The organism is Acinetobacter sp. 70_2 (assembly GCF_056736115.1).
In genome coordinates this window covers 980,415-1,037,039 of sequence record NZ_JBWZIP010000015.1, presented here as the reverse complement: position 1 = coordinate 1,037,039, position 56,625 = coordinate 980,415, and the positions used below count along the sequence as shown (strand labels likewise).

Below are 56,625 nucleotides of genomic sequence, written 5' to 3'. Positions count from 1 at the left end.
ACACTGTGTTCGGTCGCTGGTACAGATACCCCAATCACACCTGTGGCATTGTAATATTCTTCTGCGTAGTCAATTGAAGTAACCGAGTCTGTTCCAATAAAACTAGTTAAGTGCCCCACACCTGATTGTGCCGCATCATAAATTCCGCTCATACCACGGCTACTAAAATCGTGTCCTTGCACAGGCACAAAATCAAGTGGTGCACCAGTTTTTACGGCATATTGCGTTAATAAGCGTTTGTACTCATAGGCAATTGTGGCCGTAGTACAGCTTTTCCAAAGCTCAGCACTTAATACAGTTTCAATATAGTTAGTTAACCAAAAGAAACGTGGGTCAGTGTTAATCACGGTGAGCACAGGTACACGCATATTGACGCGGCTGCCTTCTGGCAAGGCTTTAATGCGTAATGGTAAATATCCCAAGTCGTGTAACGCTTCAATGTGATCAACTGGTACAGCACCTTCACCTAATGAACTATCCATACGGCGTTTATATGCAGCCACCACTTTATCTTTAGGCTGTTTGAAAAAGCCTTCATTCCATGTATCTATTAAAAAGTGTTTGATAAAACCCTGAAGACCAAAGAACACAACTTTATCGTCAAAGTCAGGTAGCATTTTTGCGAGTCGAGATGAACGCGGCGTAAAGTTGGCGTATACATACTCTGTGCCTGCTGGATATTGACGTCTGTGATCAGCTTTATAAAAATCGATAGCGTTTAATGGATTCAATTTAATAGTCATCTTTTTTCTCTTTATTTTGCTGCAAAAGCAATTACTGAAATTTTGTCTGTTGCTTGTTGTGGAAAGCTGTCTGAGGTAAATAGTTGGTCAAGCAATCCATCAAAAACCTCTATTCCTTTACTAAAAATACCGTGGGTCACGTATAGAACGACCTTATGGCAATTTAAGCGACGGAGTTCTTTGGCAATACCAATAAAAGTCGCACCGCCATCACAAATGTCATCGGTAATAACAGCTGTTAGACCTGATAAATCAGTCACATGTACATGCGTACCTAAAATTTTGCCAGTTACTGGGTCACGTTTTTTATCACAATGAACAATAGTGATGGGTTGTTTACGCTCACTATTAAAAGCATCTGCAACCATTTGTGTACGTGCTTTTGCGCCTTTGTCTGGGCAAACCAGAACTGTTTTTTCATCTTTTAATAATGTGCTTAGCACTTCACTCTTTGCGATGATGTCAACTGAACTGACATTCACAACTTCGCTAAAAGAAGTATTTGCAGCGAGTAATGCTGTGGTTACTTCACTATGGCAGTCCCACACAGTGATTTTGCCTTGTTTACCGGCTTTTTTGTCTGCGTTGATGTTAAGTAGCTTCGTCATCACATCGAGCGAGAACGCTTGGCCTACTGCACAAATACGGTCCTGACGTGCATATGGAAAATACGGGATTTCTAAATCAACTGTTAACCCCTGATTCAGCAATATATTTTCAAGTAACAAATAGTCCATCACATCGTGACTTGAGGTCATTTGCGCACGCACCAATACCTTGCCAGATAGTGAACCTAAGGTTGTCTCATCAATCTGAACATGACGCTCTCCACCAGAAAACTGCGTGAATTTCACTGGAATTTCATTTCTTGCCGCATCTAAAAGCTGGATAGCCATATCATCCTCTTTTTGTCTGATGACCTTCGATGAATATATAGTGGCATAAAGCCACCATATATTTCAAGTCTATTTTTCAAACTTTTTTCAAAGCCCCCTGGAGGTCAATCATGCCAACTCTTAAGATGACAGAAACTTATTTGAGTTCAAGCATTCTTATTATTCCTACAGAGAAATTTGAAAATATAGAAAATATCTTTTCAGAGTATTTGAACTTACCTGAATTTGAGGACCAGACATTAGCTATTGATCACCCTGACGAAAACGGCAAAAGGAAATATCTACATTTAAGTTTTGTTGGTATTGAGCAGATACACGATGTAACTCTTTACCCACATGATGAATCTAAAGATCCCCTTGATCTGGAGAATGCTTTAGCAAAGATTGTAGAGATAGGGACAGAATTTAAATTGCAATATGTCCAGTTAGTAGGATCAGGACTTCAATACACATCCTTTCATTTCGAGTCACAGGGATCATTAACGCAATTGAGTGATGATCCCCTCTATATTGAAAAAAGTATCTATCGCCTATTAGAAGTTTACAGACATCCTAAATTAAATATAATTTTATTTCTAAAAGAAACCAAATATCTTCTTTTTAGGCTTATTAAGTTTTTCTATTATAATAGTTAGAATAAGATCATTTTCGTATGCAATCCTCCCACCTTTAAAATACATATAGTAAGTATTCTTAGGGTCAACGGAATTAAAAACCATATTGGAGTCTGTAAAACGTAGGCATTCTTCTGCTAATACTTTAAGTAAAATGTCATTATTAGGTAAAAAACCAAGCTGCTCATGAATCTTATTAATTGCAAAAGTCACATCTGCTCCGTTTAACAATAATTGTTGTTCTTCGGCAGTTGTAGAAAACAGGTTATGACTTGCAAAGCAATTTCCGCACAGTTGATACATAAATTCCTTCAATTCAGTTATTTGCTCAACTGTTGGATTTTCTAAGCGTGGTGTTTCAAAGAATGCAGAATGAGCAGATATTCTTTGTGTATATTCAATTGACCGATCAAAAAAATATGCTTCTTTTAATCCAATTACAGAATAGTATTCACAACTTTTCGTTTCGTATTTTAATGTCATAATTACAGGCAACTTTATTAGTTATGATCATTTTAAATAATAGGACTTATAATTTAAAGTAAAAAATAATTTATTAAATAAATAATTAACTTTGTGATCAATTGTATTAAAATACCCTTTCAATCTTTAATACTAAATTTAAACCTGTAAACAAGGATAATAGATGCTATTTCAAACTATACAGATTGATGTCAAAAAATTGTAGATACCCCTAACAATCGAACCGCTCTTTATTCTTTTTCGCGAAATCAACAGGAACCTAGATATTCGTTTTTTAATAAAAATTATTCTTCAATCAATTGAAATAAAAAGTTAATTTACAAAAAGCATGACGAGTAGAACTATTATTAAAAGTAGCGGATACAAGTTTGCACGCCATAAATCAGGTAGTTTTGATATAAATTTTTCAATAAAAAAAGGAAACCATTTAGGTCTCCTTATACTCTACACAGATTGGTTAACCCGAATCAGAGTCTTGTTAATATGCTTCTGAATTAGATTGCCAAATGTCGATCAAGGTTCTGTAAAGCAAAGCTGATTACTGTCGCTAACTCTTCTTGCGAATATCCATCTCTTGCTTGAACAGATAGCCCATGGAGAACAAGCGCGTAATATTGCCCTAAAGTTTTGGGATCTGCATCTGCGACCAATTGACCATCTGATTTTGCTTGAACAAATCGTTCGACTAGACTTTGGCCCCGTGCAATACGCTGTGCTTTCATCCATTCCAAAACAGCTTGGTTTTCTTCACCTAGCACACTCGCTGCCGACACCACCATGCACCCATAGGAATGGTTGGTTTGCGTGTAAAGCGTTAGTGCATCTTCAAATAGTTGGTTTATTGCATCCTTAATATTTTTTTGCTTTAAGGCGTTTAAGGCGAAATTACCTTCGTTGTTTTCATAGTGATTTACAGCCTCTCTAAACAAGGCCTCTTTTGAGCCAAACGCTTTATAAATTCGAGCTGAGGCAATCCCCAAAACTTCAACTAAATCTGACATTGATGTGCCTTCATAGCCGTGAAGCCAGAAAAAATCTCTCGCTTTTACGAGGGCTTCTTCTCGATCAAACTCTCTTGGTCTGCCAGCCATAATGACCCTTTATCAAATTTAGTACCTCTTTTTATTATTATTCGAAAAAAATATTTTCACAAATAAATCAATAAGATTTATTCAAAATAGTCCTGTTTTGTTTTGATTTTCAAATAAAAAGTTGTTTTTCTCAAAAATTAAGCCTATTGTTTGTCGATCGACAACTAATTAGGTTTTATTATGAAAACCATCAAAGGCCCTAGTATTCATCTTGCTCAATTTAGTGATGATATTTTCCCTTTTAACCGTCTAGAAGATATTGCTGCTTGGGTAGCAAACCAAGGCTTTGAAGCGGTACAACTTCCTGCTTGGGATAAGCGTTTATTTGATGTCAATTTGGCAGCAGAAAGCCAAGATTATTGTGATGAAATATTAGGTACTTTAAGCAATCATGGCTTAAAAATTAGTGAGTTAACGACTCATATTTTTGGACAGTTAATGGCTGTACACCCTGCTTATGACTCAATGTGCGATAACTTTGCCCCATCTCATTTGCATGGCAATTCAGCAGTTAGAACCGAGTGGGCAAAACAACAAATGCTTGCTTCAATTCAAGCATCTGCCCGTTTAGGTCTTAAAGACATGGGAACATTTTCAGGCTCTTTGGCGTGGCCTTATGTATTTCCATTTCCTCAAAGACCATCAGGACTCATCGAAACGGCATTTGATGAATTAGCACGTCGCTGGCTTCCTATTTTGAATGCTTGTGATGAACAAGACGTCAACCTTTGCTATGAAATTCACCCCGGTGAAGATTTGCATGACGGCATTACATTTGAAATGTTTTTAGAGCGGACTCGCAACCACCCTCGTTGCCATATTCTTTTTGACCCAAGCCATTTTGTTTTGCAGCAACTGAACTATGTGGAATATATCGATATCTATAAAGATTTCATTCGCATGTTTCATGTTAAAGATGCCGAATTTAATCCAACAGGTCGCCAAGGAATGTATAGCGGCTATCAAAACTGGGGAAATCGAGCGGGTCGATTCCGTTCTACAGATGATGGTCAAGTTGACTTTAAAGCAATTTTTTCAAAGTTAGCGCATTACGACTACGAAGGCTGGGCAACATTAGAGTGGGAATGTTGCCTGAAAAATAAGGATGATGGCGCACGCGAAGGTGCCGAGTTTATTAAGCAAAATATTATTCATGTTACCGATAAAGTGTTTGATGACTTTGCTGCCGCCCCTGTGAATCAGACTCAAATTAATCAGTTATTAGGGATTTAAGGAATTATCAGAGAACTCAACATGAAAACTCAATTATTCAATGAAAAACCATATAATCAATTCGATCATCATTACATTCACATCGAGAGTAAAAAATTACACTACGTGACCTTAGGGGAAGGTCCAGCTGTATTGCTTATTCCGGGCTGGCCACAAACATGGTACGCGTGGCACAAAGTCATGGTTGAACTGGCGAAGCAGGGTTATCAAGCCATCGCAGTTGATTTACCCGGAACTGGAAATTCAGCTCCACTGGATGGAAGTTACGATACGGGGCGTATTGCTAAAATTTTATCGATGCTCATGACTCAACTTGAATATCCAACTTATTCGGTTGTGGGGCATGATATTGGGATGTGGGTTGCCTATGCGCTTGCATCTGACTTTCCTGAGTCAGTGACTCGTCTTGCGGTAACAGAAGCAGTGATTCCTGGTTTAGCGCCCGCACCTCCTATTTTTGTTGAGCCGAGTGAAAATATTTTTCTTTGGCACTTCATGTTTAACCAAACCCTTGACTTACCCGAAGCCTTAATCGCGGGCCGCGAAGATACTTATTTAAATTATATGTTTGATAAATGGTCGTGGCACAAAGATAAAGTGGCAACTGAAACTTATATTGAAGCCTATAAAATTCCGGGTCGTTTAACGGCGGGTTTTAATTATTACCGCTCTATTCCAGAGACCATACGTCAAAATAAAATCAGAGAAACTAAAAATTTAGATATGCCAGTTTTAGCAATCGGTGCTGAACATGCCACAGATAATGCACCTTATGAAACCATGAAAAAGGTTTCACCACATTTAACCAGTGCGATTGTAAAAGACTGTGGTCATTTCATTATGGAAGAACAGTCAGAAGTATTTAGCTCACTCATTTTAGATTTTTTGCAGCAGGAAAAAAGCCATGCCACTACTTGCTGAAATTGAAAGCTGGCTTAAGTCTAGACCAACCTCACAGGCTGTAAACTCATTACAAGAACTTAGGAAGCAAGTAAACAAAGACATTATTGATCAGCAAGGTATTCAGCATGATGCAAGCTATCAGCAAAGTTTTTATGTTGCTGTGTCAGATGGTGCCGAAATTGAAGTGCGTGTTTATGTTCCCTATTCGCTCGAAAATGTTGAGCAACGGCCTGCTTTAGTTTTTGCACATGGTGGTGGTTGGTGTCTCGGAAGCTTAGATGCATGGAACCGCACTTGTCGGTTGTTAGCAGAATCTATTCAACACGTTGTATTTTCTGTGGACTATCGTTTGGCTCCAGAGTTTAAGTTTCCAACACCTTTAAATGATTTTTTTACAGCATTTCGCTATATCCATAAGCATGCTTCACTATTTGGAATTGATCAAAACTGTATAGCTGTAGGTGGTGATAGTGCGGGCGCAAATATAGCTGCCGCCGCATGTTTAAAGGCAAAACAACACCCAGAAATTATGGTGAGCCATCAACTTCTTTTCTATCCCGCTTTAGATGCCACGATGAGCAGTAAGTCTCATCACCAATATGCCGAAGGATATGGTTTGGACTCATCCACAATGGTTTATTGCTGGGATCAATATGTGCAAGATGAAAGTGAAAAACACAATGAACTTGTAAGTCCGTTACTCGCTCAGTCTTTAGAAGGACTGCCAGATGCAACCATTTTTGTTTGTGAATATGATCCTGTTCGTGAGGATGGTGAAAGATATGCTCAAAGACTACAAGAAGCAGGTATTCATACTAAACTTCATTTTCTAGAAGGAATGATTCATGGTGCGATACACATGACAGCAATTACCTCAGAAGCAACGACGATCTATAGTAAAATTGCACTATAACCATCTATTCATAGCTAGCATTTATAAATACGTAGTATGTTGATTTATAGGTGCTAGCTACGGTAGTAAGTTAAATCAATAATTAACTGCCAACAAGCATCACCAGCAAAACCAACATTAAAAGTAGCGGATACAACTTTGCACGCCATAAATCAGGTAGTTTTGAGATAAATTTTTCTGAAAAATATAGCCCGATCCATGTTCCCGCAACCAAAAATAAAGCAGCTTCAAACCAGATTAGACCGATAAATCCACTAGGTGCCCATTCAGATTGCCATACCGACAACACACAATAGGTTAGCGTTGCAGTGAAAGACAAAGGCAGCGTGAGAATATTTGCAATAGCCGCAGCCTCTGCCATAGAACTACCCCGCCGCCGTAATAAAGGAACCGTCATTACACTGCCACCCACACCTAAAAGTGCTGCAACCCAACCAATTATTCCGCCTTTAATGAGTTCACTGTTTTGACCATAGTTTTGCGTTTGTCTTGATGCCACCATAAAGCCTGGTCGGTAATAACAATCAATAATGGTTATGAATACATAGCCCATAAATATCCAGCGAAGCCAATTTCCATTAAACAATGAGGCCATTACCGCACCGACAACTCCACCAAATGCGATACCACTCCATAAAAAGCGGATTTTTTGCCAATCAATCTGTCCGGACCGATAGTGCCGAAAGGTTGCAAAACTTGCCGAACACAGCATGACAAAAGCTGATGTAGCTACGGCGATTTGCATGGCATGTATGCCGACACTACTTTCACTGCTCCACTTTTGAATAATGACTGTATAAAGCAAAGGCACAGCAACAAATCCGCCGCCAAAGCCAAATAACCAAGTGGTTATGCCTGAAAGTAGTCCAAATAAAAATAGCTCATATAGCATCGTTATCTTCCTCATATTTATAGAGGCATGATATAAAATAGCCTTATGGCAAACTAACGTAGAAAAGCCATCTTTTTATTTATTTCAGACAAAAATATATGCGTAATATTCCAATTGACGAGGTAGACCATCTACCGCAAGCGGTTCTAGCGTTAGGATCAGATTATCCTGCTAATACTTTGTTAGATACGCATAGCCATCGTCGCGCTCAGTTCTTATATGCACCCGAAGGCCTCATGAAAGTTGAAACTGAAGATGGACAATGGCTCGTGTTACCCTATAGCGGTGTATGGATACCCGCAGGTAAACCACATCAGGTATGGTTGTCTAAAGTCAGTACTTATAGTTTGTATATAGAAGCAGACCATGCCCCAAGACAAGCAAACTATTGCGAGGTTATCCAAGTCTCGCCTTTGTTACATCAACTGCTGATTCAGGCAAATCAGCTACCTGTTGACTACCAACGTGCAGGTCGTGACGGCGCTCTTATCGATTTATTGTTATATGAATTAGAAGCTGCACCAGCCCTACCTCTGTTTATTCCATTACCTCACAACACATTGTTATCTAAACAGTGTGCTGAGTTTATGCAGCATCCCAATATTCATAGCAGCCCTAAAGATTGGGCACATGACCACAATAAAAGTGAACGGACTTTTCACCGCTGGTTTAAGTCAGAAACGGGTATGTCCTTTCAGGCATGGCGTAATCGAGTCTGCATCATCTATGCTTTAAATGCGTTAAAAGCAAATATCTCGATTACTGAAATTGCCTTTAGTTTGGGCTATGAACACTCGGCAGCTTTTACCGCAATGTTCAGTAAAATTATGGGTTATCCGCCTACCCATTTTCAAAAAAGATTTCATACACATGATAAAGCGCTATAAAGATTTACTCATGTGAATGGTGTCATAGGTCTCAATCCACTCACGTTTAATGACATCAAAGCCTTGAAGCCGCCAAAACTCTTCAGCCGCAGGTAAAAATGGATGGGTATGCAAATACAAAGTGGTAATTTCATTCTTTTGTGCATGGCTAAACAACATCTTACATAGCATGGTTGCGATGCCATTACGACGGTATTCAGGCAGTACAAATAATTTAACAACCTCAACCGTATTAAGCGGTAAATTTAAATCAAAACGATGGTCATAAGCCCGATATGCAATGGTGCCAATAATGCGGCTTTTATCTTTTACCGTAATAAAGCAACCTAGTGGATCATTAACATAATATTGCCCAAAATTTTTTAAATCTTTGGGAACTTGCCCATGATAGATTTCTGGGAATAATAAATGTCTTGTATAAAGTGCAAACTCTACAGCAGATGCATAGTCTGATTTGTCTGCTAGATGATAGTGAAGTGTCATATTTAAAGCCAAGAATGATCAGGGATAACAATGGTTTTGTCTTGAATCATGGCTTCATGGAACTCAACATCATAGACACTTTTTAAAAACTTCGGATCGGTTATACGAGTTTTAGATTCAGGCTTAACTACTTCGTGTTGGCGCATAAAAAACAGATGATCTGCAAATAAAAAAGCCAAGTTAGGATCATGCATAATTGCAATCACCGTAAAATTTTGTCGCGACAACTGACGCAATTTTTTCATTAAATAAGACTGATAATAAACATCGAGATGGTTGGTTGGTTCATCAAGCAAAATGACTTTCGGTGCTTGCACTAAAATACGGGCAATCATGACCAATTGTCTTTCGCCACCCGATAGCTCGGTATAAGGACGATCACGCAAATGCTCGATGTCTAAATCAAGCAAAGCTTGGTCTACACGTTCCCAGTCTGATTTTGAAGGTCTATATCTGCTAAAAGCAGCACGCCCCGTAATCACCACATCTTTAACTAAAAATGGAAATACGGTTTTATGAAACTGCGGTAAAAAACCGAGCAATGCAGCCCGATCTTTGCCTTTAAAGTCCGATAATGGTTTTCCTGAGTAGCGAATCAAGCCATCTTTTACGGGTTCTAGGCCCGCCATCAATTTAAAAAGTGTCGATTTACCACAACCATTACGCCCTAAAATGACGGAAAACTGATTTTCGGGAAAATCCAGATGAATATTTTTAAGAACCTGTTTGTGCCCATAGGCATAATTTAACTGATCAATTTGAATCATGCCCAATGAGTCCTCTGTGTTTTCATTAATAATAAGAAAAATGGTGCGCCAAGTAGCATGGTAAAAATACCAATCGGTATTTCAAACGTCAGTAAAACCCGAGAAAAGTTATCAATCAACAGTAGAAAACTGCCGCCCAACACCATATTGGCAGGAATACTGTAGCGGTGATCTGGCCCAACCAACATTCTCACAATATGCGGCATGAACAGCCCATATAAACTAATAATGCCAGCCGCTGCCACAGAAGTTGACGTACATACAGTCACCAGCGCAATTAAAAGAAGCTGTTCCCAGCGTGGGTTAACACCAACCGCCTGTGCTTCTTCAGCACCAAGTGCCATTAAGTTTAAGCGCCAACGCATCGCGAATAATCCAGCAAGACCAATACAGATTGGTAGCACGGCATATTGAACTTTTTGCCAAGAAGCTTGATGTAAGTTGCCCATCGTCCATTGCACAATGGCTTGCAGTTTAAATGGATCACTTAAGTATTGAATAACCGTAAGACCTGCCAAAAACAGCCCCGAAACAATCATGCCCGATAAAATTACCATGACTAAAGATGTCTGGCTTTCATGTTTTTGATGCGCAAATAAATACGTTAAGCCAACAGCGCACACACCAAAAATAAAGGCGGATAGATTTGGTGAAAGCCAACTTAAAGAAAGTGCCAAAGCCGCACCGAACGCCGCACCAGATGAAATACCGAGCACATATGAGTCAACTAAAGGATTACGAAACAATGCCTGTAAACCATTTCCCGCAGTTGCTAACGCAGCTCCCACCATAAAAGTCAGTAAAATTCTGGGTAATCTGACATTGGCCAGTATGTTTTGCATCAGCCTAAATTGTTCAGCATCAAAATATGGCGTACCAAAGACTGCTTGCACACCCCACCGCAAATAGTCCCATGCACTCAAAGTCTGCGTTGGCCCAATGAGCAAAGAAATAAAAATCATGATGAAAGGTAACGGGTAAAACCAATAATATTTGAGCTTTTCCATGTTCATGACACCAACGCTTTGGCAAGGTGCTCACCATACAACTTGGTTAAAATACGCTGTTGTAAAGCACTTACTGGTAAATCAGACTGTTCTGGATAAATACTATGATTCAAATAAATCGCCGTAATAATGATTTTGATGGTATGGGGGTTATATATAAATGCAGGACTCAAATTAAATACCTTTCGGTTTTGTACAGCGCTTAAACCCTGTAATTCTTTTCGTTCATACATCAATTTAGGATTGGTATTCCAAAGCACAATATTGTCAGGGTTCCATTCAATGAGAGTCTCGGGATTTACATTAGGCTGGTTAGCATCGGTCTGAACAATGTTGTAAGCACCAGCGAGTTCAATAAAATCATTGGTAATCGACTCTCGTCCAGAGGTAGAAAAAATTCGTCCACCAGACCAAGCATAGTAAATCGATTGTTTATTTGGCTGACGGGCCGTTTTGGCTGCGACTTCTGCCATAATTTCATCAGAAAAACTCAAAATTTCTTGAGCTCGCTTTTGAGCATCGCTCAGAACAGCAATTTCAGATAGCTCTTCTTTCACTTGCTGGTAAGTGCCAGACTCCATTACATATACAGCGATACCAAACTGTCGTAATAATGTGATCGTTTGGGTCTGCCCGCTCCCCAAAATTACTAAATCGGGTTTCAACAACACAAGACTTTCAATATTGGTTGCATTGGCACCTTGTGAAGGCGTTGCAAGCTGTTTATTGGCAATGCGTTGATCTATTTTTGAATAGGCGTTAAATAATAAAGGTTGAATGTATACTTCGGCTGGTATGCCAATCACTTTATGACCTTGCCCTAGCATATATAAGCCATCTAAACCTGACTCAAATAGAGAAACAATTCTTTGTGCTGGCTTGGCTACACACACTTTTGTATTTGTACTATCAAAAACGCATATCGAATGAACTGCTAAGTTTTCTTTAGTTTTTCTACTTTGTTCAGATGAAGAACATCCACATAGAATGAGTAAAGTGAGTATTGAAGCCCAAAACCTCATTACACCTCTCCATGCACAAATATGGTGCAAAATAAAAAGATGTATTTATTTGGTGCAATTTTCATGTGAAAAAAACACCATAAAAGGGCAAGACGGTTTGAATCATCATTTATATGGGGTGCAAATTAAATGTTTAATTGAAGATATGAATAATTAAGCAATAAAAATGCCAGAATTAAAAAATAAATTTACCCATAAATCGGTTGCAATACTTGTTTCAAGTCAGAAAAAATATTTATGGGATTTCACACTTCTCTAATAATGAGTTAACTAATACCAGTTATTTTAAAATCTAATTGAGTAAAATATTTAAAAATAATGAGTTCTAAAAACATAAAAATTAAAAAAACAAAACATAATACTCAAAAAATATAGTTATTTTCTCATTTTTAATTTTATCAATTAAATAAAGAATTAATAATAAACAAAATCTTAGTTAAAATAATAAAATTAAGTTTTTCTAAAAAATTACAACTTTAAAAAGTAAATTAATCTAAAGTTAATATTAAATATAAATCTTTAATAATGACTATTTCATGTGCTAGATTAATGTACAAGAATTATCCAATTATTTGGAAATTTCTCATACTACAAATAACTTACGAACTATAAGAATATTAAACACAACAAGGATTTTAAACCATGAAAAGAAATTATTATATATTAGGCACTCTTTTATGTGGCATGAGCTTAGCAACACATGCCGACTCACTACGAATGAGTGCCACAGAGTTTGCAAAAGACCCAGCCAAAGTAAGCGCACTGCAAAAAGGTCTGGAAAAAATGCGAGCAAATAATAATGCAAATCCATTATCTCCGGAGTTTCGTACAAGTTTTAATTATTGGGCAAATACTCACGGCTATTTTGGTACGGGTACACATGGCACTGATAAAACTACATATCTTAAAAACCGTATGGCAGGTTGCTTACAAGATAATAGTCAAGCCTTGTGTGATAGTTACTATAAACATATTCAAAATTCTACAGTTCCAAACGATGGCTTTACCGATGAAGTTTGGGGTACATGCCAACATGGCAATCTAAACTTCTTACCTTGGCACCGTATGATGCTTTATTTTTACGAGCGAACAGTGCGTAAGTATGTTGGACAAGATTACTCTCTTCCTTATTGGGACTATTACCAAGAAAAAGCGGCTAATGGGAAAGGACTAGCGCTGCCTCAATTGGTTCGAGGTAAACAAGCAGGTAGTTTATATGACCAGTTCCGTACACCAGGTTTAAATGAGAATATCAGCGCTATAGATCCAGACGATGCCAGCGCTGCCCAAGCATTTAAATGGAATGACTTCACATCATTTTCCAATCAGTTACAGTCTCAGCCTCATGGTGTAATGCACTGCGCGGTAGGTAAAAACTGTGTGCTGCCAGATATGGGATTTGTACCAATTGCAGGTTTAGACCCTGTATTTTATATGCACCATGCCAATATCGACCGCTTGTGGCAATGTTGGCTAAATAAAAAAGCCAATGGACAACCCATTACACTTGAGTGGGCAAAGAAAAACTTAGGTATGCCAGATAGTTGGTATGACACTCGATATACCTTTGCAGATGAAAACGGCAACAAAGTTACCATGACCATTGCTGATGTATTCACCCCCGGTAAAATCCCAGTGCGATATACCAATGAAAATGCTTGTAAAGTTGAAGCTACTGTCATGAGTAGCAAAGGTGCTGAAAAAGCAAACCTATTTAAAATGAATCATAAACCAGTTAGCAGTAATAAAAGCATTAAGCTTATGGGTGTAACTCAAAAAGTAGCTTTAGCCCCTCAAACTGCAAGTTTCATAGAGAACTCAAGTCAACTTACTCAAACAAAGCTCTCATCAGGACAAACCTATTTAATATTAGATAATGTTCAAATGATTGGTAATCCAAATCTAACCTATAAGATTTATCTATCTCCAAAAAATAAACCTGACCAAAAAATTTATGTTGCCACAATTAACTACTTCGGTGTGTTAGATCATGACCACGGCGGACACCCAGGTCATATTGGTCAATTGGTCTATCAAGTCAGTGATCAAGTTAAGCAATTAGGCATGGCGGCTGAAGACTTAGAAGTTCAGTTTGTTGCTACTGATTTAACGCTTGATCAAGTGAAAGAAAAAGTAAGCTCTCAAGGCTTGAGTATTTCTCAGGTTCGCTTAGAAACATCAAAATAATAATTAAGGGAGAGGCCTGATTTTTTCAGGCCTATATTCATTATGAAAATAGCTCATTTAATATTATGCACGCCTCTAACTTTGGTTTTCGGATATGCGTCAGCGAATGATTCTTCTGAACGCGTACTAGAAGACCCACCCCATATGAATGTTACGCGTAAACACGTCGCTTTATTCGCCGTACCCAACCCAACGACTGCATCAACAAATGCACCGCAAATGCAATCTTCAAATGAAGCCTTATTTACTTGGGAACTTAAAAAAACTAAAAATAAACTCTGGAACCCAGCCACAAAAAGTTATGACACAGTCATTTTACGAAGTTACCAAGGTACAGATACGCAGCCCAATACGCCATATATTGCACCGACCATTGAAGTCTTTCCCGGTGAAACCGTACGGGCAAATCTAGATAATCAACTTGATATAGACCCAATTACTCACCAGAAACCCACTAAGGATTTAAGCTGTACCAGTGATCATACTGATGTGAATAAACCACATTGTTTTGATGGTACCAACATGCATACTCATGGTTTATGGATTAATCCAGCAGGAAATAGTGATAACGTTTTAGTTTCGATTAATCCGGGTGTTAATTTCCAATATGAGTACAACATACCGCCTGACCATCCGGCTGGAACGTTTTGGTATCATCCGCATCGACATGGTTCGACCGCAATTCAAGTCGCGAGTGGTATGGCGGGAGCTTTAGTTATACGCGGATATCGACAGCCCACTCCGAATAAAACAGGTGATCTCGATTTACTCACCTATGGCTTTAAAGAAAGAACTCTGGTTTTCCAGCAAATTCAATATGCTTGTTATGATGCTAACGGAAACATCGAAACTGATAGCAATGGCAGCTATATTTGCCCAAACAATCAAATTGGTGAAATTAGAGATTATCAGGGCTTTGGCCCCGGTGAGTGGGGAAAATCAGGACGCTATACGAGCATTAATGGTGAAGTTCAACCTTTCATTACCCAAGCTGTAGCTGGGCAAGTCGAACGTTGGAGAATAGTTCATGCAGGTATACGTGACAGTATTAACCTGAGCGTTCACCAAATGCAAAATATCCCTTCCCGACTCGATTTAACACCAACGGGTGAAAAGAAATTATTAAGTGAAAGCTGTACAGGACCAATTGTAAGTCAGCATCTTATTGCAGCAGATGGCTTAACCCTCAAACAGGTTATGGACAAAACAGTTACTGTTTTTCAACCGGGTTACCGTTACGACGCATTAATGCAATTTCCTCAAGAAGGTCGTTATTGCTTAATTGATGAAGCAGCGTCTGCTTCTGCTAACGTGGACCGTGCATTTTCAGAGAGACATTTACTGGGCATTATTCAAGTCGATAAAGCCACTTCAGCACCTCAGTCTTTAACAATGGCGTTAAGCAATAATGCAAAACAAAATATTGCGCCAGATATGCTTCCAGCGGTACTTCAAGATTTACAACAAAATTTAAAACTTAGCCATTTTGTTCCTCATCAGGACTTACCAGCTACACCGTATAAACAATTTTTAGAATTTAATATTGATACAAATGCTGATCCAGTTCAGTTTCAGGTCAATGGAAAACCGTATCAACCAGACCGAATTGACCGTACGCTCGAGTTAGGTAAAACCGATGAATGGATACTTACCTCTAAATTAGCCAGTCACCCGTTCCACATTCATGTAAACCCGTTTCAGATCGTAGCGATCATAGCCCCTAATAATAAAGATGTCAGTGATATCAACGCCGTTGATGACTACGACAAATCCGCTCCACCCGACCCACAATACCGTGGTCTAAAAGGCACATGGAAAGACACCATTTGGGTTAAAAATGTGGAAGGAAAAAGTTATAAAGTGATCGTAAGAACAAAATACCAGCGTTATATCGGTGACTTTGTTTTGCACTGCCATATTCTAGATCATGAAGATCAAGGCATGATGCAAAACATTCGCATTAGCCTTCCAGATGGTAATGGTGGTGTTTCACAAGGACATCATTAACCATAAATCTTTTTCAGACAGAATTAAAAAGGCCGCTTCTCGCGGCCTTCGTTTTATCATTTTTATGTAGAACTTTTATTTTCTTGATAATTCATATTCTTTAAAAATAAATCGACTACATATTCAACCCAAATACTAATTTCACTCTCAGATATTAAATAATCAGGATGGGTCAGACATTTTAAATGAGCATCACTTCGTAAAAGCGATAAAAAGATATTTGCAGCAGCTTCAGAAGAAGAACTTAACTCAATTTCTCCTTGTTTGACCGATTTTTCAAGATAACCCGCAATAATATTTGCAAGGCGTTGGGGGCCAACTTGAAAGAATTTTTCAGATAATTCTGGGAATCTAACTGCTTCAGCAATACAAACTCTAAAAAAAGCCAAACCTGAATGTGACAATATAAAGCAGAGATAAGTTTTACCCATCTCTGTTAAAGCTGAACGTAAATTTTTAGCTTGCGTCTCAACTAAAATAATTTGTTTTTGCATGTTGGTGCATTGGCGTTCAATGACCGCAGCGAACATTGCTTCTTTATTTTTAAAACAACCATACATGGTGGCTTTTGAAACACCAGCTTCTTTTTGAATCATGTCTGTCGTCGTGCCACTAAAACCGTGGATCAGAAAAAACTTGGTTGCTGCATCTAGAATTTTTTGATCTTTTTCATTGGCTTTAATGCAATCAGACATACGAACCTACAAATATATTTAGAAATTTCGTGGTTAGTGTAACTCATCGAAAAGTTCAAAATCGAGAATTGACGTAATTTTAATAAGATAGTACAGTACCGATCGGTACAGTTAAACTCAATAACTGCACTATGCAACGAATTCATTTTTAAAATTTAAGGTAAAAGATGAATATACGACCACTCATCGGTTTGGCAGGTGCAATTTTTGCAGCAATGACTGTCGAATTTAATAACCGAATTACCAGTATTACCTTGGTCGATATTCGCGGTGCAATGGGTATTAGTGTCGACTCTGGTTATTGGGTCAGCAGTATTTATGCCAGTACCATGATTATTGGCATGATTCTCTCTACCAGTTGGGCCGTTATTTTTTCTATGCGTAGAGTCCTTCTTTTTGCCATAGGTCTTTGTCTCGTCTCTAGCGTTTTAATTCCTTTTAGTCCCAGCATTGAAATATTTTATTTATTACGCGGCTTGCAAGGGCTTGCCAATGGTTTAACCATTCCTTTACTCATGGCATGTGCACTTAGATTTCTAGGGCCAGAAATCCGTTTATGGGGTTTGGCCTGCTATGCGCTAACAGCAACTTTCTTTCCCAACTTAAGTGCTGCACTCTCTGCATTTTATTTAGATGTAGTTGGCTGGAAAATGATATTTTTCCAAACCATTCCTTTTTGTGCGCTAAGCGCTGCGCTGGTTTATTTTGGTATTCCCCAAGATCCATTGAATTATTCAAGAATAAAAACTTACGATTGGATGGGTGCCATTTTAGCGATTATTAGCTTAGCGAGCCTGAGCACCATGTTGTTGCATGGCAATCATTTAGACTGGTTTCATTCTCAATTAATTTGTGTATTAGCCTTAATTAGTGCAATAACTTTACCTTGGTTTTTCATACATGAATGGCGTTATCCGTCACCATTAATTAAACCGCAAATGCTCGAAATCCGAAATTTTGCTTATGCTGTTATTGCTCTCTTTTGCTTTGTCATTATTGGTATGTCCACCAGCACATTACCACTGAATTACTTAAGTGCTGTACATGGTTATAAACCAACTCAGACCATGTGGATTGGCTTACAAATTGCGGCATTGCAATTTATCTATATTCCTATTGTTGTGAAGCTTTTAAATCAAGCTTGGGTCGACAGCCGTTATGTACATGGCTTTGGTTTACTTCTGGTGATGGCCGGTTGTTTAGGTGCAAGTCAACTCGATACCACTTGGAATCAAGACCAATTTTACTTTTGGCACGCCATCTCATGTTTGGGCCAAACCTGTGTCGTGCTCTCACTCTTAATGATGGGTACAAACAGTGTTCATCCAACCATGGCAATTTATGCATCACCGATGATTAACACTCCGCGTGCGATTAGCGGCGTATTGGGTGTGTGCATTTTGGACTGGATTAATCGCGTCCGCGGTGAATACCATTCAACACGGTTGATTGAAAATACCGCACAACATGTTTTCCAAAATATTCAAGGCCCTGTCATTAATCCACTTACTCCGCCTGTGCTTACCGCAAATGGTGCAGATCGTGTTTCAGGCGGTTTATCTGCCCTAAATTCTGCGATTCAAGCGCAACAATCTGTTTTAGTAATTAGCGATCAATATCTCATCTTAGCTGGCCTTACTGCAATTTTATTCATTGTGATGCTGATATTACCCGTTAGAACTTATCCACCACGCATTGCTCTCATTAAGTTAATGAATAGTCATAACTCAGGAAAATCTTTATGAGTACTCTAGAAGCCCAAGATCACTCTGCGACCGAGTCAGCCAAATTAACAAAGGTGCAATATCTCAAAAAGCATTGGGTTATGGTTATTGCGTTCATTATTGTTTTAGCCTCTATTTTATGGGTTTTAAAACTTATATTTTTACCATCTTCGACTATTGAAACAGACGATGCACGTGTAGATGTAGAGTACTCAACCATTGCTCCTAAAGTCTCTGGAAATATCGAAGAAATTTATATTAAAGATCATCAGACCGTAAAAAAAGGCCAGCTTTTGGCACGGATTGATGCAAGAGATTATGAAGCTGCTTTAGCTGAAGCAGAATCTAATTATGCTAAAGCGGAAGCTGATCTAAATGAAGCAAAACTGGTAGTAGAAAGACAACCGACTGTTATTCGAGAAACAGAGGCTCAGCTTAGAAAAGTAGAAGCTGGAATTAAACTCACCAAAGATAATACAGCGCGTTATGAGCAACTACAGGCACTTGGTGCTGAGTCTAGATTAATTACACAACAGTCAAAAACTACATTGACTGAGCAATATGCTGACTTAGACAGCAGTAAAGAAAAAGTTACCGATGCACAGTATCAGCTCAACCAATATAAAATTCAGGTTCAAGCCAAACAAGCTGTTTTAAAACAAGCTCAAGCGGCACTTGATAAAGCAAAGCTGAATTTGAGTTATACAGAAGTTCGAGCACCTATTGATGGCATGATTGGTCAAAAGTCAGCTAACGTAGGTAACTTTGTAAGCGCTGGTAATCCACTCATGGTGGTTGTTCCTTTAGACCAAGTCTATGTAGAAGCCAACTTCCGTGAAATTGAGCTAAAACAAATAAAAATTGGACAGCCTGTTAATGTCTATGTAGATGCTTATAACGTTGAATTAAAAGGCGTGGTAGACAGCTTCTCTCCATCTACTGGTGCATTTTTCTCTCCGATCTCGGCGACCAATGCGACAGGTAACTTTACCAAGATTGTTCAGCGTTTACCTTTACGCATCAAGCTTATTGAAAATCAACCGAATATTAAGTTGTTGCGCCCAGGTCTATCTGTTGTAGTTTCTGTGGATACGACTAAAAAATAAGTGCTTTTAAATAAAATCTTTAAAATAATTCAGCCGGTGGGTACTGTGGCTTTGCACTAGCCCACCGGAACCTAAGTCTAACTTCAAACTTCCAATGCAATTTGTATTTATAGAAGTTCATTTCAAAATACTAATTAATCGCTATTTCATAATGAAAATTATCTGCTAAGCCAAACGACTCACGGTATTCGACTGCCACACCTTCAAGGTTTTTTGCAATACGGCATACCTTAACCAAAGGATCTTCAAGCTTATTATTTAAATGGCTATCTTTAATATTTTTCTCGAAAGTTAACCGTTCTGTTGCAGAAGAAATAAATTGACCACAGTGCTGATAATAAAAAGGATAAAGTAGATTCCCAAACTCAGCGATTGGAATTTCTTCCAGATTTTTAAATAAGCGTTCAGGCAACCAAATTCGCTCACTTAACACAACGACTTCTTCATGTTTACGGACACGCTCGATATAAATCAACTTTTCATTAAGCCCAAGTCCCAGCTCTGCATTCACCTCTGGTATTGCATCGCACACTTCAACTTTTTTGATTTGTCCTTGTGGCTGAATGAACTCGCCTTTTTTATTACGTAATCTAAAAAAACGGATAAGTGAATTTTCAAAATTAGGTTGCTTAAGAAAGGTTCCTTTTCCTTGCTGTTTCACTAATAGGCCGTCTTCGACTAGCCCTTCTACGGCTTTTCTTAGGGTTCCCACCGATACGCTATACATTTGAGCAAGCTCTTGTTCACTTGGAATAGGCTCTTCAACTGTCCATTTTGACTGAATCAGTAGCTTTTGAAGCTCCCAACGAACCTTTTCATATCGTGGCAATTTAAAATTTTTAAATGCAGTCTCATCAAGCATTTGCGTTAAACATTATGAAATCGATTTGACAATATTAGCATAGTTATATGTAATACAAAAAACCAAACATATATATGTTTAGATGTTTATATATTTATCAAGGAAGATAATATGGCTGCATTGATGCTTATAACTTTAGCCGTATCTATAGGTTTAGGTTATAAAACCAAAATCAATATTGGATTTTTTGCAATAGCATTTGCCTACCTGATTGGCTGCTTTGGCATGGGACTTAAGCCTTCAGAAGTTATTGAGCTATGGCCTGTCAAAATTTTCTTTATTATTTTATCCGTTACTTTGTTTTATAACTTTGCTTTGGCAAATGGCGCACTAGAGAAGCTTGCCAGCCATCTTTTATATAAATGCCGTAAGTTTCCTCAGTTTTTACCTTTAGCGATTTTTTTCGCAGCAACCATTATTGCAGGCTTAGGTGCTGGTTTTTATACAGTACTTGCCTTTATGGCACCCATTACACTGCTGCTGTGTAAAAAAACTAATATGAATATGATTATTGGTGGGATGGCTGCAAATTACGGCGCTTTAGCTGGCGCAAATTTTATGACATCGCAAAGTGGCATTATTTTCCGAAGCTTAATGGAAAATAATGCCATTAGCTCACAAACAGCTTTTTCATATAGCAGTGGAATTTTTGTCTTAACTTTAATTATTCCGATTGCGGTGTTGGGAATTTATACCCTCTGGAATAGAAAAAGTAATTCAATTGTGATTGAAGATCAAAAGCCTGAACCATTCGACAAAAAACAGAAACAATCCATCTTCCTTATTATTTTAATGATGTCGATTGTTTTAGTTTTTCCAATCTTGCACCTTGTTTTTCCCGATGTAAAAACGATTAGCTTTTTAAACTCTAAAATTGATATAGCCTTCCTTGCGATTACCTTCTCGCTCATTAGTTTACTTATGAAACTTGCGGATGAGAAAAAGGTCATTGCACTGGTGCCTTGGGGAACACTGATCATGATTTGCGGTGTCGGTATGCTCATCGCATTAGGTGTAAAGCTTGGCATTATTACTACCCTTTCTGAATGGTTAGCAAACAATGTTCCTGTGTGGGTCATTCCCGTACTTTTATGTCTGATCAGTGCCATTATGTCTGTATTTTCAAGCACTCTCGGCGTAGTTGCTCCTACCTTATTCCCAATTGTTCCAGCACTTGCTCTTACATCTGGGCTAAATCCACTTGTACTGTTTATTTGTATTGTGGTTGGCGCTCAGTCTACAGCGATTTCTCCTTTCTCGTCTGGCGGTAGCCTCATTATGGCTTCAGCTCCAGCAGATATCGACAAAACCAAATTCTTTAATCAACTGTTATTTAAAGCAATTCCTGTAGGAGTCATTGCTGCTTTAATCGCTATTTTCGCTTTAAAATTTGTAATGTGAGATGAAAATGAACTGTATAGATACACATGCACATGTTTTTTCGACTCAGGACCACAGTATCGAAACAGCACGGTACGCACCTGATTACAATGCAACTGTACAAAGTTTTATTTCTCATCTGGATGAACACAATTTCACGCATGGAGTTTTGGTTCAACCCAGCTTTTTGGGTACCAATAACCAAGCGATGTTAAATGCAATTCAGCAATACCCTAACCGCTTAAAAGGGATCGCCGTTGTTCAACATACAACGACTCTTGATGAGCTCGCGAATCTCAAGGCACAAGGCATCGTTGGTGTTCGCTTAAATCTATTCGGTCTTAACCCTCCTGCACTAAATACACCTGACTGGCAAAAATTTTTACGAAATGTGGAGAGCCTCAACTGGCAAGTTGAATTACACGCACCGCCAAAATATCTGGTTCAGCTTTTACCCCAATTGAATGAATACCACTTCGATGTCGTAATTGACCATTTTGGCCGGGTTGACCCTGTTAAAGGGATTGAAGATCCGGATTATCAGAAGTTTTTAAGCTTACTTAACGCAAAACAGCACTGGATTAAAGTGTCCGGTTTCTACCGTTTAGGCACTAGTCCAAAAAACATAAATATAGTCCAACGGGCATATAACATTTTCAAAGAAAAAGGTTTTTTACACAAACTCATTTGGGGAAGCGATTGGCCGCATACCCAACATGAATCTTCAATAACTTATGAGGGCGCATTTAAAACTTTTAAACACATCGTGTTTGATAAACACGAGCAATGTTTAATTTTAAATCAGAACCCAACCGAGCTGTTTGATTTCTCACGTACATAAGGAGTATGTATGAAAAATGATATCGCTATATCGGAAGTAGAAAAGTCAACGATACGTAAACTTTCTTTTCGTATTCTTCCCTTCCTCATTCTTTGTTATTTCATCGCCTATATTGATCGGGTAAATATTGGTTTTGCCGCATTAACCATGAACCAAGAAATTGGTTTAACTGCTACTGCCTTTGGTTTTGGTGCCACCTTATTTTTTATTGCATATGTCATATTTGAGATTCCAAGTAACATGGCAATGGAAAAGCTGGGTGCGCGCATCTGGATTGCCAGAATCATGATTACTTGGGGAATTGTCGGTTTCTGTACCGCTTTTATTACTGGCCCTATCTCATATGCAATTTCACGGTTTTTACTTGGTGCGGCCGAAGCAGGATTTTTCCCAGGCGTATTACTGTATTTAACGTTATGGTTCCCTAAGCGATATATGGCCCGAATTGTTGCCGTATTTATGGTTGCCATTCCTTTATCTAACTTTATTGGCTCACCTTTATCTGCCTTACTATTAGGCTTACATGGTTTAGTTGGTTTAAGTGGATGGCAAGTTCTTTTAATTTTTGAGGCATTACCTGCAATTTTGCTTGGTATATTGTGTTTAGTTTGGCTTCCAAATAACCCGAATCAAGTAAAATGGTTAAGTTCCGAACAAAGAGAATGGCTATCGAACACCTTAACTTTTGAAAAGAACCAATTATTAAATACTGAAAAACAAGACACTGCCGAGCAGAAAAAGAGTAAGTTTAAGCTTCTAATTACCAATAAATATTTGTGGTTTTTCGCGATTATTTATGCAGGAAGTTCAGCAACCAGCAATATTTTATCGTTATGGATGCCACAAATTTTAAAGGCTTTCCATTTAACGGCCATGCAGACGGGTCTTTTAAATATGATTCCGTTTGGTTTAGCTGCCGCTTTCATGATTGTTTGGGGCGTACATGCCGATAAAAGTGGCAATAAAAGTCTCAACACAGCTATTCCATTGTTTGTGACGAGTTTTGGTTTACTCCTTACTCTTTTCACATCATCTTTAACATTGAGCTTGCTTTTATTCTCACTCGTTTTGATGGGTAACTATGCCATTAAAGGTCCTTTCTGGGCGTTGGTTTCTGAGCGCTTACCACCTACTTTAGTTGCTGTTGGTATTGCAGCGGTAAATACTATCGCACATGTAGGTACTGGCCTTATGAACTCTATTATGGGCATAGTGAAAGATTACTCAGGGAGCTTCCCTGTGTCACTTTTACCACTCTGCATTCTTACCTTTATTGGTGCCGTGATTGCATTGTATTTGGGAAAAAAACCGACTTTACCTAAGGTACAGAAGGTTCAAAATATGGTTTAGGTTTTGATATATAAGAAAAAAGACCAATTAACTGGTCTTTTTTTTATTTATACATCACTATTTAAAATCACTCATTAAAAAACCCAACGAAGTAGGTCATTTATATTCTATATAATAGCTGTTGCCATCAGAACTATTGAAAACCATATTTAAAGTAGGGTAAATAAATTCACCTCTTAACAAAATATATTCAACCTTGGTTCTCTGAAATCTAGATGAATGATTGATTCTATTAGTATTTACCTCTGTATAGTTTGCCTGTGCTTTTGTTTCTTTTCCTTTGTAATCAATAATTGTAATGTCTTTTAGCATTAATATGCTCCAATTTAATTAGACATATTATGCTTAACGAAATTTTTATACTATCAATATTTTGTAGGCAACTAATTTAAATTAATTTTTAAAATTTACACATCTTTACCTTAAGAAAATTTATATATGTGTGTTTTATGTACCCCTACTTGAAATTGAGATAGCATAATTCCGAATTTTAAAGGATAAGACTCAACAGGTTATATATAATTGATTTTATTTATGAAATATACAGTCGAAATAAAGTTCATTTGTATGACATATCAACACATATAAGTCTTAAAACAACCGTAATGTAAAGTGATTTAAAGCGTAGTATGAACTTTCCCTAGTGAAGATAAGAAGATAAAAATGTCAGGTTTTAAAAGTTTTTCTCAAAATACAACTAACAACGCTAATATCATTAAAGCCCAAATGAATAAGCATTCTGCAACACAACCACCTACCGAAACTCAACCATCAGAAGTTCCTGGCACCGTAAAAGATCTGCCTGAGAATAATGATCAACCTGATCCTAATAACAAATAATTTCTGATTAACAGTGCCTTGGAAGTTGTTTTGAGGTCCTGCTACTATAAAGAATAAATTAGTGCACTGATTTATTATACTATTAACTACTTTTATCAATTTGATTTGTTTAGTTATTTAAGAAATTACAGCCATTCATTCCAGAAAATTGATATGACTAGTCTCTCAGATATGAGGGGCTTTTTTAATTGTGTTTCCACTTAACCAGTACTTACCCACTCATTAAAAAGAGCACCTAAGTGCCCTCTCATTCTTATTGATTTTTGTATAAAGCAAAATTTATTGCCCTATCATATGCCTGTTCCTGTAGCTCCGTATATACATAAAAGTGCTGTTCTGTTTTGGTAACAGGGTTAATAAGTTTCATTGGTTCATAACTATGAGTATTTAAATCATTAGGGTCAACATCAAAAGCTTCTAATTGCTGCTCTCGCCATTCTCCACTTAGTACACCACCTACACAAAGCCATTTCGTTGTATTGTCTGACATATCTAATCCATATTTTTGGAGGTGTTCACATACCATATCACGCCGATCTTTGAGCTGTATTATTTTTTTTATATCTAAAAAAATCGATCATCTAATTAGATGACTTCTTCAGCAAAGTAATTCTAAGAACCATAACAAAAAGCCCATCTTCCGATGAGCTTTTATTTAACTAAATTTAAGAATATGCATTAGACTTTAAATTCTGCTAATACAAAGTTTTTTACTATTTCATCAAAAGTTGGTTTCAGAAGAGCTGGCTTGCTATTTTTTATAGTTTCATACCAATAACTCGCTGCAACTCCCATACTGAACAAAGCTAACAATTTCATTGCTCACCTCACTTATTGGGAAGAGTGGAATTCAAATTAGCATCAGCGTTTGTAGCGTTCCAACTCGTTTTAGAGAGGTTTCTGTATATTTTTCAAGCAATATGTAATAAAAAAGAGTTGTCAATAGATTGTTAATGCCTAATTTATCAAACTTTGGTCTAGTTCACCCTATAAATTATTTTATATTATTATATGTAAATATAATTTTATGTAATTTACTGAATTTATTATATATTTATTAACATAAATTTAATCAATATTGAAAAACTTAAAGAGGAATCAACTTCAAAAAATGGTTTTACTTAATCATAAAAATCTTTAATCAATTAATTTATAAAGTTTTATAAATTACAATCTTTTAATAATTTAGGATTTTTCTTACTTATGTTTCAAATTATAGAGTTAATACTTCAATCAAATAATCTTCCTGAAAAATTTACAATCATTACTGCTATAATTGGATTTACTGTTGTAACTTTAAGTTATATTAAACAACAAGAGCTTTTTAAAGATGGTTTATCTTTATACTCAAAATATATCAATAGAAAAATTAACAGGATAAAAGCATATATTTCTGCTGGAAATTTATCTCCAGAACAGTTAATAAGATTTCAACATAGAATAGAGATATTAACACTACAAGGTTTATTGAAACTTAAAATCTATAATTTAGATTTTCTTAATTTTTTTAATGGTTATGAAGATGCCATCCATGCACGAATGCTATATCTGAATGCTTATGATTTTGTTCAGTTTAATGAAGAAACAAAAGCTATAGAACTAAAAAAACCAATTGATGAAGATTGTGCGGAACAGCTTTCAAAAATTGGTGAATTCTTATTTTTTTTAAATGGTGTTATAGCTTACATTATTTTCGTAATCCCAGTTGTTTTCTTTCCTCAATATTTGAGTCCTAATAACGTATTTTGGATTCTTGCTATTATTTTTCCCGTTATGCTTACTCAAATCTATTTGGGTTCTAAACTAATGAAATATATGAAACGTAGAAAGTATGCACTTGAACTTATTAAATTAAAAAGAATTACTTCAATCCAGATTAATAATTAATTTAAAATAATTCTTCGGGGTTATTCATGAAACCAGCTATTGTTATTGGAAATGTTACCGACCACGGTGGAGTCGTTAGTGTTGGTGATAATTCTTATCTTGTTGATGGTAAAGCAGCTCATCTGGAAGGAATGACTCACTTCTGTCCCAAGTGCAAAGTTACGGTTATTGCTCTCTCAAGTAGTCCACTTGTAGTTATTAATGGTCGGGCAATAATTGTTGCAGGTGATAAAGCTAGCTGTGGCGCATCTTTCTTACCAAGTCAAAGTTTATGGGTACGTGATCAAGGCAGTTCCTGTAGCTCTGGAAGCTCTAAAACAAACAATAGTTTTGTTCAAAATACAGAAAAAGAAAATAGTGTAATTTTTCAGTTTAATAACCCCAAAACAGGTAAACCATTACCCGATTTTCCATACGAATTGACCCTTCCAACTGGTGAAAAAATTCAAGGTAAAACAAATAATGCTGGAAAGACTGAACTTGCAGTTACGGGCGTTAAACCTGAACAAGTCAAAATCGAAACCTTAGATCTTTCAGAACCAATGCCACCTCTGGAGTAAGAATTATGGGTAATCAGCCAATTACTAAAAATATTCCCCCTACTAGCAAAGCTTGGGATGGTTATCCCTCTAAAGTTGAAAGCTGTAATGTTCCTAAACCATTTTGCTATTTACAACTTGATCGCCCACTTGCAATGCCTTACACCTTTATGATGTCTGCACAACAGTGGGAATATGTAGAAAAAAGAAATAAGCTAGAATTTTTATTGGCTGTGAGATTTGGCATGGAATATGATATTGCTAAATTAAATGAGGATGTTTTGATCTCTACAGGTTTCCATACGGGCATGTATGTTAAATTTCAAAATTATTTAAGAAAACACTATCAAAAAGATGCTGTTGTATTAATGGGCGTTTTTCAAAGTAATGCTTTTACCACAAGGTTTGGAACAACTTTTGCCATTGAAGATTTAGTAGGCCTAAAAGGTGCTATCGATGATTTGAGGATAGACGATATCATGACTGGGGCACATATGATTTCACGAAAAAATGGTCATGCTACACAAATTAATAGAAAGATGTATCGACAAAACTTTAACCAAGACTACAATCCAACTATGTTAAAAACCTTAGCTGCTCAAGGATTGTATCCTGATGAAATCGAAGGAATCTTCTAGAATGAAGAAATATTTATTAATTTGCCTTTTACCTATTTTTGCTACTGCTTGTAGTGCTAAACCAACCCCACAAGAAGAACTAGATATTCAAGCTACCTTTTTGCCTACTGTATTCAATCTTGATGCTGGTACTTATGCTTTAGCACCGAAAGAAGCTCCTACTGCTTTAACTAAACAATTGTATGATGATGCATTATTTAAGCTTGGTTTATTAAAAAGATATGATGACCAAGCAAGTGCGGAGTCCAAACTTGAAAAGTCTGTGAGACCTGTTGCTTTAAATACTTTATGTTTAATGAGTAAGTTTGTTAATAACCCAACTTATATAAAAGCTGTAAAGCATAGTATTGAGCAAGAGCCTGATTTAAATAAATGGCTCAAGGAACAACAACCAAAGTGGCAAGAAGCTTTGAAAAAAGAGGACAAGGAAATTTTTGATCATCCTTGTTTATAAAAAGTAGATTTCTAAAGAAAAGAAGCGTAACTACTAGTTATTCTTCTTTCTATTACTTACCATTAGTTGTTTGACAATAAACTGCTAAAGTTAGTTACATACTTTTGCCACTTTAAAAAAGTCTTTTGTATTATAAAACATACTAATTTCTCCCCATTTTACGTTATCTTTCTCTCTATAAATTATATCTTTAACAACAGTGCCATCCGAGTTAATGACAGCATCCGCTACCAATGCCGCTTGTTGAGTATTACAGTTTATTTTCATTTTAATAAATCTTTTACCTAACCAAGTGGGACGACCATTGGGCTTCATAACTCCAGTAAACATCATAGAAATTATGGGGTATCCATCACTATAATGTTCACGTACACCAGGCCTAATATACGTAGCATCTGAATTGTTTTTAGTTAAAAATACCCATGTAATATCATTTTCGATAATATTTTTTTCTTCAACTTTATTTGTCGAAAGATAAGTTGCAATAGACTCATTCTTAATATGCTGTGGGACAAGATCTGTTTTGGAATGAGCTACTTCTCTACTATCTTTTTTTAAATTCTCTCTACAGCTTGTTTTGGAACTTCATTTTGATTGCTAGAAGATGACTGATCATAAATTGTATTTGGTTGAGAATAATTATAAGGATAACTGCCACTTGAAGATGTAGTTTTTGTACCTACCTTTCCATTATATGGATTGACGTTACCAACTGTACTCCAATTATTATAAAGTCGTCCATCTGGTTTAGAACGGATGTGTGGACTTACATAGGTTCCATTTTTGCGATAATATCCCCGTACTGCTACACCTGCATGAACAAAAGATATATAGAAATTGCTAGCCAGAAGTAAACCGACAAATGTAAAAGTAGTTTTAATGGTCATATTAATGCTCAAGAATATTTTAGTTTATTCATCAATAATACAGTTTTATTTAAAAAATGACTTTAAGTAATCCGATATTGCCTAATTATGCCACTACACCTCAAGCAATAAAACTAAGAAAAAGAGACCTTTTATGGCCTCTTTTTCTAAAAAATAGAACTTGGTAAAAGCTTTTAAATTTATTTTTTCATTAGTTTAAAAGCAACTACATAGTCACCGGGCGGTGTTTGCATAAAGTAATGGCCACCTGCAACAATGACAACATACTGCTCTCCATCAATAGAATAAGTCATAGGTGTTGCTTGTCCACCCGCAGGTAATTTGGCACTCCAGATCGACTTACCCGTTTTACTGTCAAAGGCATGCAAACGGTTATCAGTTGCAGCAGCAACGAATACAACTCCACCATCTGTAATAATAGGCCCACCATTATTAGGTGTACCAATATTAATAGGTAAATATGTTGGCAATCCAAATGGACCATTGTGCTCTGCTGTTCCCAAAGGTTTTTGCCAAATCACTTTCTTGGTGTTCATATTAATAGCGGTAACCATTCCATATGGTGGTTCATTGCATAATACATTGGTAATTGGAGCATAGAATGGTTGAACATTTACTGCATAAGGAGATTCAGCCATTGCTGCAATTGAGCCATTTTTCTTAGCACTAAATTTCGGATCATCCATCGGTAAAATACCTTCTTGATCTGCTTTAGCTCGTGCAACCAACTGGTTGTACATTGGGGTATTACTCCAGTTAGCGATCAAAATACCATTTTTAGGGTTATAGGCTATGCTTCCCCAATCACTACCACCATTAAATCCAGGATATTGAATCCATGGTTTATTAACCGTAGGAGGAGTAAATTCACCAACATAATATGCTTGTCTATATTTAATACGACAAAGCATTTGATCAATTGGTGATATGCCCCACATTTTTGATTCTGTTAAATCTGAAAACCCTAACCGAGGAATATCTACAGACCATGGTTGTGTAGGCGAACGCACATCATCTGGAATAACAGATTCAGGAGCTTGGCGCTCGACAACTTTTGAAATGGGTTTGCCTGTAATTCGGTTTAATACAAATGTTTGTCCTCTTTTTGTTGGCATAATGAGCGCTGGAACAATCTTTCCTGATTGATCTTTATAATCAAGTAGAGTTGCTTGTGATCCTAAATCATAATCCCATGCGTCCTTATGAACAGTTTGAAAGCTCCATTTTTTTACCCCTGTTTGAGCATCCAATGCAACAACTGCGGTAGAAACTTGATTTTCTTCTTCTGTACGTAAAGCGCTATAGTAGTCGGGGGCCGAACTTCCTGTTGGAACATAGACTGTATTTAATTTTTCATCAACAGTCATAACTGTCCAAGAGTTAGGCGTACCACGGCTATAGGTTTCACCTTTTGGAGGTAATCCATGTCGATTTGGTTGTCTTACATCCCAAGCCCATTTAAGAGAACCAGTATCAACATCATATGCACGTATTACCCCGGATGGTGCTGTACGGCGTTGGTTATCTTGAACTTTATGGTTGACTACAACTACTCCATTTACTACAGGGGGTGGCGATGTAACAGCCATGAATCCTGGAACTGTATGACCAATTCCTTCTAGCAAGTTCACATGTCCGTTTGTACCAAATTGGGGACATGCCTTTCCTGTTTTTGCATCTACCGCTATAAGTTGCATATCTAGCGTGCCTTCAATCACCTTTTCATGACATATTTCATTCTCAGGAATTACTTTTGAAGTATAGAACGTGACACCGCGACACACTGCAGTCGACGGTAATTTCTCGTAAGCTAAATTATGCTTATATTCCCAAATTTTCTTACCAGTACGCGCATCTAATTTCAGCATGTTATTAGTAGCAGTACACAAGTAAAGAGCATCATTGACTTTAATTGGTGTTGTTTGGGCAGCCCATTTATTTTTTTTATCTACAGGAGGCATATCTCCTGTACGCGTTACCCACACTTGTTTTAATTGATTAATATTTTCAGGGTTAATTTGATTAGTGGGTGAAAAACGGGTTCCCTGCGCATCTCGTCCATAATACCGCCAATCTTCAGTAGGCTGTTGATTATCCGAATGGTATTGAGTAAGAGCTGTATTTGGAATTTGGCTTTGATCAAATGTAGAGTAATGTGGAAACCAAGCTAATGCACCGGCTATAATAAAACATAAAATGATTAGACCTGTTAAAATACGAGAGATTCTTTTGCTAACGCCTTGTTCAATATAAGGTAAAAGCAAAGTTAAAAATAAAGTAAAAATAGCAATTGTTGCAACCCTAGGTATCCACCCCCAGTATCGATCACCTACCTCCCACATTGTCCATATTAAAGTATAAATAAAGACGCCAGCAAAAATTTTAGCTCCTAGCAATTTATTTCTGAATAAATAAAAACTTGAGACTAAAAGTAAAAGCCCTGTTATCAGATAATAACTAGATCCATTCAGATAGATTAAATACGCACCCCCACAGTACAATATAAGGGCAAATATCATTTGAAATAGTGCATAGGTTTTTATAAAAAAAATATGCATATTAGTAGGTGCATCTTTCATTAATACCTCTTTAATTTTTATAGAACATGAGAGTGCTAATGAATAGTTAACTAACCTCTTTAAATATGATTTTTTTCAATACTTAAAGACTCATTTTTAATTCACGCTTTCTTATTATATTTTTTTTAACGCAAATCTTTGTTGCCAAATTCACAACTTTAAATTTCACTTTTGACAACATAATTTATCTTTAAATTATAATTTTAATTATTTATTTAAATTTCATTCTACAAAATACGTTATTTCTATAATCTATTTTATGACTATAAAATATAAAAGAGGAACACTCGTATGTTCCTCTTTTTACATAAAATTTATTGAGAAAAACTTGATTCAAACTTTAGAACTTCTTGTATAGAACTTCTTTTTTCCAAGTTATATTTCAAATTGAGAATCTTAGGCCATTTCTCTAAGTCTATAGAAAAATAGTCACACCAATGAAGCATTACAAAGAAATAGAAATCTGCGATTGAGATTTCATTGCCGTTTAAATACTGATTTGAATGAAGTTTATTTTCAATAAAATCGAAACTTCTTGACAACTTATGTTTGGATACTTCAATCCAAGGATCAATCTTTTCTTTGTAGAAAAAAGCAGAGAAATTTTTATGTATATCCATACTAATAAATGACAATAGACTCATCATTTCATAACGTTCAAAAGAACTAGATTTGGGTATTAGATTTTTCTCTGGAACCAAGTCAGCTAAATAAGTCAGTATTGTTGTAACTTCAGTTATGACTTTACCATTTTCAAGTCCAAGTGCTGGAACTGCCCCTTTAGGATTAATCTTTAAATAATCCAATCCGGATCCAGTGACTTTTGTTGATAAGTCTACAAACTCTGTATCAAATACTTGCCCTGTTTCTTTTAAAGCAATATGAATCGCCATTGAACAGGCATGAGGATAAAAAAATAATCTCATTGATAACAACCATTATTTAAATAGAAAAATAAAGGTAAAAATACAAATATGTACCTTTACCTTTTGAAATTATTTAAGTTTCTTATCTACACTCAGGCCACCTGCGCCAAAGATAACAAGAGCCAGTAGACCTCCAGCCATTGAAATGTTTTTCATAAACATAATTTGGCTGTTCATATCAGAACCACTGTGAAATAGCACTGCTGCCACTAACGAGAAACCAAACAATAGAAATGCTGCAAGTCGCGTTTGAAGGCCAATCAATACAAGGAAACCACCTCCAAACTCAACCAGAATTGCTAATGGCAATAATGCAGATGACACTCCCATAGACTCCATATATCCAGCATTACTCGAATATTGAAATATCTTTCCTAATCCGGATAAGACAAAAATTACAGATATCATTACCCGCATTAGAAGTGATGCAAATCCAAATACTTTTGGATGTTGGATAATTTTTTCGATTGAGTTATTAATTCTAGTCATAATTATTCTCTCTCAGTTTGGAACAGGCATAGCAAACATTTGTGGAATACTATTAATTGCTTTACTAATTGATTGAGAACGAGTTGGAAAAGCCATTCCTTCAGCACGTACTACAAATACGTCTTGTATACCTAAGAAATTAAAAATATCTTTTAAATAAGATTCTTGATGATCCATAGGAAATTGATCACCATAAGCACTACCGCGAGCACTCACAATAATAACTTTCTTACCAGAAACTAAGCCTTGTGGCCCATTCTCTGTATATCTGAAAGTCCGACCTGCAATTAAAATTCGGTCAATCCATGCTTTCAATGTAGTGGGAATACTCAAGTTGTACATCGGTGCCCCTAGTACAAAAATATCTGTTTCTTCAAATTGTTGAAGAATACGTTCATCAACTTGTGCTTCTTCACTCAAACTATCAAAGTGTTTTGAAAAATGTGGAAGTGGTTCTACATGCAAGTCGCGATAGGTTACCTCTAAAGGACCATGTTTTTTTAACTCTTGAACTACTGCTTGCCCAATCTCCCGAGTAGCCGAGAATTCACCGAGAGCACTTGAGTCTAAATGTAAAAGTTTCATTTCATACCTATAAGGGTTTTAAGTCGTGAAATGAGTTTATTCGTTTTATATTTGCCACTTAAGCCCTATAATCGGGAACATATGTTGCAAAAAATGCAACCAACAAAGATAAAGTTCGAAGTAAGATAAATTATTGGTTCATTAAGGTTAAAACACCGATGAAAGATTTAAATGATTTATATATTTTTGCTTTAATTGTCGAACATGGTGGTCTAAGTAAAGTAGAACAAAAAACAGGTATATCTAAATCAAAATTAAGCCGAAGACTCTCAAATTTAGAGAAAAATTTAAACGTAAAATTATTACAACGAGACTCTAGACAAATTAAGCTTACGGCAATCGGCGAGCAGATTTATCAATATGTACAATCAATGCTTTTAGAAGCGCAAACTGTTTATGACTTAATAGATCAGTTACGCGGCGAGCCGATTGGATCAATTACTGTAAGCATTCCTATAGATGTTGCAGAAAGAATTATGCCTCTCATTCTTCCTGAATTTATGGATAGATACCCAAAAGTAGAAATCAAATTTATTGTTACCAACAAGAGAGTTGATATCCTTAAAGAATCTGTCGATATTGGGATCCGTATTCGACAGAATTTAGATAGCGATCACAATTTAGTGATGAGACATCTTGGTTATACACAATCAGTATTAGTCGCCAGTCCACAATATCTCAACCAATATGGTACACCTACGCATCCTAGCGATTTAAGTAAGCATAAATTGTTAAGTAATATCGAAAATGAAAATCAAACTTGGTTCTTTAGCAATCAAACTATTAATGAAAACGTAAGTTTGCCTATAAAACCATTTATCAAAGCTGCAAGTTTAACTTTGCTTAATTGTTTAGCTACCGATGGAAAAGGTATCGCTTTGCTGCCTTTGTTAAAATGCAAAAGCCTGATATTAGAAAAGAAACTTATCGTCGTTTTACCTGAATGGGAACTTCCAACTGGAAATTTTCATTTAATCTTTCCATCTCGAAGCGGTGCTTTACCAGCATCAAAGGTTTTTCTTGATTTCTTAATCGAAAAAATTCCTCCTCTACTCAAAGAAATGCAGGATATCTAATTAAAATCAATATATAAAAAGTCTATACCCGATTTTAGGTATAGACATTTTTTACTATTGATAGGCATACATTAATAAAGCTGTGATTTCACCATTCTTTGGAACTGAAGTTTCAAACCCATAATATTGTCCATATTTTGGTCGTAAATATTCAGTTGCCTGATTACCTATTGCATCAAGATATGCTGGTAGCTGGGCCATATGTGAATTTGTTTTCTGAGGATCAGGAGCTCCTACTCCCCACTGCACCACGCCATATGATTGGCCCACTGCTTGTTTCATATCTTTTAGGAACTCTAAATAGAAATCTACATCAGCTTTAGATCCAACATTTCCATGGCCACCACTCAGAAATACCCAATTTAAACTTTTTAATTCTTTTAAATTTTCTTCAAAATAAAGAGGAACTTCAGCACCAGCGAAACCCCAATAAGGTAATTGATCGGCATTTATTAGATCGGGAATATGTGCAACTTTCTCACTTGGAATTAACCAAACACCTGTATCAGCAGTATGTGCTGCATATTTGAAACCATGTACTTGAACATTCACCCCTTCAAAATTAAAACTACCATTTTTAAAAGGAATTGTTTCAGTAGGTTTTGGCAATTTACTTTTAATTCGGTTTAAAAGCTCTGCTGTAGCATCAGATGAAATAATACGTACTTTGACACCTGCCTTTTTAGAAGCTTCAACAATTACTGGAGCTGAGCTGATATGGTCAGCGTGCGCATGCGAATAGACAATTGTTGTAACAGGTAGTTTTGTTACTTCTGAGATCGCTTTTAAAATCTTTTCTCCAGCATTTTCAACTGGGTCAAATAACAGTACTCCTTTTTCACCTACATAAAACATCGTTCCATAAAATTGAGATTGAAAAAAATAAGTATGTTCTGTCATACGTTGCAGTACATACTCTTGCTGAAGATTTCGGTTATATAGCCGGTCAATTTTTTCCGATGGATTTAAAGCTTTTTTACTCGATTGGGAAACATAAATCGCATTTACAGTAGAGGGAGCTTCTGGAATATCTATCGTACTTTGAGCATTGGCTCCATGACTTATGTTCAAATACATTAAGCCTAGTAGTGTGGTATTTAAAAAGATCTTTTTCATTCGAAACCTCAGATATACAATTAAATTAAATGTTCTATACTTGATAAAAACATTCTTATATTTCTGATTTCGAAAGATTAAAACAAGCTACTAAAATAAGAACTTAAGTTGCAAAAATAAGAACAGTCAGCAGTTATTTTTTAACTTAATATTCTCGTATTAATAAATTTTTTTTAAATATAAATGCTCAACGCTATTTTCTAGATTCGTAACAGGCTTTTTTTAAGTTTTCCATTGCCTCTGCTGGCATAGGTGCTGTCATCATTGCATGATAATTCATACATTCTGGGGTCTCTTCCTTTTGCACATTCTGATTAGTAACACAGGCAGAGATAATAAAAGGGATAGATAATATTCCTAACAATTTCATAAGCAAATTCCCAAATTATGATGAAATAATTCTAAATAATTTTATTTTAATATATGTTTGATTTTGTTAAAAAAGAAAATTTACTTCATACAACAACTTTAAAAAAATATTAATTTTTAAAATGAAACAATTAATTGAAAAATATAACTTAATTAAAATTTGGAATTATCGGATATAAATCTGGATAAATTGGATATCTTATATCCTATAAAAAACAATAATAAAGCTTAAAAGCATCTTCATCTTTAACCTAAATTCATAAAACCTATTCTACATTTTTATGAATATTTAAATAAATTTCAGGAATGTATATGATTAAAATAGATGTGAACGATATTGTAGATAGAGAAAAACTAGCCCCCCTCCAGTGGGTAGTCTTTGTTTTAGGTTTCTTAGTATTTTTCTGTGATGGACTTGATACTGGAATCATAGGTTTTATAGCACCACCTTTGTTAGATGAATGGCAAATTTCAAAGGCCGAATTAGCTCCTGTATTTGGTGCTGCTTTAATCGGTATGAGTATTGGCGCCTTAATATCAGGTATTTTTGCAGATAAGTTTGGCCGAAAGAAAATAATGATTATCAGCATGCTAATCTTATCTATATTTACAATAATCTCTGCTTACTCGACCAATACAGCAGAACTCATTATCTATAGATTTATTACTGGACTTGGGTTAGGTGCAACAATGCCTAATGTTAGTACAATCGTTTCAGAATATATGCCTAAAAAGCATCGAGCATTTCTCACGGGTTTAGCTGGTTGTGGATTTCTAATGGGAGTATCTTCTGGAGGGTTCCTTTCAGCTTATCTATTAAAAATTTTTAGTTGGTCTGAATTATTAATTATTATTGGCTTGATACCTGCATTACTTACCCTTGTACTCATTTTCTCCCTGCCTGAATCCACACAATTCCTTATTATCAATAACCAACAGAATAAAGCACTTTTAATTTTAGAAAAAATACATGGAAAAAAAATTGAGAAAGAGTTTGTCTTATCTTTAGCGGAAAAGGAAGTTGTTGAACAAAATAATCCACTTAAAGATATCTTTAGCAAATACTTATTTGGTTCATTAATGTTATGGCTTTGCTCTTTTATGAGTTTATTAGTGTTTTATCTTTTTACAAGCTGGATGCCTACAATTTTAAAAACTGTTGGTTTTGATCTACAACAATTAAGTCTTATGTCTACTTTATTCCCATTCGGGGGTGTGATTGGAGCTATGATCATGTGTAGATTTATGGATAGATTAAATCCAACCAAAGTGATTACTTCTTCATATTTCTCGGCATTCTTATTATTCATTCTTCTTAGCTTTACGCATACAAACATTAGCCTCTTTTCAATACTGATCTTTATGATTGGAGGCCTATTAGCAGGTGCCCAAACAGCATTATTTCCGTTAGCTACTCTTTTTTATCCAGCGAACTGTAGGGGCTCTGGCGTTTCATGGATGCATGGAATAAGCCGTATTGGGGCAATTTTAGGATCATTTTTAGGTTCTTTCATTTTTACTTTAAAGCTAGATATGAGTTCAATTTTCTTAAGTTTAGCCGTACCTAGTTTTATTGCTTTTATTTGTTTAGCACTTAAGTGGTATCGGGAGCTAAATATAGCTAAACAAAAATTTAAAGTTGTCTGAACTAATTAATTACTATCCTTTTATTAAATAAATTGTTATCGAGGCTTATATGACAGACCTATTCTTCTCAAATCTTCAAGAAAGAGAAATTCAATACAATGCAAGAAATTCAGTGGCTGATTTTGATGCTTGTATGAAGGAATATGCACGACTTGCGCAGAAATCCAAAGATGCGATTACAGGCTTATATAATCTACATTACGGCTTAGCTAGAAGAGAAACATTAGATATTTTTCCAGCAAAGAAACAGCCTTCACCAATTTTTATCTATATCCATGGAGGCTATTGGCGGGCACAAAGTAAAGATGATGCTTGCTCTATGGCTGAAAATTTTGTAGCACATGGAATAGCGGTGTCTACAATTGAATATAGCCTCTGTCCTCAAGCATCACTTTTTGAAATTGTGAGAGAAGTAAGAACATCGATTGCTTGGATTTACCATAATGCTAAAAATTATGGCATAGACCCTGAGCAAATATATATAGGCGGGAGTTCAGCTGGAGGACATTTGGTTGCAATGCTGTGGAATGATTGTTGGCAAGAAGAATTTAATTTGCCAAAAAATGTCATTAAAGGTGTTCTTGGGTTAAGTGGCCTTTATAATTTATTACCCTTATGTGATACCAACATTAATGAATGGCTTAAACTCAGTCCAGAACAAGCAACTAACCTCAGCCCTTATGAAAATTTACCATTGCCAGAAAATGCTGCACCACTCATACTCAGTGTAGGAGAGCTAGAGACAGAAGGTTTCAAAAATCAAACCAATTTTTTCTACTCAATATGCAAAGAAAAAGGATTAAACGTTTCATTAATTAAAGATGAAGGACATAATCATTTTGATATTGTGAATACCCTTGCCGACAAAGATAGTCTGTTATTTAAAAAAATGTATGAAATAATCTCTGACTAAGTTTATAAGATTATGGCTCTTTCAATAGAGCCATCTATTTATAAATGTATTTGCTTATTTGTAAAAAACCTCTCCACCACCACATCCCTCTCTTCCAAACTTTTTGAGCTTAAAATCTGGAACATCAAGCCATCAATTAAGTTTAAAACCATGTCGGCACTTGGTTTTAGTGCATGGGTGTCCAAACTAAAAACTAAATCAAAAAGTTCTTTAAGCAGCCATTTTCTATATTCAAGCGCTATACGGTAGGCCTGCGGGTAAATCTGTTTAGTTTCAAAAATGGCTTTAAGTAATAGATAGTACAGGCTATTAAAATTGACATGTAAAACAATAATCTCTTTAAGTTTATCGCTTGAGGTTCGGTAACGGCTTGAGTAGATAATTGCCAGCACTTCTTCTTTGAGTTTGCTTTTTTGAAAGGATACGCACATTTCAATAAGTCGCTGTTTTGAGTGAAAGTAGTTATAAAAAGTGGCCTTAGGAATTTTGGATTTTTTGACAATTAAGTCCACACCCGCATTGTGAAATCCATAGAGATTGAACAGCTCAATTGCGGTATGAAGAACCTGTAATTTTTTGGAAGATCTTTCTAAAGTTGGCATCGTTTTACCGTTATAAATTCTTGTTGTTGCTAAAAGAGATAAAAAAGCCTGTGCCTTTTCTTGGAGAAAAAAAGGCACAGCAAAGCCGTAAAGACTGTGCTTGGCACATCTCAAGTTTTATTGTTGCTAAGTTTTAGACGTAATGATTTAAAGCCTGAAAAGCCTATGGCTCATCAAACTGCTTTAAATTGATTTAAGTTGTGTCGAGATAGTTTTTGACAGTGACTGCCGATAATTTATGAATGTGCATAGCCAACTCCTTCTTTTGGGAGTTCTGCCAAAGCATTATAAGTTATGGTGGCAGAACGGAAGCAGGTTGACGGACTGGGTAAGACTCCAGCACACCCGAAGGTGTCCCACTCCCGTCCTACCGCTACGGGAGGGAACGGGGTGTGCACATATGAGTATCCCTCAGAAGGAATGGCTCTGATGTGGTCTTACAAACTCGGTCCGTCAAAACCGACTGGCAATGTAGGCCAGCCCGCAAATGGTAATCTTGAACAATTAAGGTGTCAATGTGAAATTGGCTAGAAATTATTTAATTAATTATTGTTTTTCATTAGATTACATAATTAACTAAAACTATAAATATCAACTTAATAATATCTTATAAATACAATCATTTTCTTAGACTAATACAAACCCTTAATAGCTTATTAAGTGGAATTGTGTTACTATTTTTTTAGTAGTCACCATTAAGTTGATTAATTTGATATGAGTAAAAATAGCAATCTTGAAGTCTGCCCAATCGCCAGAACACTTTCAGTTTTAGGTGATGCGTGGAGCATGTTGATATTACGAGATGCTCATGCAGGTTTTACACGTTTTGATCAGTTTCGTAAAAGCTTAGGCATTGCACCAACCATGCTAACAAAACGGTTAGCTGTTTTAGTAGAAGAAGGCTTACTCGAAAAAAGACAATATTCTGAACACCCACCACGTGAAGAGTATGTATTAACTCAAGCAGGTAAAGATTTTTTACCAGCTTTATTTGTGATTGGTGCATGGGGTCGAAAATATAAACCCTTTGAGCAACCTGAGAAAATGGTAACTTTCATTGATGCAGAACAAGGCACTGAAATCAAACCTATTGTAATTGACCAAGTGACGGGAGCCGAAATTGGTACTCGCCCGATCAGTCAAAAGTAATGAATGATTTAAATATAAAAGCACTCAATTGGAGTGCTTTTTATTGGCCTGATGTAAAGTAAATGGGTTATTTTGCTCGGCTACGTTGGGTGGCATAAGTTCCCCAACCACTGAGTAAAACTGATTTAATAAATGCCCATAACCCACTTTCCTTAGGTTTCGGCTCTTTACCTTTACCAATCCGTTTGAGTTGTTGGGTATACCAAAGTACTTCCATAATCCCCAGACTATCAATTTTTTTGATGCCAGTTTTGATGGGTTGCACTGACTGAAAACCATTTTTTCCTGCCAGTAAAGATTTGGGTACATCAGGTTCAATTGCCATAAGTCTTGCAATTCCAATAACATCACATGCATGTGACTGCAAAGCTTGATCCATACCTTCTACAGTTCGGAATCCACCTGTTACCATCAACGGCGTTTTTACGAGTGTTCTTACTTTTTCGGCGAAATCAATAAAGAAAGCTTCGCGTGCGATTGTCGATGCTTTTTGTGGAGCTTTGGCTACTCCAGATTCGTAGGTACCACCCGATATTTCAATCAGGTCAATGCCTGCATTCGCTAATGCCTGAATGGTTTCTAAAGAATCTTGCTCGGTAAACCCGCCTTTTTGAAAGTCTGCCGAGTTAAGCTTAATCGCAATAGGAAACTCTTTACCGACTTGTTTTCGGATCTCTGCATAAACTTCCATTAAGAAACGGCGACGTTTTTCTGGTGTACCACCCCACTCATCATTTCTTAAATTGTGCAAAGGTGACAAAAACTGGTTAATCAGATAACCATGCGCAGCGTGAATCTCAACTCCACTAAAGCCAGCCTTTTTACATATCGCAGCGCTACGCCCAAAACGCTGAATAATTTCTAAAATCTCTTCGTGTGTTGCTTCATCAGGTGTTGCAAATAAAGACTGCATTTCTGCACCAAATGGCACTGCCGATGCAGAAATATTCCGTACATTTAATCCTTTCGGTGATTGTTTTCCCGGATGATTTAACTGTGCCCATAATTGAGAACCTTGTTCGGTCACGGTTTTTGCCCATTTCTGTAAAATTGCAAAATCACGTTCATCCTCAACCACTACATTACCAGCCTCACCTAAGGCTTTGCGGTCAATCATAATGTTGCCAGTTATGATCATCCCAATCCCTGATGCGGCCCAACGCTGATATAGCCGAACATGTTTTTCGTTTGGATTATTTGAATAGCTGGCTAAAGTTTCACTGGTTGCAGCCTTCGCTAACCGGTTTGGAATGATGACACCATTCGGTAAAGTTAAAGGCTGATTCAAAAGATTCGTTTTTAATTGCAGATGAGTCATGGCTTATCTCACACAGTTAAAGAGGGTTTTGAATGGGGTTGAATAAAGTCCACTAAACTTTGAAACCACATCACATCCACAAAATTTCCAGTAATGACAAGGTCTTGTGTTTTAAGTGCAGTTAAAAAAGTGTTTACACTGTCTTTCGCTGACAACACGGCAAACCCTTTGCTACCCGTTTTAAACGTAAAGGTAAAACTTGGTGATTTGGTTAGCCCTGAGTAAGAGTTAATCTTGCCATTTTTCACTTCGAAATAGCGGCCTTCACCACTTGCTGTTTGAATCTGAAAGATGACATTTTTATCTTTCACATAAGCTGCGCATTTCGGGTTCTTTTTTACAGCACGCTGCATGAGCTTGGTCAGCATCCACAGCAATAATTTAAATTTCATCATTTTTATCTTCTTGATTCATCAAATTGAATGGACGGAACTCATGGGCATTATTCATCTAAAAACTGGATTGCATGTTTTACGAAGCGTTCAGGGTACTGAAATTGGGCACCATGTCCTGCATCGGGATAAATAAATAGCTGAGCGTTTGGAATGTTAAGTGCCATGTGATATGCATTGATGGTCGGAATCATCACATCATCGACACCATTTAAAATGAAAGTAGGTTGTTTAATCTCACGTAAATGTGCAAAAGGATCTTGTTCATCAAGTTTAGGTAAAAAATGCATATTGGCTTCTATTTGTGCCTGCATGACTTCAACTGAGCTTGCTGGATCTTGGTTTTTACGCTCATGGCGACGTTGCCAAAATTCATGACCCGCCTGAATAGCAGCTTCAGATCGGCCAAAAAATAAAAAGAGGAAGTTTTCTTCAGAAGGCACAGCAGTTGTTGCATGCTTCAATACCAAAGCGGCAACTTCTGGATCATCTCCACGTGGTTTGCCACCTCTTGGTCCCGTACCTAAAAGCATTAGTTTTCTGACGAGTTCAGGGTGGCGACGTACTAAATCTTGTGCCTGAAACCCGCCCAGTGAAAAGCCTAATAGGTCAACCTGCTTTAAGCCTAATGCACGAATGACTGCTGCCGCGTCGTCTGCCATATCTTCAATGCGAGTACGGGGTTGGCCAGTAGATGAAGCAATGCCGCGGCCGTTAAACAAAATGACTTCACGTCCTTGAGCTAAACCATTAGTAATCAGTGGATCCCAATTGTCTAAACCACCTCGGAAATGCTGAAGAAAAAATAGCGGTGGTTGCCCTGCATTTGAGTTACCCCATCGACGATAGGCAAAATTTGCTCCATCTACTTCAATGAATTGGGTCTCGGCTGTTTGGTGTGTAATTGTTGTCATGGTCATAGTCCTAAATTTAAGTTCTTATTTAGCTAAGAATGTAAGTGATTGTTTTACAAAATCTTCATTAAACTGAAATATTCCCCCATGACCTGCATCTGGATAGATTACAAGTGAACTATTCGGTAAGCGCTTTGCTAAATCATAAGTATTTACTGTTGGCACCATTCGGTCATGATCGCCATTGGCAACAAGAACAGATTGTTGAATCACAGAAAGGTCAGCAGGTTTTTTACTTCCCCATTTTTTTAATGCCTTGAGCTGGGCACGATAGGCAGAAATGGTGATTTCTTTATCACGGTTTTCGGTACGTTCATTAATACGTTGAATAAAGGCTTTTGCAGAAGCTTTACCATTTTCTGTACGAGTGAAGAAAAGATAAACCTTAGGGTCTTGACCAGTCACCATTCCACGAACTAAATCCCAATTAGAAACTCGCCCGACTGTACTAATTCCAGTACCGCCTGCAGGGCCAGTTCCCGATAAAATCATTTTTCGAACCAAATTCGGCTGTTTTAGCACAATCTCTTGTGAAATCATGCCGCCCATCGAGAAGCCGAATAAATCAACCTGCTTAAAGCCTTTTGCTTGAATGAAAGTAATCGCATCATCTGCCATTTGTTCAATTGACTTTGCTGGTTCACCAGTCGAAGCACCAACGCCGCGATTATCAAACACAACAACATGATGTTTTGCCGCAATTCCATCAATAATTCGTGGATCCCAGTTATCTAGTACAGCAGCTAAATGGTTTAAGAAAATGACAGGTGTTCCACCGTTTTGTTGACCATATTCTCGGTAAGCGAAGTTAACGCCACCTGCACTAATAAATTGAGTTGGGACATTTGTCCAATTTGTATTGAGTTGGGGATTTTGACCGGCTTGCTGATTGATAACACTGTTTTTTGACACTTCATTCGCCTTAGTTAAGGGGGTGCTAAAAGAGAGTGATTCCACAGTCTCGGCCTGAGTTAAGGGAGCACTAAAAATAGATATCGCCGTCAAACTCATAGCAACTGTATTTAATAAAAATTTCATTTCTCTGATCCTCAAATTTAATTCATTGATCTGATTCATCTGTTTTTATGAGTGATCTTTCAAAGAGAGAAAAGATAAAAACAGAGTAGGTATCGATTTAATACTAACTATATATTGATAAATTCCGTTTGTCACTATCTTTTTAGTACTAACTATTATTTACTTGAATTTCTTGCAAAAATTAAATGAAATAAAAAAGGACTGCTTCGTGTTGATACACAAAACAGCCCTTAAAATTACTGATCATCAGTTCAAGACTTAAAGGTTGGATATCTCTAGGGTTCTATTACTTTAGACATTGCATATTCAGCTAAAGCAGTAATTGTTAAAGCTGGATTTACCCCAGGATTTGCTGGCATTGCTGATCCGTCACAAACCAATAAGTTTTTATATCCAAATATTTGTAAATTATGATCAATCACACCGTGAGCAGCATCTTTTCCAATGACAGCCCCACCTAAAACATGTGCTGTCGTCGGTATATCAGCTATTGCTTCTAAAATATTACTCTGTGCAACACCACCTGTATAATCAGCTACCCACTGTGCAGCCTGATTGGCAATATCAATATATGTTGGATTTGGCTTCTCATTATTTTGCTTAGTAATCAATTTGTAGCCCGATCTAAACCACCGCTTTTTAGGTGAAAATTGGATTGAGTTATCTAAAGATTGCATTACTAACAACGTAATCATGTGCTGACTCCATCCAATAGGTGACACTGTTTTCAGCCATTGTGCCGGATGCCGCACAATTTGCCACAACCATTTGAGTGGGCGTGTTAATCGATTTCCGTTACCCACTAAAACGGTATACATCAAACTCATAAAGTCCGCATGTCGCCCATAGGTCAAAAACTCAATATGTGTGTTTTGATCAATATGTACACTGCTACTTGCAGTAACGTCATTCCACGTTTTTAGATCTTTGGGCAATCTTACATTAAGCACAGATTCACTATTGGTACGCACCAATTGTCCCAATTTATTGCTGATATTCGGTAGTGAACCATTCAATTTACAATTGGCTAATAATTCATTGGTTCCCAGTGCGCCTCCTGCAAACACGACACCTTTAGTCGAAAACGTAATTTTTTTAGTAAAGAACAACCCTTTTTTTTGAACTGTAACGCGATAGCCATCACTTCCATCTGATGCATTTAAAGGTTTAATATCAGTGACTTGATGTTCTGGAAAAATTTGAACACCTTTCTTTTCAGCAAACCATAAATAGTTTTTACTTAATGAGTTTACTGCTCCGACTCGACAACCAACCATACATGCGCCACAGCGAATACATCCAGTGCGATCTGGACCATCTCCACCAAAATAAGGATCAGGCACTTTTTTGCCTGGCTCACCGAAAAAAACACCTGTAGGAGATCGTTTAAATCCATCACTACAATCAAAATGAGCTGCCATTTCTCTAGCAATTTTTTGATTTGTAGAATCAAATTCAACAGTCTCTACGCCCAGCATATATTCGGCTTTATCGTAAAATGGTGTTAAAACCTGTTGCCAATCACTAAGATGATTCCACTGAGAGTTTTTGAAGAACTCTGGTCTAGCCCGATAGAGAACTCCCCCATAAACCGTACTACCACCACCAACAGCAGATTGGCTAGGAAAAAAAACATGGCGAAAAATCTTCATTCGCATGATCCCTTTCCATCCAATTGAAGGTACCCATAAAAATTTACTGAGTTGCCAAGTCGATTTAGGCAAGTCCTCATCTTTATAGCGTTTTCCACGCTCTAATACGGCAACTCGATAGCCTTTTTCAGCTAAGCGTAAGGCAGAAACGCTACCACCAAAACCAGAACCTATAACTACCCAGTCGTAATCAAATAATGGGCTGTCAGAAGAAGTGTTTCGCATAATAATTCCTCACTCTAGCTTGTTATCTTTTGGACAACCCATTTTTTAGATGCATGACGATATTTAGTAATTTCGACATTTTATGCTCCCTGAACTTGATATAGCCCACGAAGCTTAGGTTTATCAATTTTACCAACTGCATTTTTAGGAAGATTCGGAAGAACAATCACTTTTTCTGGTTGCTTATAACGAGTCAAATGCTGCTTACAATACTGATTTATTTGATCAATTGAACATTCGGCATTAGGCTTAAGGGAGATAAATGCCCAAACTACTTCCCCCCATTTTTCATCAGAAACACCAATCACAGCCGCTTCAAAAACTTCGGCTACCTCAAGCAATGTATCTTCAATTTCTTTTGGATAAATATTTTCGCCCCCACGAATAATCATTTCTTTTAATCGCCCAACGATTGAAAGATATCCCTCATCGTCAATTCGACCTATATCACCTGTGTGTAGCCAACCATTTACAACCGTTTTGGCTGTTTCTTCTGGTTTATTCAGATAAGCCCGCATAACGTTTTTACCTTGAATCAACACTTCCCCGATTTCACCTACAGTTAAATGTCTTCCATTAAAATCAGCTATAGCTATTTTTTGACCGGGTAATGGCAGCCCTACCGTTCCAGCTTTTCTGATACCATTCACTGGATTTAATGTAGAGCCACACGTACCTTCCGATAAGCCATATGCCTCTACTATTGGAAAACCATATCGCTTTTCAAAATTAACGAGTAAGTCAGCTGAAGCAGGCGCCGCACCACAAACGCCATAACGTAAACTAGATACGTCTGGCACAACCTCTTTAGGCAAGGCATATAACATTGCATAAATGGTAGGTACAGCTGAAAAATATGTTGGGCGCAATTGCTCTATATCAGTAAAGAAATTTTCTAAATCAAATCTTTGACGGATGGTTACACGCCCACCTGAAGCAAGAGGAACTAAAATACTTACTACAATTCCATTGACGTGAAATAAGGGCAAAATTAAAAGGCAGTGATCTTTTTCTGATATTTGTAATCCCTCACGCCCCATTTCAGTCATCGCTATAATATTAGAATGATCTAACATGACTCCTTTTGGTAAGCCCGTTGTACCACTTGTATATATTAATAAAGCCAATGCCTCAGGATTAACAACTGGAGCATGTTGAAACTCATCACCATGCTTGAGCATAGTTACAGCTATTGAAGAGACATTATTATCGATTTTCTCACCTGTTAAATTGATGAGTAGTTTTGCTCCTGAATCCTTTAACTGATGATTTGCTTCTTTGTGCGTAAGCATAGGATTAATTGGAGTTATAGCCGCTCCTAAATACCATGCGGCAAACATGGCAACAACAAATTCAACTTGATTTGGTAGCATAAGTGCGACAACGTCACCCTCACAAATACCTTGGCTATCCATTGTGCCAGCTGCTCGAAGAACAGCTTTATGAAACTCATAATTAGTTAAAGAAATGTTCGAGTCAGAAATGCAGTGAGCATTTGGGGCTTCCTCTGCCCTTAATTTAGAAAGCATAGTAAATTGCATAGTAGTTCCTTTACAAATCTAGATGAAATCACAGCAAGTTAATTGAAATTTTGCTTAAGGAATTGAGTTTGATCTTTAACCAATTGCTCAAAAGCCTCACCTGTATAAAAATCAAAATGCCCAGCTTCATAACGCTTAATAACACCACGTGGAGCATCTTTAACTAGTTTTAAAGTCTGACCTGCTGGTGTAACCGTATCGGTATCACTAACACAAAATAGTATTGGGCTTTGGATTTTAGAGGCGACTAATCCAGGTCGATATCTTAGAATTTCTGGAATAATTCTTGCGGTTAAGTAATTTACGAATTCGACACCTTCTGGCATTAATGCTAGATACCCCTCTAACGCATCATGAGCGTTCATAAGAGCGGGCTGTCCCGGAGGAGCTGCAATTGGCACCATGACTGGCGGCAATCCAAATAGTTTTGCAAATAAATCTTTGGCTACGACTGGAATTACTTTTAAGGTATCTTTTAAGCCTAGTGCAGACGCTGAAGCTAAACCATCTGTGAACGGACACTGTGCGATTGCAGCTTTAAGTTCTGGATGTCTGCTCGCAATAGTAATTGCATGCCCTCCACCGAAAGAACTTCCCCAAATTCCTACATGCTCACCATCAAGCGACGGATAGTTTTTTACAAATTTTAAAGCTGCTTCCCAATCATCTAACTGGCGATTTACAGACATGAGTTGGCGAGGTTCACCACCACTGTCGCCAAGATATCGATAGGTAAAGGCTAAAGCAGCAATACCCGCTTGGGCAAAACGTTCTGCAAAAGCATCTAATCTCATTTCTCGGATTGCACCGATGCCATGCCCAAGCACAACTACAGGAGGTTTTGTTACTCCTTTAGGTAAAAATAGCCATGCAGAACAATAAGTTTCACCTGAATCAAAACGAATATCTTCTTTAACAACCTGATATTTAGAAACATTTACTTGATTTTTATTCATTTTTTATTTCCTTCAGACGCTAATGGAAGTGAGCCACTCTTTAAAGTTTCTTGAAATACTTCAGCATCATAGAAAGGTAATTTTTTACGTTGATCGGTTTGCTCTAGATAGCCTTTCATGAGCTTTTGTGCTGTCTCTGTTGGGGATATATGAATAAATTCAGTTCGCTCTCTATGCAGACCTTCTTCTAATGTTTCCGACCCACCAAAATATGCCGCACGCTTAATTGCAGCGCGTGCTGTTTTAGGACGTTTACTTAAATAAATTGCTCGCTCTAAAGCTTTATCGATCAACTGATCTTTAGGCACGACTTCATCTACATAGCCAATTTCTAACGCAACTTTTGGAGATACAGGTTTTCCTTCAAGCATCATCATTAACGCTCGATGAGTTCCCACTAATCTCGTTAATCGCTGAGTCCCACCACCTCCTGGATTAATACCCAGTAAGACTTCAGGTTGGCCAATCACATAATTGCCATCAGCCATAATTCTGATGTCACAGGCTTGTGCAAACTCGCTACCCAAACCCAGAGCAGAGCCATTTAATGCTGCGATAAAAATCACACCACTTCTATTCATTCGTAAAAAAGTTTCATGCAATTTATCTAGTTGCATACCACCATCTAAAGGGGTAAGTTCCGCTAGCTGCTCTAAACCTGGAACTCCCCTAATACTTTTAGATGTACGTGCAACCAAAGAAGAAGTTTTTAGCCCCAGCTTTGGAATACTAGCTCCACCTTCTTGCAACCAACGGACATCAGCATGGGCAATAAAATAATCTGGATGATCTCCAGTAAAAATTACTGCCTCAACAGATGTATGCTTTTTTTCAAGGTCATCTAATAGTTCAGATAACTCTTCAGCCATATCTAGTCCCATTAACTGATAAGGACCACCATCTAAGTGAGCAATGAGCACATTGTCATGAGTTTCCAATTTAATGTGCTTTCTCTGTATTTCACTATTAATCATTTCAGAACCCTTCTTTATTTGACTAACATTAGCCTTGCTATTACTTGTATTTAACGACTGAGAATAATGACTACAGGCCGCTAAACTTATTGCTACTGCTGACAAAACAGCACTTTTAAGTATCTTCATGATGCAATCCTAGTCACCACATTTTATGTCTCTAAGCTCGATATCTCGCTGGAAGAATCCGTTCAGCTTTGCTTAACTTTTATTTAAAAAATATGAAATTAGTAGCTACTAAGCATTAACAATAACATTGTTATGGTTTAATATAACAATGTTATTTTTATTGCGCAATAACTTTGTTATGGAAAAAAAAAGTCCTCGTACACGTTTATTAGAAGCAGCAATGCGAATAATCGAAAACCAAGGTCCTTCTCAAATTAAAGCGAGAACTGTTGCTTTAGAAGCAGGTCAGTCCACTATGGGTGTTTATACTCACTTTGGCGGGGTGCCTGAGCTGCTGCAAGCCATAGCTGACGAAGGATTTACCCAACAAGCTCGTTTATTTAAAAGTATAGAAAACACAGACGAGCCAATGACAAACATGTGTTTAATGGCTTTAGAATGCCGAAATTTTGCTATGGCTAATCCGCATCTTTATGATTTGATGTTTGGCTTGTCTATTCAGGGACGATATACACCACTTCGGAGAAGTGAAGCTTCAGCCAATGAAAGTACAGAAGCATTTAAAAATTCTTATTCATACTTACGTCAAGAATGTGTCAATCTGATAGAAGCAAAATATATTCGAGACATTGACCCTGATGTTATGGCGGCACAGTTATGGAGTGCACTGCATGGATTTATTATGTTAGAGCTTGGGCAACATTTTACCAGTTGCTCTAATCCAACCACCGAAATTCTAATTCCAATGTGTATTAATCTAATAGTTGGATTAGGTGCAGAAGCACAAATAGCAGAAAATGCGGCGAGTAAAGCTCTAACTATCTGGAATTCAAAGAATATCGTATAAAGCCAGCTATATAAAATGATGTCATCCGAGGCATCATTTTATACAATATTGAAGTTATTCTAAAAACTGAATTACCTTTCCCCCAAAGTCTTGATGAAATTGAAATATTCCTCCGTAACCTGTGTCTGGGTAAATAATTAATAAAACTAAACCAAGCGTTTCAAATTCAATCGCGTTATCAGCCATTGCTTAAACAGTAGCTGGGGTTTTTTCTTGTGAACCGCCAACACCCCGATTGTCAAAGATGATGCTCCACTTTTCTTTAGCAATCCCATCAATGGCTCTAGGATCCCAATCATCAATTACAGCACTAAAATGATTTAGCAGAATAATTGGTGTGCCTTCTTTTTTTCCAAATTCACCATAAGTAAATAAAGTCCCATCAACATTGAGCTTTAAGGTTAGTGAATGATTTGCAGAGCTTTTATTTTTTGTATGCAATTTCTTTCTCCATTAATTTTGAAATTGGTTTGAAAATCGTATGAGCCAATAAAAACTAGAAATAAATTCGATAAAAGTCACTATCATTTTAGTAGTAACTATTTTGTTTTTAGATTATGATGAAAATATCAAGGTGAAACTGAATAGCGAACACCTTCAAATTGGAAAAAATGGTATGACTGGTAAAGTAGTTCTAATTACAGGTGCATCTTCTGGTATTGGTTTAGCAACAGCAAACCTTTTACATGAGGTTGGATTTATTGTTTATGGCACAAGCCGACAAGCAAAAGATTCATCAAAATACAAATTTCATCTTATTGAGTTAGATGTAAATCAAGATGATTCAGTTGCCCAAGCCGTTGAGAAAGTCATCTCAAGCGAAGGAAAAATTGATGTCTTAATTAATAATGCTGGGTTTGCAATAGCACCTGCTGGCGCCGAAGAAAGTTCAATGCAGCAAGCACAGGCTATTTTTGACACCAACTTTTTTGGTGCGGTTCGAATGACTCGTGCTGTGATTCCACATATGCGCCAGAAACACTCAGGATTGATCTTAAATATCAGTTCAATTCTTGGGCTTTTACCTCTGCCTTTTGGTGCACTTTACGCTGCTTCAAAACATGCCCTTGAAGGCTACTCTGAATCTTTAGATCACGAATTAAGATCTCAAGGCATTCGTGTGTCACTTATTGAACCTGCTTACACTAATACTTCTTTGGGAGTAAACTTACTCGAAGCAGATAATAAAATTTCTTTTTACGATCAAACTCGTGAAAAGCTACATAAACAAATGATTAATTCAATTAATAAGTCAGATGACCCGAGTGTGGTTGCCAATACAATTTTAGCGGTCATTCAAAGTCAACATGTTGTGCCACGCTACACAGCAGGAAAAACTGCAAAAAGCTTAAAAGCGTTAAGACGATTTGCACCTGCAAAGATCTTTGACAAATTAATTCACCGCAGCTTGAAAGTTTAGAACAAACCCAAGCCTATAAAACTTTAAAATAATTTTGAGAAATAGAGGTTTCAAATGAAAGCAGCCTACATTAGCCGTTATGGCAACATTGATGACGTACAGCTCGATGAACAATCTCAACCACCACTAACAGCAGACGCTGTGCTCGTTAAAGTTCATGCAGCCAGCATTAACCCTCTCGACTTAAGAGTTTTAGAGGGTGAATTTAAAGCAATTCTCCCAGTGAAGTTTCCTTTTATATTAGGCAATGATTTTGCAGGTACAGTCGTAGAAGTTGGATCGAAGGTTACCCAGTTTAAAGCTGGAGATGAAGTCTATGCCAAGACAGATTTAAACGGCGCTTTTGCTGAATATACTGTGGTTCAACAGTCTTCACTTGCACTGAAACCGAAAAATATTTCAATGGAACAGGCGGCAGCCCTACCATTAGTTGCCTTAACTTCATGGCAAGCACTAGTTGAAATTGCAAAAGTTAAAGCTGGTCAAAAAGTGCTTATTCATGCAGGTTCAGGTGGTGTAGGTTCAATTGCAATTCAACTTGCCAAATCACTTGGCGCTACAGTAGCAACCACAACCAGTGCCAAAAACAGTGGTTGGGTGAAAGAGCTAGGTGCTGACATCATCATTGACTATAAAACAATGGACTTTGAGCAAGAACTTAAAGATTACGACTTAGTCTTAGATACACAAGGCGGGAAAACCTTAGAAAAATCACTGAACGTTCTTAAACGTGGTGGACGTCTTATTAGTATTTCAGGACCACCTGACCATGCTTTTGCAGAGGTAATTAATCCGAACTGGTTCCTAAAATGTGTTATTCCGATGTTAAGCTGGTCAATTCGACATAAAGCAAAAAAACGCGGCATTACTTATACATTTTTATTTATGCAGCCAAATGGTCAACAGCTCTCAAAAATTACTGAACTGGTAGAAGCTGGAAAAATTAAACCCGTAGTTGACCAAACCTATGACTTTATTCAAATTAAAGAAGCGCTCCAATATGTAAATACTGGACGAGCAAAAGGGAAAGTTGTTTTACAATTTGATGAATAAGGTACATAGCTCAAATATTATCTAGATTACGCAAGGGTTCGAAAATTATATAGCCGCTCATATGGCGGCTATAGACTATTAATAAGATGAATTAAAAGGTCTTATTCATTATTTTTGAGCCTAAAAGAAGCAATATTCGTACAAGCTTTTATTTAGTTAAGTTGTTTTATTGTAGATAAAAAAGTTAAGGCTTGCTCAGTTGACCCTTCATTTAAAGGGCTGTGGTTGGGGTTAAAGTATCGCAAACATGCAAATATTATATTATCAACTTTAGGCACACGGTCTTGTCGAGCTGCTCGGAAATAATCTTTGAAACGAAAACGATGTGGTAATTGCGCATCTTGTTCTACTAGATTTTCGACAGCAACATAAGCCAAAACAATAAATAGAGGGAACGTGAAAACCGCTGTCCCCACTCGAAGTACATTACTATTGCTAAAATATCTGAACATTGCATCGGCTACTTCACGGTGCTCAACCTCTTCAGCCCCGTGCCATTGCAATAAACGTAACATTTCCACATCGACAGGTGCTTGTTGTAATCCCTCTGCATTAAGAACCCAATGCCCTAATACTCCTGTTAGATGCTCGGCAGCAGCCACCATTGCTAATCGGGTCGTTAGCCACATCGCCTTTAAGCGTGGATGCTTCAATTCATAGCCTAATGGTTTTGGGCCAATCATGTCATTAAATATCCAATTCGTCATCTTGGTATAACGACTTAAATCGATACCCAAAGCTTCTATATGTCGCGTTCCAAGAGTGTGCCCATAACTATGAGCGCCCTCTTGTTTAATGAAAGCAATTGCAGCCTCTTTAAGTTTTTCATCTTTAATATAAGGCAATGCATCTCTAAACGTCTGACAAAACCAACGTTCTGGTGCAGGTGTAATCGGGTTAATTGAATTTAATATTTGTGAAACTATTGGATCGTCATAAATCCAATGCGTTGGCGTTTCAGTAAAATTAAATACAGGACGCCGCGGAACAATCACATGGTTTTGTCTGATTAAACTATTCATGATAATAAATCCTTATATATCAAAAGCGCTTACCATTAATCCTGAGTCAAAATGTTAAAACCCATACGTGGACCAAAGGCAATCAATGTTCGCACTAAGCCCTTAATCGCTTTGGGTTGTTGCCCACTGCTAATACGGCGAAATTGCGAAGCATGCCAAGCGAGTTGTAAATAGGCATCTACGGGTTTGTATCCAATGGCTGGAATTTTTGCTGGTTTTAATACCGATTTTCCTGCTAACAGTTGTTTGGCTAAATCTGGCTGTACTGCAAAAGGCCGAGCCAATCCAACCAAATCGACCGTACCATTGGCAACAATATGGTTCATAAAATCTACATCGCGCAGTCCACCTGTTAACATGAGTGGTAATTTGCTTTGTTTACGAAGTGCAGTGGCATAGTCAATAAAATATGCATCACGCTGAGCAGAACGATCTGGTGCATAGCCTAATTGCGCAGGAGATTCATAATTCCCGCCTGAAATCTCTAATAGGTCGATCCCTTCTGCTTCTAAAGCTAATGCAATTTGTAGAGACTCTTCCTGACTTAAGCCGCCTTTTTGAAAATCGGCAGAGTTGAGTTTTACGCTTAATATTTTGTCTTTGCCTATTGCAGCTCGTACAGCTCGAACCGTTTCGATCAATATACGGCGTCGATTTTCAGGACTTCCTCCCCACCCATCTGTTCGAACATTAGCCAAAGATGATAAAAATTGCGAGAGTAAATAACCATGTGCTGCATGTACCTGTACGCCATCAAACCCTGCTTTAACAGCAAGCTCAGCAGTTGTAGCAAAGCGTTTAATTTGCTCTAAAATATCTGCTTCAGTCATCGCTCGTGGAATACGAATAATATTCATAGCAGGTAAATCAAGCCCGACTGCTGAGGGCGCGATCGGCTTTTTCAAAAGTGGCAAAACCGCAACACGACCCGGATGGTTAATCTGCATAATAATTTTGCTGCCATTGGCCTTAGCAGCCTGAGCCCATAACTTATTTGCTTGTAAAAATTGCTCATCTTGCAAAACGACATTTCGTGGTTCCACAAAAGCACGATGGTCAATCATCACATTGCCCGTAACTAACAACCCAGTTCCACCCCTTGCCCATGCTGCATAGAGTTGCTGTAAGTCTGTGGTAGGTGAGCCGTGTCGATCAGCAAGTTGTTCACTCATGGCAGATTTGGCAATTCGGTTTGGAATGGTAATGCCACAGGCTAACGTTAAAGGGCTAACTAATGCGGGCTTTGTATTAGGTTTTGTCATTTTCTTTCTTCCTAAATTTAAAAATCATTCATTGAGATATAGGTTTTTTAATTTCATCATTTGCTCACGGTTATCGTGTTGCCAAGGGTGAAAATCTTTAGAATAAAAATCTAAGTAACTGCGGCTAATTTTTCGGATCACACCTTGACCGCCAAGCAAATATTTCAAACCCACATATAGATTTTTAAAATCTCTATTTTTGCCAGAAGCCTTTAAAAGCTCTTCTGTTCCTCTGGTGGTAATGATGAGAAAAGAAATCGTGGTTTCTAACATCACCAACCGTAAGAAGTAAGGTCTATTCACTAAAGATTTGTAGACATCAAAAGCTACAGCTTTATGTTCGGTTTCCTCAATCGCATGCCATGCCCAGATTTTTCTGACATGGGTATTAAACAACTCTAAATCTTGAGGCGCGATGCTAATAAAATAGTCCGCTAAAATTGCCGTTAAATGCTCCATACATACCGTGCAAGCCAACTGATGCTCTAAAGAAAATCGTTGCTGCAACATACGGTTCATCTTTTTAAAACGCTTATAAATAAGTTCAACTGGATAACCTTTTTTAAGCATGACAGCATTAAGTGCATCATGCTCTTTGCCGTGATGGGCTTCTTGACCAATAAAAGCTCGGACTTGTTTAAGCAAAATAGGATCGCTAATTTTGTCCTGATAATTACGCACACTATAAATAAACTGCCGCTCACCATCTGGAAAAGCACTCGACAAAGCAGTAAATAACATGGTCAGCAAGGGATTATTTTTAAACCAAAACTCTGGTATTTCATCTGGAAAAGATAAGTCTAACTGGCGCACTGTAATGTCAATTGATGCGGAAATTTTAGAAAAATCTTGTGCTGGCTTTGACTCAAAAACTGCATTCATCTTTATTCTCCAGCTATAAAACGCGTGGATTAAACTGACGTAATAAAAATAACGGCGTACGTAACCGAGGTATTTGAATCGGTGGAATTAACCCTCCCGACAAATCAACGCGATGTAGTCTGGCCTCAATAACTTCGCCTAACCCCATATCATGTAAAGGATCGTTTGCTGTGCCTGTAAAACGTAAGTTCATTTCAACCTGACGCACTTCAACTGAG

61 protein-coding genes and 1 pseudogene (2 of these 62 running past the window's edge) are annotated in these 56,625 nt (G+C 37.2%); 24 read left to right on the top strand and 38 right to left on the bottom strand.

What is annotated here, in order from left to right; all coding sequences use genetic code 11:
* Window positions 1–743 carry the 5' end (the start) of a nicotinate phosphoribosyltransferase gene (locus tag AC1PJ9_RS13930; RefSeq protein WP_311087572.1) on the bottom strand. 751 nt of this gene lie to the left of the window's left edge, so only the first 743 of its 1,494 coding nucleotides appear in the window; it begins with the start codon at window positions 741–743; its stop codon lies off the left edge, out of view.
* Between the two features lie 11 nt (window positions 744–754).
* Complete coding sequence (locus AC1PJ9_RS13925; protein WP_311087571.1) at window positions 755–1,639, bottom strand: phosphoribosyltransferase family protein; 885 nt, start codon at window positions 1,637–1,639, stop codon at window positions 755–757.
* Between the two features lie 110 nt (window positions 1,640–1,749).
* Here AC1PJ9_RS13925 and AC1PJ9_RS13920 point away from each other — a divergent pair, with 110 nt between their 5' ends.
* On the top strand, window positions 1,750–2,274 hold the full coding sequence (locus AC1PJ9_RS13920) for a hypothetical protein (protein WP_311087570.1): 525 nt from the start codon (window positions 1,750–1,752) through the stop codon (window positions 2,272–2,274).
* On the opposite strand, the gene AC1PJ9_RS13915 is transcribed toward AC1PJ9_RS13920, so the two are convergent.
* From AC1PJ9_RS13915 to AC1PJ9_RS13905, 3 genes and pseudogenes are all read right to left on the bottom strand, one after another.
* A complete protein-coding gene (locus AC1PJ9_RS13915) occupies window positions 2,215–2,736 on the bottom strand; it encodes a hypothetical protein (RefSeq protein WP_311087569.1) in 522 nt (173 codons plus the stop codon). The two genes, AC1PJ9_RS13920 and AC1PJ9_RS13915, sit on opposite strands and share 60 nt — an antisense overlap.
* A 312-nt stretch (window positions 2,737–3,048) precedes the next feature.
* A pseudogene (locus tag AC1PJ9_RS13910) lies at window positions 3,049–3,153 on the bottom strand (sulfite exporter TauE/SafE family protein); the annotation flags it as partial.
* A gap of 77 nt (window positions 3,154–3,230) precedes the next feature.
* A complete protein-coding gene (locus AC1PJ9_RS13905) occupies window positions 3,231–3,827 on the bottom strand; it encodes a TetR/AcrR family transcriptional regulator (protein WP_311087568.1) in 597 nt (198 codons plus the stop codon).
* A gap of 180 nt (window positions 3,828–4,007) precedes the next feature.
* Here AC1PJ9_RS13905 and AC1PJ9_RS13900 point away from each other — a divergent pair, with 180 nt between their 5' ends.
* The 3 genes from AC1PJ9_RS13900 to AC1PJ9_RS13890 are packed head-to-tail and all read left to right on the top strand — an operon-like array spanning window position 4,008 to window position 6,876.
* The gene (locus AC1PJ9_RS13900; protein WP_311087567.1) at window positions 4,008–5,060 is read left to right on the top strand and encodes a sugar phosphate isomerase/epimerase family protein; all 1,053 of its coding nucleotides are present in this window, start codon (window positions 4,008–4,010) and stop codon (window positions 5,058–5,060) included.
* A gap of 21 nt (window positions 5,061–5,081) precedes the next feature.
* The gene (locus tag AC1PJ9_RS13895; RefSeq protein WP_311087566.1) at window positions 5,082–5,981 is read left to right on the top strand and encodes an alpha/beta fold hydrolase; all 900 of its coding nucleotides are present in this window, start codon (window positions 5,082–5,084) and stop codon (window positions 5,979–5,981) included.
* A complete protein-coding gene (locus AC1PJ9_RS13890; RefSeq protein WP_311087565.1) occupies window positions 5,965–6,876 on the top strand; it encodes an alpha/beta hydrolase in 912 nt (303 codons plus the stop codon). Before AC1PJ9_RS13895 ends, AC1PJ9_RS13890 begins: the two co-directional genes overlap by 17 nt.
* An 82-nt stretch (window positions 6,877–6,958) precedes the next feature.
* Here AC1PJ9_RS13890 and AC1PJ9_RS13885 read toward each other — a convergent pair whose 3' ends face one another.
* Window positions 6,959–7,768 (bottom strand): sulfite exporter TauE/SafE family protein, encoded by an 810-nt coding sequence (locus AC1PJ9_RS13885; RefSeq protein WP_311087564.1) that lies wholly within the window; start codon window positions 7,766–7,768, stop codon window positions 6,959–6,961.
* A gap of 98 nt (window positions 7,769–7,866) precedes the next feature.
* On the opposite strand from AC1PJ9_RS13885, the gene AC1PJ9_RS13880 reads away from it, so the two are divergent.
* Entirely contained in the window at window positions 7,867–8,655 is a 789-nt protein-coding gene (locus AC1PJ9_RS13880) for an AraC family transcriptional regulator (protein ID WP_311087563.1), read from the top strand.
* Here AC1PJ9_RS13880 and AC1PJ9_RS13875 read toward each other — a convergent pair.
* The 4 genes from AC1PJ9_RS13875 to AC1PJ9_RS13860 are packed head-to-tail and all read right to left on the bottom strand — an operon-like array spanning window position 8,650 to window position 11,934.
* On the bottom strand, window positions 8,650–9,138 hold the full coding sequence (locus tag AC1PJ9_RS13875) for a GNAT family N-acetyltransferase (RefSeq protein ID WP_311087562.1): 489 nt from the start codon (window positions 9,136–9,138) through the stop codon (window positions 8,650–8,652). The two genes, AC1PJ9_RS13880 and AC1PJ9_RS13875, sit on opposite strands and share 6 nt — an antisense overlap.
* 2 nt (window positions 9,139–9,140) lie before the next feature.
* A complete protein-coding gene (locus tag AC1PJ9_RS13870; RefSeq protein ID WP_174745930.1) occupies window positions 9,141–9,905 on the bottom strand; it encodes an ABC transporter ATP-binding protein in 765 nt (254 codons plus the stop codon).
* Complete coding sequence (locus AC1PJ9_RS13865; RefSeq protein ID WP_311087561.1) at window positions 9,902–10,912, bottom strand: FecCD family ABC transporter permease; 1,011 nt, start codon at window positions 10,910–10,912, stop codon at window positions 9,902–9,904. Before AC1PJ9_RS13865 ends, AC1PJ9_RS13870 begins: the two co-directional genes overlap by 4 nt.
* A gap of 2 nt (window positions 10,913–10,914) precedes the next feature.
* Window positions 10,915–11,934: an ABC transporter substrate-binding protein gene (locus tag AC1PJ9_RS13860; RefSeq protein ID WP_311087560.1), complete on the bottom strand. Its 1,020-nt coding sequence runs from the start codon at window positions 11,932–11,934 to the stop codon at window positions 10,915–10,917.
* Window positions 11,935–12,576: 642 nt separating this feature from the next.
* Between AC1PJ9_RS13860 and AC1PJ9_RS13855 the strand changes: the two genes are divergently transcribed.
* The gene (locus AC1PJ9_RS13855; RefSeq protein ID WP_311087559.1) at window positions 12,577–14,121 is read left to right on the top strand and encodes a tyrosinase family protein; all 1,545 of its coding nucleotides are present in this window, start codon (window positions 12,577–12,579) and stop codon (window positions 14,119–14,121) included.
* Between the two features lie 42 nt (window positions 14,122–14,163).
* Window positions 14,164–16,128: a multicopper oxidase family protein gene (locus tag AC1PJ9_RS13850; protein ID WP_311087558.1), complete on the top strand. Its 1,965-nt coding sequence runs from the start codon at window positions 14,164–14,166 to the stop codon at window positions 16,126–16,128.
* A gap of 62 nt (window positions 16,129–16,190) precedes the next feature.
* On the opposite strand, the gene AC1PJ9_RS13845 is transcribed toward AC1PJ9_RS13850, so the two are convergent.
* Entirely contained in the window at window positions 16,191–16,823 is a 633-nt protein-coding gene (locus tag AC1PJ9_RS13845; protein WP_151749701.1) for a TetR/AcrR family transcriptional regulator, read from the bottom strand.
* A 167-nt stretch (window positions 16,824–16,990) separates the two neighbouring features.
* Here AC1PJ9_RS13845 and AC1PJ9_RS13840 point away from each other — a divergent pair, with 167 nt between their 5' ends.
* Window positions 16,991–18,568, top strand: coding sequence for an MFS transporter (locus tag AC1PJ9_RS13840; protein WP_311087557.1), 1,578 nt, complete (start codon window positions 16,991–16,993; stop codon window positions 18,566–18,568).
* Window positions 18,565–19,653 (top strand): HlyD family secretion protein, encoded by a 1,089-nt coding sequence (locus tag AC1PJ9_RS13835; protein ID WP_263613776.1) that lies wholly within the window; start codon window positions 18,565–18,567, stop codon window positions 19,651–19,653. Before AC1PJ9_RS13840 ends, AC1PJ9_RS13835 begins: the two co-directional genes overlap by 4 nt.
* A gap of 130 nt (window positions 19,654–19,783) precedes the next feature.
* Here AC1PJ9_RS13835 and AC1PJ9_RS13830 read toward each other — a convergent pair whose 3' ends face one another.
* Complete coding sequence (locus AC1PJ9_RS13830; RefSeq protein WP_311087556.1) at window positions 19,784–20,515, bottom strand: GntR family transcriptional regulator; 732 nt, start codon at window positions 20,513–20,515, stop codon at window positions 19,784–19,786.
* Window positions 20,516–20,626: 111 nt separating this feature from the next.
* Here AC1PJ9_RS13830 and AC1PJ9_RS13825 point away from each other — a divergent pair, with 111 nt between their 5' ends.
* From AC1PJ9_RS13825 to AC1PJ9_RS13815, 3 genes are read left to right on the top strand one after another with little or no spacing between them, the layout of a single operon-like run.
* Window positions 20,627–21,916 (top strand): SLC13 family permease, encoded by a 1,290-nt coding sequence (locus tag AC1PJ9_RS13825; protein ID WP_263613777.1) that lies wholly within the window; start codon window positions 20,627–20,629, stop codon window positions 21,914–21,916.
* Window positions 21,917–21,923: 7 nt separating this feature from the next.
* Window positions 21,924–22,736, top strand: coding sequence for an amidohydrolase family protein (locus AC1PJ9_RS13820; RefSeq protein WP_263613778.1), 813 nt, complete (start codon window positions 21,924–21,926; stop codon window positions 22,734–22,736).
* A 9-nt stretch (window positions 22,737–22,745) separates the two neighbouring features.
* On the top strand, window positions 22,746–24,086 hold the full coding sequence (locus AC1PJ9_RS13815) for an MFS transporter (protein WP_311087555.1): 1,341 nt from the start codon (window positions 22,746–22,748) through the stop codon (window positions 24,084–24,086).
* Between the two features lie 96 nt (window positions 24,087–24,182).
* On the opposite strand, the gene AC1PJ9_RS13810 is transcribed toward AC1PJ9_RS13815, so the two are convergent.
* The gene (locus AC1PJ9_RS13810; RefSeq protein WP_311087554.1) at window positions 24,183–24,398 is read right to left on the bottom strand and encodes a hypothetical protein; all 216 of its coding nucleotides are present in this window, start codon (window positions 24,396–24,398) and stop codon (window positions 24,183–24,185) included.
* 351 nt (window positions 24,399–24,749) lie between these two features.
* Here AC1PJ9_RS13810 and AC1PJ9_RS13805 point away from each other — a divergent pair, with 351 nt between their 5' ends.
* A complete protein-coding gene (locus AC1PJ9_RS13805) occupies window positions 24,750–24,926 on the top strand; it encodes a hypothetical protein (RefSeq protein ID WP_171302305.1) in 177 nt (58 codons plus the stop codon).
* A 253-nt stretch (window positions 24,927–25,179) separates the two neighbouring features.
* Here the strand turns inward: AC1PJ9_RS13805 and AC1PJ9_RS13800 are convergent, their stop codons facing one another.
* Together AC1PJ9_RS13800 and AC1PJ9_RS13795 are read right to left on the bottom strand one after the other, a co-directional pair.
* Window positions 25,180–25,416: a hypothetical protein gene (locus AC1PJ9_RS13800; protein ID WP_151762408.1), complete on the bottom strand. Its 237-nt coding sequence runs from the start codon at window positions 25,414–25,416 to the stop codon at window positions 25,180–25,182.
* 188 nt (window positions 25,417–25,604) lie between these two features.
* Window positions 25,605–25,745 (bottom strand): hypothetical protein, encoded by a 141-nt coding sequence (locus AC1PJ9_RS13795; RefSeq protein WP_100291305.1) that lies wholly within the window; start codon window positions 25,743–25,745, stop codon window positions 25,605–25,607.
* Window positions 25,746–26,129: 384 nt separating this feature from the next.
* Here AC1PJ9_RS13795 and AC1PJ9_RS13790 point away from each other — a divergent pair, with 384 nt between their 5' ends.
* From AC1PJ9_RS13790 to AC1PJ9_RS13775, 4 genes are read left to right on the top strand one after another with little or no spacing between them, the layout of a single operon-like run.
* Window positions 26,130–26,813, top strand: a complete 684-nt coding sequence (locus AC1PJ9_RS13790; protein WP_311087552.1) for a hypothetical protein — start codon at window positions 26,130–26,132, stop codon at window positions 26,811–26,813.
* A 26-nt stretch (window positions 26,814–26,839) separates the two neighbouring features.
* A complete protein-coding gene (locus AC1PJ9_RS13785) occupies window positions 26,840–27,373 on the top strand; it encodes a PAAR domain-containing protein (RefSeq protein ID WP_311087551.1) in 534 nt (177 codons plus the stop codon).
* A 5-nt stretch (window positions 27,374–27,378) separates the two neighbouring features.
* A complete protein-coding gene (locus AC1PJ9_RS13780; protein WP_311087550.1) occupies window positions 27,379–27,990 on the top strand; it encodes a hypothetical protein in 612 nt (203 codons plus the stop codon).
* Window position 27,991: 1 nt separating this feature from the next.
* Window positions 27,992–28,444, top strand: a complete 453-nt coding sequence (locus AC1PJ9_RS13775; RefSeq protein ID WP_262750135.1) for a putative periplasmic lipoprotein — start codon at window positions 27,992–27,994, stop codon at window positions 28,442–28,444.
* Between the two features lie 90 nt (window positions 28,445–28,534).
* On the opposite strand, the gene AC1PJ9_RS13770 is transcribed toward AC1PJ9_RS13775, so the two are convergent.
* The 6 genes from AC1PJ9_RS13770 to AC1PJ9_RS13745 form a co-directional block, all read right to left on the bottom strand.
* Complete coding sequence (locus tag AC1PJ9_RS13770; protein WP_004834638.1) at window positions 28,535–28,777, bottom strand: hypothetical protein; 243 nt, start codon at window positions 28,775–28,777, stop codon at window positions 28,535–28,537.
* Window positions 28,778–28,998: 221 nt separating this feature from the next.
* A complete protein-coding gene (locus tag AC1PJ9_RS13765) occupies window positions 28,999–29,331 on the bottom strand; it encodes a hypothetical protein (protein ID WP_311087549.1) in 333 nt (110 codons plus the stop codon).
* A 179-nt stretch (window positions 29,332–29,510) separates the two neighbouring features.
* Window positions 29,511–31,910, bottom strand: coding sequence for a membrane-bound PQQ-dependent dehydrogenase, glucose/quinate/shikimate family (locus tag AC1PJ9_RS13760; RefSeq protein ID WP_311087548.1), 2,400 nt, complete (start codon window positions 31,908–31,910; stop codon window positions 29,511–29,513).
* 314 nt (window positions 31,911–32,224) lie between these two features.
* Window positions 32,225–32,836, bottom strand: a complete 612-nt coding sequence (locus AC1PJ9_RS13755; RefSeq protein ID WP_304457383.1) for a glutathione S-transferase family protein — start codon at window positions 32,834–32,836, stop codon at window positions 32,225–32,227.
* Between the two features lie 69 nt (window positions 32,837–32,905).
* A complete protein-coding gene (locus AC1PJ9_RS13750) occupies window positions 32,906–33,325 on the bottom strand; it encodes a DoxX family protein (protein WP_311087546.1) in 420 nt (139 codons plus the stop codon).
* Between the two features lie 12 nt (window positions 33,326–33,337).
* Window positions 33,338–33,910 carry an FMN-dependent NADH-azoreductase gene (locus tag AC1PJ9_RS13745; protein WP_262442408.1) on the bottom strand — a complete coding sequence of 191 codons (573 nt, stop codon included), beginning with the start codon at window positions 33,908–33,910 and terminating at the stop codon, window positions 33,338–33,340.
* Window positions 33,911–34,068: 158 nt separating this feature from the next.
* Here AC1PJ9_RS13745 and AC1PJ9_RS13740 point away from each other — a divergent pair, with 158 nt between their 5' ends.
* Window positions 34,069–34,986, top strand: coding sequence for a LysR substrate-binding domain-containing protein (locus AC1PJ9_RS13740; protein WP_000654049.1), 918 nt, complete (start codon window positions 34,069–34,071; stop codon window positions 34,984–34,986).
* A 54-nt stretch (window positions 34,987–35,040) separates the two neighbouring features.
* Here AC1PJ9_RS13740 and AC1PJ9_RS13735 read toward each other — a convergent pair whose 3' ends face one another.
* Both AC1PJ9_RS13735 and AC1PJ9_RS13730 read right to left on the bottom strand, forming a co-directional pair.
* A complete protein-coding gene (locus tag AC1PJ9_RS13735) occupies window positions 35,041–36,102 on the bottom strand; it encodes an MBL fold metallo-hydrolase (protein WP_032052082.1) in 1,062 nt (353 codons plus the stop codon).
* A gap of 193 nt (window positions 36,103–36,295) precedes the next feature.
* Complete coding sequence (locus AC1PJ9_RS13730) at window positions 36,296–36,472, bottom strand: hypothetical protein (protein WP_017481060.1); 177 nt, start codon at window positions 36,470–36,472, stop codon at window positions 36,296–36,298.
* 311 nt (window positions 36,473–36,783) lie between these two features.
* On the opposite strand from AC1PJ9_RS13730, the gene AC1PJ9_RS13725 reads away from it, so the two are divergent.
* Window positions 36,784–38,118: an MFS transporter gene (locus AC1PJ9_RS13725; RefSeq protein WP_032052081.1), complete on the top strand. Its 1,335-nt coding sequence runs from the start codon at window positions 36,784–36,786 to the stop codon at window positions 38,116–38,118.
* A 49-nt stretch (window positions 38,119–38,167) separates the two neighbouring features.
* Window positions 38,168–39,031, top strand: a complete 864-nt coding sequence (locus AC1PJ9_RS13720) for an alpha/beta hydrolase (RefSeq protein WP_032052080.1) — start codon at window positions 38,168–38,170, stop codon at window positions 39,029–39,031.
* A 38-nt stretch (window positions 39,032–39,069) separates the two neighbouring features.
* Here the strand turns inward: AC1PJ9_RS13720 and AC1PJ9_RS13715 are convergent, their stop codons facing one another.
* On the bottom strand, window positions 39,070–39,633 hold the full coding sequence (locus tag AC1PJ9_RS13715) for a TetR/AcrR family transcriptional regulator (RefSeq protein WP_311088058.1): 564 nt from the start codon (window positions 39,631–39,633) through the stop codon (window positions 39,070–39,072).
* Between the two features lie 714 nt (window positions 39,634–40,347).
* On the opposite strand from AC1PJ9_RS13715, the gene AC1PJ9_RS13710 reads away from it, so the two are divergent.
* Window positions 40,348–40,782, top strand: a complete 435-nt coding sequence (locus AC1PJ9_RS13710) for a winged helix-turn-helix transcriptional regulator (RefSeq protein ID WP_311070945.1) — start codon at window positions 40,348–40,350, stop codon at window positions 40,780–40,782.
* 67 nt (window positions 40,783–40,849) lie between these two features.
* Here the strand turns inward: AC1PJ9_RS13710 and AC1PJ9_RS13705 are convergent, their stop codons facing one another.
* From AC1PJ9_RS13705 to AC1PJ9_RS13670, 8 genes are all read right to left on the bottom strand, one after another.
* Window positions 40,850–42,100: an NADH:flavin oxidoreductase/NADH oxidase family protein gene (locus AC1PJ9_RS13705; RefSeq protein ID WP_116763032.1), complete on the bottom strand. Its 1,251-nt coding sequence runs from the start codon at window positions 42,098–42,100 to the stop codon at window positions 40,850–40,852.
* 8 nt (window positions 42,101–42,108) lie between these two features.
* Complete coding sequence (locus AC1PJ9_RS13700) at window positions 42,109–42,495, bottom strand: hypothetical protein (RefSeq protein WP_004642957.1); 387 nt, start codon at window positions 42,493–42,495, stop codon at window positions 42,109–42,111.
* Window positions 42,496–42,542: 47 nt separating this feature from the next.
* Complete coding sequence (locus tag AC1PJ9_RS13695) at window positions 42,543–43,406, bottom strand: alpha/beta fold hydrolase (protein WP_151988261.1); 864 nt, start codon at window positions 43,404–43,406, stop codon at window positions 42,543–42,545.
* A 24-nt stretch (window positions 43,407–43,430) separates the two neighbouring features.
* Window positions 43,431–44,444 carry an alpha/beta fold hydrolase gene (locus AC1PJ9_RS13690; RefSeq protein ID WP_311087544.1) on the bottom strand — a complete coding sequence of 338 codons (1,014 nt, stop codon included), beginning with the start codon at window positions 44,442–44,444 and terminating at the stop codon, window positions 43,431–43,433.
* Between the two features lie 275 nt (window positions 44,445–44,719).
* Entirely contained in the window at window positions 44,720–46,321 is a 1,602-nt protein-coding gene (locus AC1PJ9_RS13685; RefSeq protein WP_311087543.1) for a GMC family oxidoreductase, read from the bottom strand.
* An 80-nt stretch (window positions 46,322–46,401) separates the two neighbouring features.
* Complete coding sequence (locus AC1PJ9_RS13680; RefSeq protein WP_311087542.1) at window positions 46,402–47,862, bottom strand: class I adenylate-forming enzyme family protein; 1,461 nt, start codon at window positions 47,860–47,862, stop codon at window positions 46,402–46,404.
* Between the two features lie 38 nt (window positions 47,863–47,900).
* A complete protein-coding gene (locus tag AC1PJ9_RS13675; RefSeq protein ID WP_311087541.1) occupies window positions 47,901–48,818 on the bottom strand; it encodes an alpha/beta hydrolase in 918 nt (305 codons plus the stop codon).
* Window positions 48,815–49,921: an enoyl-CoA hydratase/isomerase family protein gene (locus tag AC1PJ9_RS13670; RefSeq protein WP_005040279.1), complete on the bottom strand. Its 1,107-nt coding sequence runs from the start codon at window positions 49,919–49,921 to the stop codon at window positions 48,815–48,817. The genes AC1PJ9_RS13675 and AC1PJ9_RS13670 overlap by 4 nt, the downstream gene beginning before the upstream one ends.
* Before the next feature lie 220 nt (window positions 49,922–50,141).
* Here AC1PJ9_RS13670 and AC1PJ9_RS13665 point away from each other — a divergent pair, with 220 nt between their 5' ends.
* The gene (locus AC1PJ9_RS13665; RefSeq protein WP_409070588.1) at window positions 50,142–50,768 is read left to right on the top strand and encodes a TetR-like C-terminal domain-containing protein; all 627 of its coding nucleotides are present in this window, start codon (window positions 50,142–50,144) and stop codon (window positions 50,766–50,768) included.
* A 54-nt stretch (window positions 50,769–50,822) separates the two neighbouring features.
* Here AC1PJ9_RS13665 and AC1PJ9_RS13660 read toward each other — a convergent pair whose 3' ends face one another.
* Window positions 50,823–50,954 carry a hypothetical protein gene (locus AC1PJ9_RS13660; protein ID WP_311087539.1) on the bottom strand — a complete coding sequence of 44 codons (132 nt, stop codon included), beginning with the start codon at window positions 50,952–50,954 and terminating at the stop codon, window positions 50,823–50,825.
* Window positions 50,955–50,957: 3 nt separating this feature from the next.
* On the bottom strand, window positions 50,958–51,209 hold the full coding sequence (locus AC1PJ9_RS13655) for a hypothetical protein (protein ID WP_311087538.1): 252 nt from the start codon (window positions 51,207–51,209) through the stop codon (window positions 50,958–50,960).
* 175 nt (window positions 51,210–51,384) lie between these two features.
* On the opposite strand from AC1PJ9_RS13655, the gene AC1PJ9_RS13650 reads away from it, so the two are divergent.
* Window positions 51,385–52,188 (top strand): oxidoreductase, encoded by an 804-nt coding sequence (locus AC1PJ9_RS13650; protein ID WP_199987608.1) that lies wholly within the window; start codon window positions 51,385–51,387, stop codon window positions 52,186–52,188.
* 54 nt (window positions 52,189–52,242) lie between these two features.
* The gene (locus AC1PJ9_RS13645; RefSeq protein WP_311087537.1) at window positions 52,243–53,241 is read left to right on the top strand and encodes an NADP-dependent oxidoreductase; all 999 of its coding nucleotides are present in this window, start codon (window positions 52,243–52,245) and stop codon (window positions 53,239–53,241) included.
* A gap of 152 nt (window positions 53,242–53,393) precedes the next feature.
* Here AC1PJ9_RS13645 and AC1PJ9_RS13640 read toward each other — a convergent pair whose 3' ends face one another.
* The 4 genes in view from AC1PJ9_RS13640 to AC1PJ9_RS13625 are tightly spaced (at most 35 nt apart) and all read right to left on the bottom strand, a layout consistent with a single transcriptional unit that may run on beyond the window.
* Entirely contained in the window at window positions 53,394–54,263 is an 870-nt protein-coding gene (locus tag AC1PJ9_RS13640) for a metal-dependent hydrolase (RefSeq protein WP_311087536.1), read from the bottom strand.
* 35 nt (window positions 54,264–54,298) lie between these two features.
* Entirely contained in the window at window positions 54,299–55,525 is a 1,227-nt protein-coding gene (locus AC1PJ9_RS13635; protein WP_311087535.1) for an NADH:flavin oxidoreductase/NADH oxidase family protein, read from the bottom strand.
* Between the two features lie 24 nt (window positions 55,526–55,549).
* Window positions 55,550–56,407, bottom strand: a complete 858-nt coding sequence (locus AC1PJ9_RS13630; protein ID WP_311087534.1) for a metal-dependent hydrolase — start codon at window positions 56,405–56,407, stop codon at window positions 55,550–55,552.
* A 13-nt stretch (window positions 56,408–56,420) separates the two neighbouring features.
* A protein-coding gene (locus tag AC1PJ9_RS13625; RefSeq protein ID WP_311087533.1) for an acetoacetate decarboxylase family protein crosses the window boundary here: on the bottom strand, window positions 56,421–56,625 show its 3' portion. It continues 542 nt past the right edge of the window; 205 of the gene's 747 nt are visible here — the last part of the coding sequence; its start codon lies beyond the right edge, outside the window; the stop codon is at window positions 56,421–56,423.

Coding starts and splice junctions, on each gene's coding strand:
- AC1PJ9_RS13740 (WP_000654049.1), top strand. CDS start 34,069: ATGAAAGATTTAAATGATTTATATATTTTTGCTTTAATTGTCGAACAT.
- AC1PJ9_RS13835 (WP_263613776.1), top strand. CDS start 18,565: ATGAGTACTCTAGAAGCCCAAGATCACTCTGCGACCGAGTCAGCCAAA.
- AC1PJ9_RS13890 (WP_311087565.1), top strand. CDS start 5,965: ATGCCACTACTTGCTGAAATTGAAAGCTGGCTTAAGTCTAGACCAACC.
- AC1PJ9_RS13720 (WP_032052080.1), top strand. CDS start 38,168: ATGACAGACCTATTCTTCTCAAATCTTCAAGAAAGAGAAATTCAATAC.
- AC1PJ9_RS13680 (WP_311087542.1), bottom strand. CDS start 47,862: ATGCAATTTACTATGCTTTCTAAATTAAGGGCAGAGGAAGCCCCAAAT.
- AC1PJ9_RS13735 (WP_032052082.1), bottom strand. CDS start 36,102: ATGAAAAAGATCTTTTTAAATACCACACTACTAGGCTTAATGTATTTG.
- AC1PJ9_RS13900 (WP_311087567.1), top strand. CDS start 4,008: ATGAAAACCATCAAAGGCCCTAGTATTCATCTTGCTCAATTTAGTGAT.
- AC1PJ9_RS13705 (WP_116763032.1), bottom strand. CDS start 42,100: ATGACTCATCTGCAATTAAAAACGAATCTTTTGAATCAGCCTTTAACT.
- AC1PJ9_RS13845 (WP_151749701.1), bottom strand. CDS start 16,823: ATGTCTGATTGCATTAAAGCCAATGAAAAAGATCAAAAAATTCTAGAT.
- AC1PJ9_RS13650 (WP_199987608.1), top strand. CDS start 51,385: ATGACTGGTAAAGTAGTTCTAATTACAGGTGCATCTTCTGGTATTGGT.
- AC1PJ9_RS13765 (WP_311087549.1), bottom strand. CDS start 29,331: ATGACCATTAAAACTACTTTTACATTTGTCGGTTTACTTCTGGCTAGC.
- AC1PJ9_RS13875 (WP_311087562.1), bottom strand. CDS start 9,138: ATGACACTTCACTATCATCTAGCAGACAAATCAGACTATGCATCTGCT.
- AC1PJ9_RS13850 (WP_311087558.1), top strand. CDS start 14,164: ATGAAAATAGCTCATTTAATATTATGCACGCCTCTAACTTTGGTTTTC.
- AC1PJ9_RS13710 (WP_311070945.1), top strand. CDS start 40,348: ATGAGTAAAAATAGCAATCTTGAAGTCTGCCCAATCGCCAGAACACTT.
- AC1PJ9_RS13865 (WP_311087561.1), bottom strand. CDS start 10,912: ATGGAAAAGCTCAAATATTATTGGTTTTACCCGTTACCTTTCATCATG.
- AC1PJ9_RS13675 (WP_311087541.1), bottom strand. CDS start 48,818: ATGAATAAAAATCAAGTAAATGTTTCTAAATATCAGGTTGTTAAAGAA.
- AC1PJ9_RS13780 (WP_311087550.1), top strand. CDS start 27,379: ATGGGTAATCAGCCAATTACTAAAAATATTCCCCCTACTAGCAAAGCT.
- AC1PJ9_RS13870 (WP_174745930.1), bottom strand. CDS start 9,905: ATGATTCAAATTGATCAGTTAAATTATGCCTATGGGCACAAACAGGTT.
- AC1PJ9_RS13795 (WP_100291305.1), bottom strand. CDS start 25,745: ATGAAATTGTTAGCTTTGTTCAGTATGGGAGTTGCAGCGAGTTATTGG.
- AC1PJ9_RS13700 (WP_004642957.1), bottom strand. CDS start 42,495: ATGATGAAATTTAAATTATTGCTGTGGATGCTGACCAAGCTCATGCAG.
- AC1PJ9_RS13690 (WP_311087544.1), bottom strand. CDS start 44,444: ATGAAATTTTTATTAAATACAGTTGCTATGAGTTTGACGGCGATATCT.
- AC1PJ9_RS13785 (WP_311087551.1), top strand. CDS start 26,840: ATGAAACCAGCTATTGTTATTGGAAATGTTACCGACCACGGTGGAGTC.
- AC1PJ9_RS13810 (WP_311087554.1), bottom strand. CDS start 24,398: ATGCTAAAAGACATTACAATTATTGATTACAAAGGAAAAGAAACAAAA.
- AC1PJ9_RS13925 (WP_311087571.1), bottom strand. CDS start 1,639: ATGGCTATCCAGCTTTTAGATGCGGCAAGAAATGAAATTCCAGTGAAA.
- AC1PJ9_RS13885 (WP_311087564.1), bottom strand. CDS start 7,768: ATGCTATATGAGCTATTTTTATTTGGACTACTTTCAGGCATAACCACT.
- AC1PJ9_RS13685 (WP_311087543.1), bottom strand. CDS start 46,321: ATGCGAAACACTTCTTCTGACAGCCCATTATTTGATTACGACTGGGTA.
- AC1PJ9_RS13855 (WP_311087559.1), top strand. CDS start 12,577: ATGAAAAGAAATTATTATATATTAGGCACTCTTTTATGTGGCATGAGC.
- AC1PJ9_RS13825 (WP_263613777.1), top strand. CDS start 20,627: ATGGCTGCATTGATGCTTATAACTTTAGCCGTATCTATAGGTTTAGGT.
- AC1PJ9_RS13725 (WP_032052081.1), top strand. CDS start 36,784: ATGATTAAAATAGATGTGAACGATATTGTAGATAGAGAAAAACTAGCC.
- AC1PJ9_RS13715 (WP_311088058.1), bottom strand. CDS start 39,633: ATGCCAACTTTAGAAAGATCTTCCAAAAAATTACAGGTTCTTCATACC.
- AC1PJ9_RS13665 (WP_409070588.1), top strand. CDS start 50,142: ATGCGAATAATCGAAAACCAAGGTCCTTCTCAAATTAAAGCGAGAACT.
- AC1PJ9_RS13880 (WP_311087563.1), top strand. CDS start 7,867: ATGCGTAATATTCCAATTGACGAGGTAGACCATCTACCGCAAGCGGTT.
- AC1PJ9_RS13750 (WP_311087546.1), bottom strand. CDS start 33,325: ATGACTAGAATTAATAACTCAATCGAAAAAATTATCCAACATCCAAAA.
- AC1PJ9_RS13830 (WP_311087556.1), bottom strand. CDS start 20,515: ATGCTTGATGAGACTGCATTTAAAAATTTTAAATTGCCACGATATGAA.
- AC1PJ9_RS13635 (WP_311087535.1), bottom strand. CDS start 55,525: ATGACAAAACCTAATACAAAGCCCGCATTAGTTAGCCCTTTAACGTTA.
- AC1PJ9_RS13800 (WP_151762408.1), bottom strand. CDS start 25,416: ATGTCAGACAATACAACGAAATGGCTTTGTGTAGGTGGTGTACTAAGT.
- AC1PJ9_RS13895 (WP_311087566.1), top strand. CDS start 5,082: ATGAAAACTCAATTATTCAATGAAAAACCATATAATCAATTCGATCAT.
- AC1PJ9_RS13695 (WP_151988261.1), bottom strand. CDS start 43,406: ATGACAACAATTACACACCAAACAGCCGAGACCCAATTCATTGAAGTA.
- AC1PJ9_RS13805 (WP_171302305.1), top strand. CDS start 24,750: ATGTCAGGTTTTAAAAGTTTTTCTCAAAATACAACTAACAACGCTAAT.
- AC1PJ9_RS13760 (WP_311087548.1), bottom strand. CDS start 31,910: ATGAAAGATGCACCTACTAATATGCATATTTTTTTTATAAAAACCTAT.
- AC1PJ9_RS13815 (WP_311087555.1), top strand. CDS start 22,746: ATGAAAAATGATATCGCTATATCGGAAGTAGAAAAGTCAACGATACGT.
- AC1PJ9_RS13790 (WP_311087552.1), top strand. CDS start 26,130: ATGTTTCAAATTATAGAGTTAATACTTCAATCAAATAATCTTCCTGAA.
- AC1PJ9_RS13670 (WP_005040279.1), bottom strand. CDS start 49,921: ATGAAGATACTTAAAAGTGCTGTTTTGTCAGCAGTAGCAATAAGTTTA.
- AC1PJ9_RS13920 (WP_311087570.1), top strand. CDS start 1,750: ATGCCAACTCTTAAGATGACAGAAACTTATTTGAGTTCAAGCATTCTT.
- AC1PJ9_RS13645 (WP_311087537.1), top strand. CDS start 52,243: ATGAAAGCAGCCTACATTAGCCGTTATGGCAACATTGATGACGTACAG.
- AC1PJ9_RS13915 (WP_311087569.1), bottom strand. CDS start 2,736: ATGACATTAAAATACGAAACGAAAAGTTGTGAATACTATTCTGTAATT.
- AC1PJ9_RS13660 (WP_311087539.1), bottom strand. CDS start 50,954: ATGGCTGATAACGCGATTGAATTTGAAACGCTTGGTTTAGTTTTATTA.
- AC1PJ9_RS13640 (WP_311087536.1), bottom strand. CDS start 54,263: ATGAATAGTTTAATCAGACAAAACCATGTGATTGTTCCGCGGCGTCCT.
- AC1PJ9_RS13840 (WP_311087557.1), top strand. CDS start 16,991: ATGAATATACGACCACTCATCGGTTTGGCAGGTGCAATTTTTGCAGCA.
- AC1PJ9_RS13630 (WP_311087534.1), bottom strand. CDS start 56,407: ATGAATGCAGTTTTTGAGTCAAAGCCAGCACAAGATTTTTCTAAAATT.
- AC1PJ9_RS13730 (WP_017481060.1), bottom strand. CDS start 36,472: ATGAAATTGTTAGGAATATTATCTATCCCTTTTATTATCTCTGCCTGT.
- AC1PJ9_RS13745 (WP_262442408.1), bottom strand. CDS start 33,910: ATGAAACTTTTACATTTAGACTCAAGTGCTCTCGGTGAATTCTCGGCT.
- AC1PJ9_RS13755 (WP_304457383.1), bottom strand. CDS start 32,836: ATGAGATTATTTTTTTATCCTCATGCCTGTTCAATGGCGATTCATATT.
- AC1PJ9_RS13775 (WP_262750135.1), top strand. CDS start 27,992: ATGAAGAAATATTTATTAATTTGCCTTTTACCTATTTTTGCTACTGCT.
- AC1PJ9_RS13905 (WP_311087568.1), bottom strand. CDS start 3,827: ATGGCTGGCAGACCAAGAGAGTTTGATCGAGAAGAAGCCCTCGTAAAA.
- AC1PJ9_RS13770 (WP_004834638.1), bottom strand. CDS start 28,777: ATGATGTTTACTGGAGTTATGAAGCCCAATGGTCGTCCCACTTGGTTA.
- AC1PJ9_RS13860 (WP_311087560.1), bottom strand. CDS start 11,934: ATGAGGTTTTGGGCTTCAATACTCACTTTACTCATTCTATGTGGATGT.
- AC1PJ9_RS13820 (WP_263613778.1), top strand. CDS start 21,924: ATGAACTGTATAGATACACATGCACATGTTTTTTCGACTCAGGACCAC.